At 72.9% G+C, this 49,440-nt stretch carries 44 protein-coding genes and 1 tRNA gene; 25 read left to right on the top strand and 20 right to left on the bottom strand.

Annotated features, from left to right (window positions below; all coding sequences use genetic code 11):
* Nucleotides 1-121: 121 nt before the first annotated feature.
* The 5 genes from ACFWWQ_RS19445 to ACFWWQ_RS19425 form a co-directional block, all read right to left on the bottom strand.
* The gene (locus ACFWWQ_RS19445) at nucleotides 122-1,069 is read right to left on the bottom strand and encodes an MBL fold metallo-hydrolase (RefSeq protein WP_384597697.1); all 948 of its coding nucleotides are present in this window, start codon (nucleotides 1,067-1,069) and stop codon (nucleotides 122-124) included.
* 493 nt (nucleotides 1,070-1,562) lie between these two features.
* Nucleotides 1,563-1,859 (bottom strand): DUF202 domain-containing protein, encoded by a 297-nt coding sequence (locus ACFWWQ_RS19440; RefSeq protein WP_384597695.1) that lies wholly within the window; start codon nucleotides 1,857-1,859, stop codon nucleotides 1,563-1,565.
* A gap of 44 nt (nucleotides 1,860-1,903) precedes the next feature.
* Nucleotides 1,904-2,308 carry a YidH family protein gene (locus ACFWWQ_RS19435; RefSeq protein WP_384597694.1) on the bottom strand — a complete coding sequence of 135 codons (405 nt, stop codon included), beginning with the start codon at nucleotides 2,306-2,308 and terminating at the stop codon, nucleotides 1,904-1,906.
* Nucleotides 2,309-2,321: 13 nt separating this feature from the next.
* On the bottom strand, nucleotides 2,322-2,855 hold the full coding sequence (locus tag ACFWWQ_RS19430; RefSeq protein ID WP_384597692.1) for an NUDIX hydrolase: 534 nt from the start codon (nucleotides 2,853-2,855) through the stop codon (nucleotides 2,322-2,324).
* A 66-nt stretch (nucleotides 2,856-2,921) separates the two neighbouring features.
* On the bottom strand, nucleotides 2,922-3,812 hold the full coding sequence (locus tag ACFWWQ_RS19425) for a DMT family transporter (RefSeq protein WP_384597691.1): 891 nt from the start codon (nucleotides 3,810-3,812) through the stop codon (nucleotides 2,922-2,924).
* A gap of 236 nt (nucleotides 3,813-4,048) precedes the next feature.
* On the opposite strand from ACFWWQ_RS19425, the gene ACFWWQ_RS19420 reads away from it, so the two are divergent.
* Entirely contained in the window at nucleotides 4,049-5,704 is a 1,656-nt protein-coding gene (locus ACFWWQ_RS19420; RefSeq protein ID WP_384597690.1) for an FAD-binding dehydrogenase, read from the top strand.
* A gap of 250 nt (nucleotides 5,705-5,954) precedes the next feature.
* Here ACFWWQ_RS19420 and ACFWWQ_RS19415 read toward each other — a convergent pair whose 3' ends face one another.
* On the bottom strand, nucleotides 5,955-6,356 hold the full coding sequence (locus tag ACFWWQ_RS19415; RefSeq protein WP_384597689.1) for a (2Fe-2S) ferredoxin domain-containing protein: 402 nt from the start codon (nucleotides 6,354-6,356) through the stop codon (nucleotides 5,955-5,957).
* Complete coding sequence (locus ACFWWQ_RS19410; RefSeq protein ID WP_384597687.1) at nucleotides 6,353-6,559, bottom strand: hypothetical protein; 207 nt, start codon at nucleotides 6,557-6,559, stop codon at nucleotides 6,353-6,355. The genes ACFWWQ_RS19415 and ACFWWQ_RS19410 overlap by 4 nt, the downstream gene beginning before the upstream one ends.
* Before the next feature lie 120 nt (nucleotides 6,560-6,679).
* Here ACFWWQ_RS19410 and ACFWWQ_RS19405 point away from each other — a divergent pair, with 120 nt between their 5' ends.
* The gene (locus ACFWWQ_RS19405; RefSeq protein ID WP_384597686.1) at nucleotides 6,680-7,000 is read left to right on the top strand and encodes a hypothetical protein; all 321 of its coding nucleotides are present in this window, start codon (nucleotides 6,680-6,682) and stop codon (nucleotides 6,998-7,000) included.
* Nucleotides 7,001-7,017: 17 nt separating this feature from the next.
* On the opposite strand, the gene ACFWWQ_RS19400 is transcribed toward ACFWWQ_RS19405, so the two are convergent.
* A tRNA-Leu gene (locus tag ACFWWQ_RS19400) sits at nucleotides 7,018-7,105 on the bottom strand.
* Between the two features lie 228 nt (nucleotides 7,106-7,333).
* Between ACFWWQ_RS19400 and ACFWWQ_RS19395 the strand changes: the two genes are divergently transcribed.
* From ACFWWQ_RS19395 to ACFWWQ_RS19385, 3 genes are all read left to right on the top strand, one after another.
* The gene (locus ACFWWQ_RS19395) at nucleotides 7,334-8,659 is read left to right on the top strand and encodes a M20/M25/M40 family metallo-hydrolase (protein ID WP_384597684.1); all 1,326 of its coding nucleotides are present in this window, start codon (nucleotides 7,334-7,336) and stop codon (nucleotides 8,657-8,659) included.
* 153 nt (nucleotides 8,660-8,812) lie between these two features.
* Nucleotides 8,813-9,046: a chaplin gene (locus ACFWWQ_RS19390; protein ID WP_384597683.1), complete on the top strand. Its 234-nt coding sequence runs from the start codon at nucleotides 8,813-8,815 to the stop codon at nucleotides 9,044-9,046.
* Nucleotides 9,047-9,183: 137 nt separating this feature from the next.
* Nucleotides 9,184-9,954, top strand: a complete 771-nt coding sequence (locus ACFWWQ_RS19385; RefSeq protein WP_384597682.1) for a chaplin — start codon at nucleotides 9,184-9,186, stop codon at nucleotides 9,952-9,954.
* A 184-nt stretch (nucleotides 9,955-10,138) separates the two neighbouring features.
* Here the strand turns inward: ACFWWQ_RS19385 and ACFWWQ_RS19380 are convergent, their stop codons facing one another.
* Nucleotides 10,139-10,327, bottom strand: coding sequence for a DUF5703 family protein (locus ACFWWQ_RS19380; protein ID WP_006607658.1), 189 nt, complete (start codon nucleotides 10,325-10,327; stop codon nucleotides 10,139-10,141).
* Nucleotides 10,328-10,374: 47 nt separating this feature from the next.
* On the opposite strand from ACFWWQ_RS19380, the gene ACFWWQ_RS19375 reads away from it, so the two are divergent.
* Entirely contained in the window at nucleotides 10,375-11,055 is a 681-nt protein-coding gene (locus tag ACFWWQ_RS19375) for a hypothetical protein (RefSeq protein ID WP_384597680.1), read from the top strand.
* A gap of 311 nt (nucleotides 11,056-11,366) precedes the next feature.
* On the opposite strand, the gene ACFWWQ_RS19370 is transcribed toward ACFWWQ_RS19375, so the two are convergent.
* Both ACFWWQ_RS19370 and ACFWWQ_RS19365 read right to left on the bottom strand, forming a co-directional pair.
* Entirely contained in the window at nucleotides 11,367-14,018 is a 2,652-nt protein-coding gene (locus tag ACFWWQ_RS19370; protein WP_384597678.1) for a helix-hairpin-helix domain-containing protein, read from the bottom strand.
* Nucleotides 14,015-14,998, bottom strand: a complete 984-nt coding sequence (locus ACFWWQ_RS19365; RefSeq protein WP_384597676.1) for an aldo/keto reductase — start codon at nucleotides 14,996-14,998, stop codon at nucleotides 14,015-14,017. Before ACFWWQ_RS19365 ends, ACFWWQ_RS19370 begins: the two co-directional genes overlap by 4 nt.
* 126 nt (nucleotides 14,999-15,124) lie before the next feature.
* On the opposite strand from ACFWWQ_RS19365, the gene ACFWWQ_RS19360 reads away from it, so the two are divergent.
* Nucleotides 15,125-16,174 (top strand): LLM class F420-dependent oxidoreductase, encoded by a 1,050-nt coding sequence (locus ACFWWQ_RS19360; protein WP_384597675.1) that lies wholly within the window; start codon nucleotides 15,125-15,127, stop codon nucleotides 16,172-16,174.
* Nucleotides 16,175-16,401: 227 nt separating this feature from the next.
* Nucleotides 16,402-17,181, top strand: coding sequence for a ferritin-like domain-containing protein (locus tag ACFWWQ_RS19355; RefSeq protein WP_384597673.1), 780 nt, complete (start codon nucleotides 16,402-16,404; stop codon nucleotides 17,179-17,181).
* A gap of 24 nt (nucleotides 17,182-17,205) precedes the next feature.
* Here ACFWWQ_RS19355 and ACFWWQ_RS19350 read toward each other — a convergent pair whose 3' ends face one another.
* Nucleotides 17,206-18,201, bottom strand: coding sequence for a magnesium and cobalt transport protein CorA (locus ACFWWQ_RS19350; protein ID WP_384597708.1), 996 nt, complete (start codon nucleotides 18,199-18,201; stop codon nucleotides 17,206-17,208).
* A 51-nt stretch (nucleotides 18,202-18,252) separates the two neighbouring features.
* Here ACFWWQ_RS19350 and ACFWWQ_RS19345 point away from each other — a divergent pair, with 51 nt between their 5' ends.
* The 4 genes from ACFWWQ_RS19345 to mshC all read left to right on the top strand — a co-directional run bounded on the left by ACFWWQ_RS19345 (nucleotide 18,253) and on the right by mshC (nucleotide 22,080).
* A complete protein-coding gene (locus ACFWWQ_RS19345) occupies nucleotides 18,253-18,951 on the top strand; it encodes a histidine phosphatase family protein (protein WP_384597670.1) in 699 nt (232 codons plus the stop codon).
* A 138-nt stretch (nucleotides 18,952-19,089) separates the two neighbouring features.
* Nucleotides 19,090-19,680 carry a DUF3090 domain-containing protein gene (locus ACFWWQ_RS19340; RefSeq protein ID WP_384597668.1) on the top strand — a complete coding sequence of 197 codons (591 nt, stop codon included), beginning with the start codon at nucleotides 19,090-19,092 and terminating at the stop codon, nucleotides 19,678-19,680.
* A gap of 5 nt (nucleotides 19,681-19,685) precedes the next feature.
* The gene (locus ACFWWQ_RS19335) at nucleotides 19,686-20,690 is read left to right on the top strand and encodes an SCO1664 family protein (protein ID WP_384597666.1); all 1,005 of its coding nucleotides are present in this window, start codon (nucleotides 19,686-19,688) and stop codon (nucleotides 20,688-20,690) included.
* A gap of 160 nt (nucleotides 20,691-20,850) precedes the next feature.
* Nucleotides 20,851-22,080: a cysteine--1-D-myo-inosityl 2-amino-2-deoxy-alpha-D-glucopyranoside ligase gene (gene mshC, locus ACFWWQ_RS19330; protein WP_384597664.1), complete on the top strand. Its 1,230-nt coding sequence runs from the start codon at nucleotides 20,851-20,853 to the stop codon at nucleotides 22,078-22,080.
* Nucleotides 22,081-22,296: 216 nt separating this feature from the next.
* Here mshC and ACFWWQ_RS19325 read toward each other — a convergent pair whose 3' ends face one another.
* Nucleotides 22,297-23,256, bottom strand: a complete 960-nt coding sequence (locus ACFWWQ_RS19325) for a PAC2 family protein (protein WP_384597662.1) — start codon at nucleotides 23,254-23,256, stop codon at nucleotides 22,297-22,299.
* A 306-nt stretch (nucleotides 23,257-23,562) separates the two neighbouring features.
* Here ACFWWQ_RS19325 and ACFWWQ_RS19320 point away from each other — a divergent pair, with 306 nt between their 5' ends.
* The 7 genes from ACFWWQ_RS19320 (at nucleotide 23,563) to ACFWWQ_RS19290 (ending at nucleotide 31,485) form a co-directional block, all read left to right on the top strand.
* Complete coding sequence (locus ACFWWQ_RS19320) at nucleotides 23,563-24,903, top strand: enolase C-terminal domain-like protein (RefSeq protein WP_384597660.1); 1,341 nt, start codon at nucleotides 23,563-23,565, stop codon at nucleotides 24,901-24,903.
* Nucleotides 24,900-25,682 carry an SDR family NAD(P)-dependent oxidoreductase gene (locus ACFWWQ_RS19315; RefSeq protein WP_384597658.1) on the top strand — a complete coding sequence of 261 codons (783 nt, stop codon included), beginning with the start codon at nucleotides 24,900-24,902 and terminating at the stop codon, nucleotides 25,680-25,682. Before ACFWWQ_RS19320 ends, ACFWWQ_RS19315 begins: the two co-directional genes overlap by 4 nt.
* A gap of 32 nt (nucleotides 25,683-25,714) precedes the next feature.
* Nucleotides 25,715-26,743: a sugar ABC transporter substrate-binding protein gene (locus ACFWWQ_RS19310; protein WP_384597707.1), complete on the top strand. Its 1,029-nt coding sequence runs from the start codon at nucleotides 25,715-25,717 to the stop codon at nucleotides 26,741-26,743.
* Nucleotides 26,744-26,898: 155 nt separating this feature from the next.
* On the top strand, nucleotides 26,899-28,536 hold the full coding sequence (locus ACFWWQ_RS19305) for a sugar ABC transporter ATP-binding protein (RefSeq protein WP_384597706.1): 1,638 nt from the start codon (nucleotides 26,899-26,901) through the stop codon (nucleotides 28,534-28,536).
* Nucleotides 28,533-29,567: an ABC transporter permease gene (locus tag ACFWWQ_RS19300; RefSeq protein WP_384597656.1), complete on the top strand. Its 1,035-nt coding sequence runs from the start codon at nucleotides 28,533-28,535 to the stop codon at nucleotides 29,565-29,567. The genes ACFWWQ_RS19305 and ACFWWQ_RS19300 overlap by 4 nt, the downstream gene beginning before the upstream one ends.
* A 17-nt stretch (nucleotides 29,568-29,584) precedes the next feature.
* Complete coding sequence (locus ACFWWQ_RS19295; RefSeq protein WP_384597654.1) at nucleotides 29,585-30,589, top strand: aldo/keto reductase; 1,005 nt, start codon at nucleotides 29,585-29,587, stop codon at nucleotides 30,587-30,589.
* 50 nt (nucleotides 30,590-30,639) lie between these two features.
* Entirely contained in the window at nucleotides 30,640-31,485 is an 846-nt protein-coding gene (locus ACFWWQ_RS19290; RefSeq protein ID WP_384597652.1) for an amidohydrolase family protein, read from the top strand.
* Nucleotides 31,486-31,566: 81 nt separating this feature from the next.
* On the opposite strand, the gene ACFWWQ_RS19285 is transcribed toward ACFWWQ_RS19290, so the two are convergent.
* The 5 genes from ACFWWQ_RS19285 to ACFWWQ_RS19265 form a co-directional block, all read right to left on the bottom strand.
* On the bottom strand, nucleotides 31,567-32,238 hold the full coding sequence (locus ACFWWQ_RS19285; RefSeq protein WP_384597650.1) for a FadR/GntR family transcriptional regulator: 672 nt from the start codon (nucleotides 32,236-32,238) through the stop codon (nucleotides 31,567-31,569).
* Nucleotides 32,239-32,464: 226 nt separating this feature from the next.
* Complete coding sequence (locus ACFWWQ_RS19280) at nucleotides 32,465-34,069, bottom strand: FAD-dependent oxidoreductase (RefSeq protein ID WP_384597648.1); 1,605 nt, start codon at nucleotides 34,067-34,069, stop codon at nucleotides 32,465-32,467.
* A gap of 3 nt (nucleotides 34,070-34,072) precedes the next feature.
* On the bottom strand, nucleotides 34,073-35,623 hold the full coding sequence (gene glpK / locus ACFWWQ_RS19275) for a glycerol kinase GlpK (protein WP_384597646.1): 1,551 nt from the start codon (nucleotides 35,621-35,623) through the stop codon (nucleotides 34,073-34,075).
* Nucleotides 35,624-35,672: 49 nt separating this feature from the next.
* On the bottom strand, nucleotides 35,673-36,461 hold the full coding sequence (locus ACFWWQ_RS19270) for an MIP/aquaporin family protein (RefSeq protein ID WP_384597644.1): 789 nt from the start codon (nucleotides 36,459-36,461) through the stop codon (nucleotides 35,673-35,675).
* Nucleotides 36,462-36,687: 226 nt separating this feature from the next.
* The gene (locus ACFWWQ_RS19265) at nucleotides 36,688-37,452 is read right to left on the bottom strand and encodes an IclR family transcriptional regulator (protein ID WP_384597642.1); all 765 of its coding nucleotides are present in this window, start codon (nucleotides 37,450-37,452) and stop codon (nucleotides 36,688-36,690) included.
* A gap of 236 nt (nucleotides 37,453-37,688) precedes the next feature.
* On the opposite strand from ACFWWQ_RS19265, the gene metH reads away from it, so the two are divergent.
* From metH to ACFWWQ_RS19250, 3 genes are all read left to right on the top strand, one after another.
* Nucleotides 37,689-41,231 (top strand): methionine synthase, encoded by a 3,543-nt coding sequence (gene metH, locus ACFWWQ_RS19260; protein ID WP_384597640.1) that lies wholly within the window; start codon nucleotides 37,689-37,691, stop codon nucleotides 41,229-41,231.
* Nucleotides 41,232-41,402: 171 nt separating this feature from the next.
* Nucleotides 41,403-42,104 (top strand): HAD family hydrolase, encoded by a 702-nt coding sequence (locus ACFWWQ_RS19255; protein ID WP_384597638.1) that lies wholly within the window; start codon nucleotides 41,403-41,405, stop codon nucleotides 42,102-42,104.
* Between the two features lie 374 nt (nucleotides 42,105-42,478).
* Entirely contained in the window at nucleotides 42,479-44,086 is a 1,608-nt protein-coding gene (locus tag ACFWWQ_RS19250; RefSeq protein ID WP_384597636.1) for an ABC transporter substrate-binding protein, read from the top strand.
* 98 nt (nucleotides 44,087-44,184) lie between these two features.
* Here the strand turns inward: ACFWWQ_RS19250 and ACFWWQ_RS19245 are convergent, their stop codons facing one another.
* Both ACFWWQ_RS19245 and ACFWWQ_RS19240 read right to left on the bottom strand, forming a co-directional pair.
* Nucleotides 44,185-44,856: a response regulator gene (locus tag ACFWWQ_RS19245; protein WP_384597634.1), complete on the bottom strand. Its 672-nt coding sequence runs from the start codon at nucleotides 44,854-44,856 to the stop codon at nucleotides 44,185-44,187.
* A 43-nt stretch (nucleotides 44,857-44,899) separates the two neighbouring features.
* A complete protein-coding gene (locus ACFWWQ_RS19240) occupies nucleotides 44,900-45,958 on the bottom strand; it encodes a PD-(D/E)XK nuclease family protein (protein WP_384597632.1) in 1,059 nt (352 codons plus the stop codon).
* A gap of 192 nt (nucleotides 45,959-46,150) precedes the next feature.
* On the opposite strand from ACFWWQ_RS19240, the gene ACFWWQ_RS19235 reads away from it, so the two are divergent.
* From ACFWWQ_RS19235 to ACFWWQ_RS19225, 3 genes are all read left to right on the top strand, one after another.
* Nucleotides 46,151-47,449, top strand: coding sequence for a site-2 protease family protein (locus ACFWWQ_RS19235; protein WP_384597630.1), 1,299 nt, complete (start codon nucleotides 46,151-46,153; stop codon nucleotides 47,447-47,449).
* Nucleotides 47,450-47,582: 133 nt separating this feature from the next.
* A complete protein-coding gene (locus ACFWWQ_RS19230) occupies nucleotides 47,583-48,518 on the top strand; it encodes a tRNA (adenine-N1)-methyltransferase (RefSeq protein ID WP_384597628.1) in 936 nt (311 codons plus the stop codon).
* 190 nt (nucleotides 48,519-48,708) lie between these two features.
* Nucleotides 48,709-49,287 carry a hypothetical protein gene (locus ACFWWQ_RS19225; RefSeq protein ID WP_384597626.1) on the top strand — a complete coding sequence of 193 codons (579 nt, stop codon included), beginning with the start codon at nucleotides 48,709-48,711 and terminating at the stop codon, nucleotides 49,285-49,287.
* Nucleotides 49,288-49,440: the final 153 nt, after the last annotated feature.

Here is a 49,440-nt window from a genome sequence, read left to right as displayed (position 1 = left end):
CCGCCTCGGGGCCGGGGGGGCCCGTTTTTGGGGGGGGGGGGGGGGGGCGGGGGGGGGGGGGGCCCCGGGGGGGGGGGGGGGGGGGGGGGCGCCCCCCCCGCGCCCCCGGCCCACCGTCCGCTCAGGCGTGACAGGCCACCGGCACCCCGCCGTTCAGCACGGTCATGTCGGCGAAAGCAGCCCCCACATCCAGCGGCGCACCGGGCTCGGCGCCCTCCAGCTCCGCGTACGCGCGGTGCAGATTGGCCACCAGTCGCTCGCTCTCGGCCAGCTCGGCGAACCGCCCGAGGTCGGCGCCGGTGGCCGCCTCCAGCGGGCTCAGCCCGGCTACGTGGCTGCGTCGCGCCAGCTCGTCGACGTACCGCAGATACCGCTCGACGGTGTCGTACACCTCCGGCCCGGTCACCGGCCCGTGGCCCGGCACCACCGTCGTCGCGTCCAGCGACCGCAGCAGCTCCAGCGCGCGCAGCGACCCGGCGAGCGAGCCCATGAGCAGGAACGGCGTACCGCCGTGGAAGATCAGATCCCCGGTGAAGACGGTGCGCCGCCCCGGCAACCACACCACCGTGTCGCCCCGGGTGTGCGCGACGCCCGGATGGATCAGCCGCGCCTCGATGTCACCGACGTACAGCGTCAACTCATCCGTATACGTCAGCGACGGCGGCGTCAGCACGATGTCGCCGAAGTCCGTCTCCGGCCACACCGCCTCCAACTGGTGCCCCGCCGCGAGAAGTTCGCTACGGCAGGCGGCGTGCCCGACGATCGTGGCCGCCGGGGCGAAGACGGCGTTGCCGTAGGTGTGGTCGCCGTGGTGGTGCGTATTGACGACGGTACGCGGCGCGGGCGCCCCGCTCTCCGCGATCCGCCGCGCCAGCAGCCGCGCCCGCCGCTCGGTCGCCGCGGTGTCCACCAGCAACGTCGCCTCGCCGTCGGTCACCACCCCGGCGTTGTTCAGACACCAGCCACCGTCCGGCTGGACGAACGCCGAGACACCTGGGCTCAGTTCGGTCAGCCCCGGCTCCTCGGGGGCGGCGGGCACGGGGGAGGCGGGTCCGGAGGGTCGGGACATGGGGAGGCTCCTCGGGGATGACGGTGGTCCGTCCACCGCCCCGGGGCCGGCCCGCGCCTCTCGGGGCGGGCCATGGCAACTCACGGAGCGGCGGCCGCGTCACCGTATCGCCAGGGGATGGGGCGGTGGCGCGCCGCCGACGCGTGGGGCTACGGGCAGCGTGCGTGCCGGGTTGGGGGCGAGGGCAGGGCCTGGGCCGGGCCCGGCCACCGTGGCGCCAGGGGGTCTGCGTCGACCGGGCCGCCCGGCCGTACGGAACGGGGCGCGGCCCGCACGAGGCCGCCTGGCCTCAGCCGTACCCGCCGGGCGAGGCCAGGTCCCTGGGCCGGGCCAAGACCCGCCGCACCCACCGGGCCGGGGCCCGAGGCGAACCCGAGCCGAGCCCGCAGCCCACCCCGTAGCCCGAGCCGAGCCCGCAGCCCACCCCGCACCCCGAGCCGAGCCCGCAGCCCACCCCGCACCCCTGGCCACCGTTCCCCTCACCTCTCGCCCCTCACTCCTCACCCACCAAAACCACCCCACCCAACACCGCCAACACCACCGTGCACAGTCCCACAACCCCCGCCCCGCGCACCCCCAGCACCACCGGACGCCTCTCCGCCATCTCCCGCATCCGGCGATGCGCCACCAGCCCGAACACCAGCCACACCACCCCCGTCAGCGCCACCGCACCCGCCGCCACCGCCCCCGGTGCCGCGGACTGCGTCAGCCGTCGGACGGCCAGCGCCACCACGACCGTGCAGGAGAGCGTCGTCCGCCGCCAGGCCAGCCGGGTGCGCTCCGGCTGCAACCCGGGATCCCGGGCCCCGTCCCCGTCCCGCGCCGTGCCCACGCTCAGCGCGTCCAGCCGACCGCGACGAGCACCACCATCGCGGCGGCCAGCGCCCCCACGACCAGCGCCAGCAGCGACGGGAAGCGCGACACCGGCAGATCCTCGCCGCGCCGCATCGCCCGCTCGCACCGCACCCAGTGGTGCACCGCCCGCACCGCGCACAGCGCCCCGGCCACCAGCAGCGCCACCGTGAACACCGTCCGCAGCCCCGGATGCAGCCGCGGCAGGAACTGATCCACCGCAAAACCGCCGCCGACCAGCGCAAGTCCGGTCCGCAGCCAGGCCAGCAGGGTCCGCTCGTTCGCCAGCGAGAAGCGGTAGTCGGGCGTCCGGCCCTCCTCGCCGATCCGCGCGGGCGACCACCACAGCCGCGCCGCCTCCCGCACCGACCGCAGGTCACCGCTCACTGCCGCGCCGCCATCAGCGGGCCTCGCCGGCGTGCCACTCCCGCAGCCGCCGGTACGCCGCCACCCCGTCCGGCGTCCACGGCCACTCCGCCAGCCGCCGCTCCAGCTCCTCCTCCGTGACGAAGGCGTGCCAGGCCACCTCCGACTCCTGTGGCGCCACCGGGAGCGTGCACCGCACCTCGTACACCGCCGACCACCAGGAGCTGCCGTCCGCCTCGTAGAGGAACGAGAAGCGGTGCTCGGGCCGGTCGAGCCCCTGGACGCCCAACTCCTCCTCGGCCTCCCGCAGCGCCGCGTCGTCGTAGCTCTCCCCGGCGCCCACCACACCGCCGACGAACATGTCGTAACGCCCGGGGAAGACCAGCTTCCGGTCCGTTCTGCGGTGGACGAAGATCCGGTCCTCGGCGTCCCTGACCAGGATGAACGTGCAACGGTGACGGAGGTTGCGGGCATACGCCTCGCCGCGCGGCGCCCGGCCCACCACCCGGTCCTGCTCATCGACGATGTCGAGCACTTCGTCCGCATCGAGCGGTTGCTGATCGGTCATGCCGCCATGCAACCACCGGCGCCCCGCCACCGGAACGCCGGGCCCCGCCACCGGCGACCGGCCGCCTCAGCGCGGCGCCCGCGCCCGCGGATGCGGCGGCCCCGAGCCGGGCGGCATCGCCGGATGCCTGCCGATCAGCACGATCCCCACCACGATCGCCACGATCCCGGCCGCCTGCCACGCCAGCGCGCCCGGCGTCACCCGCAGCTGGTCGCCGAGGAACCCCACCCCGCACGCGATCCCGGCCAGCGGCTGCGCCGCGGTCAGCGCCGGGAGCGACAGCCGCAGCGGCGCCGTCTCGAACGCGCTCTGGACCAGCACCAGCGCCGTCACCCCGAGCGCCACCACCGCGTACGGCTGCCAGCTCGTCGCCACCGCCGTCCAGCCGCCCGCGGTGAACCGGTCCCCGCTCATCCGCGTCAGCGCGTCCTGCAACCCGTACAGCAGACCGGCCGCCGTCCCCAGCAGCGCCGCCTCCAGCGCCATCCACATCCGCTTGGCGACCGCCGTCAGCAGCAGCGCCGTGCCCAGCACCACGCCGATGATCAGCCACTGCCTCAGCTGGTCGGCGGTCGCCTGTCCGCCGTGCGGCCGCCCCGCCACGATGAACGCCGTCACCCCGCCCGCCAGCAGCCACAGCCCGGCCCACCCGCTGCGTCCCAGTCGCTGCCGGGTCAGCCACCGCGACAGCGCCATCGCGAACAGCAGATTGGTGGCCAACAACGGCTCGACCAGCGTGATGTCGCCCACCCCCAGCGCGAACGCGCCCAGCGCCATCCCGCACACCATCAGCCCGATCCCGGCGAGCCAGCGCGGCATCCGCGCCAGATCGAGCAGCAGCCGCAGCGAGAGGAAGTCCTTCATCGGCGCGTGCTGCGCGGCCGCCTGCTGGAAGACGAACCCCAGGCCCAGACAACAGGCCGCACCGAGGGCCAGCAGAATCACGGTCACGGACATACACCTCGTATCGGGCGGTGTGGAGGTGAGCCCGAGGATAGCCACCCGGCCCGCCCGCCGCGGTGGCCGCCGTCACGTCGGCCTGCCGCGCCACCGCCCCGCTGGCCCGCAACGCCCGCCCACACCCCATGCCGACCGGTTGGTACGAGCTGTTGACGCCCGTACCGACCCGCGCAGAGGATCGGATCACCACGGCATCCGGGGCGTCCGGCACGCCCCGGTGAGGAGAGCTGACGATGGCGTACGACGCTGATGTGATCGTGATCGGAGCGGGCCTGGCGGGCCTCGCGGCCACCGCGGAACTGGCCGACGCGGGACGGAAGGTGATCCTCCTCGACCAGGAGCCCGAACAGTCCTTCGGCGGCCAGGCCCACTGGTCCTTCGGCGGCCTCTTCCTCGTCGACTCGCCCGAGCAGCGCCGCCTGCGCATCCGCGACAGCCACGACCTGGCCTGGCAGGACTGGCTCGGCACCGCCGGATTCGACCGCCCCGAGGACCACTGGCCCCGCAAATGGGCCGAGGCGTACGTCGACTTCGCCGCCGGGGAGAAGCGCTCCTGGCTGCACCGCCAGGGCGTCCGGTTCTTCCCCGTCGTCGGCTGGGCCGAACGCGGCGGCTACGACGCGACCGGCCACGGCAACTCCGTCCCGCGCTTCCACGTCACCTGGGGCACCGGCCCCGGCCTCGTCGCCCCCTTCGCCCGCCGGGTGCGCGCCGGTGCCGCGCGCGGCCTGGTGGATCTCCGCTTCCGCCACCGTGTCACCGGCCTGACCCGCACCGGCGGCGCCGTGGACACCGTCAGCGGCGACCTCCTCGTCCCCTCCGACGCCGAGCGCGGCACCCCCAGCAGCCGCGAGACGGCCGGCACCTTCGCACTCCGCGCCCAAGCCGTGATCGTCACCTCCGGCGGCATCGGCGGTAACCACGACCTGGTTCGCGCCAACTGGCCGGAACGGCTCGGCACCCCGCCGCGCCACATGCTCTCCGGCGTCCCCGCCCACGTCGACGGCGCGATGCTCGGTGTCGCCGAGGAGGCCGGGGCCCGCCTCATCAACCGCGACCGGATGTGGCACTACACCGAGGGCATCGACAACTGGAACCCGATCTGGCCGCAGCACGGCATCCGGATCCTCTCCGGCCCGTCCCCGCTCTGGCTGGACGCGACGGGCAAGCGCCTGCCGGTGCCGCTCTTCCCCGGCTTCGACACCCTCGGCACCCTCGACCACATCATGCGCACCGGACACGATCACACCTGGTTCGTGCTCACCCGGAAGATCATCGAGAAGGAGTTCACCCTCTCCGGCTCCGAACAGAACCCGGACCTGACCGGCAAGTCCGTCCGCGACGTCCTCGGCCGCGCCCGCGGCGGCGCCCCCGGCCCCGTCCAGGCGTTCCTCGACCACGGCGCCGACTTCCTCACGGCCCGCACCCTGCCCGCACTGGTCCGCCAGATGAACGACCTGACGGGCGAGCCACTGATCGACGAATCCGCGCTCCACCGCGAGATCGTCGCCCGCGACCGCGAGATCGCCCACCCCTTCACCAAGGACCTCCAGATCACGGCCATGCGCGGCGCCCGCAAATACCTCGGCGACCGCCTCATCCGCACCGCGACCCCGCACCGCCTCCTCGACCCCAAGGCGGGCCCCCTCATCGCCGTACGCCTCCACATCCTCACCCGCAAAACCCTCGGCGGCCTGGAAACCGACCTCGCCTCCCGCGTCCTCACCCCCGACGGCACCCCGCTGCCCGGTGTCTACGCGGCAGGCGAAGCCGCCGGCTTCGGCGGCGGCGGCGTCCACGGCTACCGCTCCCTGGAGGGCACGTTCCTGGGCGGATGCCTCTTCTCGGGCCGGACGGCGGGGAAGGCAGCGGCTCGGGAGGTCGCCTGAGCGGAATCCGCTCCGTGGGGCTGCCGGCCCGCCAGGCGTTCCGGTCCGGTCGGGCCGCGGGGCCCGCCCCGCCCTACGGCAGCGGCAGCCTCGGCGCCCCCGGCAGGCCCACGCCATGAGGCACGGCCGGCCCTACGGCAGCGGCAGCCTCGGCGCCCCCGGCAGGCCCACGCCATGAGGTACGGCCGGCCCTACGGCAGCGGCAGCCTCGGCGCCCCCGGCAGGCCCACGCCATGAGGCACGGCCGGCCTCACCCCTCCAGCGCCTCCCGCACCCGCCGCGACACGGTGAACGCGTACAGATCCAGCACCCCCGGCGGCTCCGCGACCCCCGGCCCACCGGCCCGTATCCACTCTGCGATGTCCGCCAGCGCGGCCTCGTCGTTGACCAGCCCGAGCCACACCGGGCGCCCGCCCGCGGCCCGCCCAGCGGCCGACGGCTGCACCACGACCACATTCGCCTGATCACAGACGTCCAGGCACTCCGAGGCCCGCACCGGCGCGACGTCTCCCAGCGCCGCCCGCAGCCGTGGGATCTGCCCGGCATGATCGACACCGGGAACCTTCGCCCCGTCACCACAGCAGCAACCACGGCAGACAGTGACCCGGCACGGAGCTTCGGCGGCTGCCCGCCCGGAACGCTTGGCACTCATCCGGCCCATGCTACGCGCGCCCCGAAAACGTCCCGAAGCTGCTTGACCGTGGCCGTGGAATCCTTGTGGGTGTCATCCACCTGCTGTGCGAAATCCCGCACATGGGACCCGAGTTCGCGGACCTTGTCCTCGTTGATGTCCGGCCGGTTCACCCCGATGAACTGAAGAAACGACACCACTTGACCAGCCAGCTCGATCGCCATACCGCTCCCCCCAACGCGTCCACAACAACTCACCGAGACGGTGGTCAAGGAGGCGCAAGACAGAGTCAAACAAGTGCCCTCGGAACCGTCATCAGCGCGTACGGCGGCGAGCTTGACGGGATGGTGATGCCGGTGACATGCGCCATCGGCCCCCGCGATGCCGATGCGGCGCGCGGAAGGGAATTCGAGGAATCCAGCCCTGCCATCGGCATCCGCGTTTCGGGGAACACCGTCGTTCGCCGCTCCATGTCCGGAGCGATGATCTCCGTCGGCGGTACGCCGGAGTCCGACTGCTCTGACGATGAGCGGAGCGCCCGCGTTCAGCCACCCATCGCCACAGGCCGCTCGGCCCCTGCCATCCATGGCCTGACCCAGGGGTTCACCCAGCTGCCGGGCACGCGGTCGGTCACGCCACCACCAGGAAAAGCAAAAGACCCCTGAAGAACAGGGGTCTCAGCTGGTGTCCGAGGGGGGACTTGAACCCCCACGCCCGATAAAGGGCACTAGCACCTCAAGCTAGCGCGTCTGCCATTCCGCCACCCGGACAAGGTGTCTGCCGTTCCGGCCTGGGCCGTTCCGACAGAGAAAACAATAGCAAACCTTTCGGGGTGCTCGATCACCCGCACGTCGCACCCGGTACGCGGCTGTGACCAGGGCATGTCGGCCGTATTGCGGCCTTGGGCGGAGCCCGCCACGGGTGGAGGATGGCGGTGGACCCCGCCGCGGCCGGTCCTTGGGTGAGCGTGCCGCGGCCGTGAACCCCAAGGAGGCAGTGTGAGCGAGTCACAGCCGGCCCGTACGGTCACCGGTGAGGACGAGGTCGTCGACCTGTGCCGGGACCTGATCCGGATCGACACCAGTAACTACGGCGACCACTCCGGCCCCGGCGAGCGCGCCGCGGCGGAGTACGTGGCGGAGAAGCTCGCGGAGGTCGGGCTGGAACCGCAGATCTTCGAATCCCACAAGGGCCGGGCCTCGACGGTCGCCCGGATCGAGGGCGAGGACAGCTCCCGCCCGGCCCTGCTCATCCACGGTCACACCGACGTCGTCCCGGCCAACGCCGACGACTGGACCCACCACCCGTTCTCCGGCGACATCGCCGACGGGTGCGTCTGGGGCCGCGGCGCCGTGGACATGAAGGACATGGACGCGATGACGCTGGCGGTCGTCCGCGACCGGATGCGCTCCGGCCGCAAGCCGCCCCGCGACATCGTCCTGGCCTTCCTCGCCGACGAGGAGGCCGGCGGCACCTATGGCGCCCGCTACCTCGTCGACAACCACCCCGGACTCTTCGAGGGCGTCACCGAGGCGATCAGTGAGGTCGGCGGCTTCTCGTTCACCGTCAACGAGAACCTGCGGCTCTACCTCGTCGAGACGGCGCAGAAGGGCATGCACTGGATGAAGCTCACCGTGGACGGTACCGCCGGTCACGGTTCGATGATCCACCGCGACAACGCCATCACCGAGCTCTCCGAGGCCGTCGGCCGCCTGGGCCGTTACGAGTTCCCGGTGCGCGTCACCAAGACGCTCCGCCACTTCCTGGACGAACTGGGCGACGCCCTGGGCACCGAACTCGACCCGGAGGACATGGACGCCACGCTGGCGAAGCTCGGCGGCATCGCCAAGCTGATCGGCGCCTCCCTCAAGAACACCGCCAACCCCACCCAGCTCGGCTCCGGTTACAAGGTCAACGTCATTCCCGGTCAGGCCACCGCCCATGTCGACGGCCGCTTCCTGCCCGGCTACGAGGAGGAGTTCCTGGCCGACCTCGACCGCCTCCTCGGCCCCCGCGTCAAGCGCGAGGACATCCATGCCGACAAGGCGCTGGAGACCAGCTTCGACGGGGCCCTGGTCGACGCGATGCAGTCGTCGCTGCAGGCCGAGGACCCGATCGCGCGGGCCGTGCCGTACATGCTCTCGGCCGGTACCGACGCCAAGTCGTTCGACCGGCTGGGCATCCGCGGCTTCGGTTTCGCGCCGCTGAAGCTGCCGCCGGAGCTGGACTTCGCGGGCATGTTCCACGGCGTGGACGAGCGGGTGCCGGTGGACGGGCTGAAGTTCGGCGTCCGTGTGCTGGACCGTTTCATCGACGCTAGCTGAGAACCCCTACAGGGGGTGAACTACCCAATGCTGAAGGGTTTTTCGCTGGAAAGAGTGAATGCTGAGTCATCTTCGTAGCCTGAAGGCCCTCCACGTCGTTGCAGGCTGTGCGGTCCGCGGCTGGGATCGCACTGCCAACGTAGGAGGATTTACATGATCAAGAAGGTCGTCGCTGCCGCGGCGCTCACCGGTGGATTCGTGCTCGCCGGCGCGGGCCTGGCCGTTGCCGACTCGGGAGCCCAGGGTGTCGCTGTCGGCTCCCCGGGCGTGATCTCCGGCAATGTGATCGAGGTTCCGGTGCACATCCCGGTGAACGCCTGCGGTAACACGGTCTCCGTGATCGCGCTGCTGGACCCCGCCTTCGGCAACACCTGCATCAACGACTGACGTCACATCTGCACCGCAAGGGGCCGATCCGGTCGGCTCCGGGGCGCCTCGCGTTCCGGAGCTGCGGGGGATTTTAGGTGGGCGGCATGCTTCCGCGTCCGTCCGTATTCGCAAGGCACGAGGCAGGGGAACAATCTATGAGGCAGGTCGCACGCAAGGGCCTGATTACCGTGGCGGCTGCAGGCGGCATCCTCGCCGCCACGGTCGGCTACGCACACGCCGACGCGGGCGCCCAGGGGGGCGCGGCGCACTCACCGGGTGTCGCATCCGGTAACTCCGTGCAGGTCCCGGTCCATGTACCGGTCAACGCCTGCGGCAACACCGTCAACGTCGTCGGTCTGCTCAACCCCGCGATGGGCAACAGCTGCGCCAACGACTCCGGTGAGCACCGGACTTCGCCGGGTGGCGGCCACCACGACGAGGACGGCAAGCAGCAGGGTGGGCACGGCGGCCCGCACGGCTCGACCGCCCAGGGCGGCGCCATCGGCTCGCCGGGCGTGGCGTCCGGCAACAACGTCCAGGTGCCGGTCGACATCCCGGTCAACGCCTGTGGCAACAGCGTCGGCGTCGTCGGCGTGCTCAACGGCGCGTCCGGCAACGAGTGCGGTAACGACGCCGTCCCGACCAGGCCGGGCCACCCGGTCGAGCCGGGGCACCCGGAGCACCCGGAGAAGCCGTCGCATCCGCAGCACCCCGGTGAGCCGGTGAAGGAGCACCCCTCCACACCGTCCACGCCGGGGCTGCGGCCGCAGACGGCGTCGCACGCCAAGATCGTCGCGACTCCGGAGCCGACGCGTGAGCTCGCGCACACCGGCGCCGAGTCGATCGGGTACGCGGCCTCGGCCAGCGCCGGTCTGATGCTCGGTGGCGCTCTGCTCTACCGCCGGGCACGCGCCGCACGCAAGTGAGGTAGTGCCTTACGGCATCGCAGAACGAAGCGGGCCCCGCCGCACCGGCGGGGCCCGCTTTGCGTTGCCCGGAGGGACCGCGCGCCGCCGCGCGGCGGTGGGCGCGTACCGTGCGGGGCGGTACGTCGGCCCGGGCGGGCACGGCGTACCGCTCGCGCGCGCCGTCAGTGGGTGGCGGGCGTGGTCACCACGTGGCGCGGAGCTGGCGGATGATCCGGCGGCGCAGCCGCACCTTGCGGCTGCCGTCGGGGTTGAGGCGCAGGCGGTCCAACTCCCAGTGTCCGTACTCGGCGTGGTCGGTCAGCAGGCGTGTGGCGGCCTTGCGGGAGACCCCCCGAGGCACGTACACATCGCAGAATTCGTATTCCGGCATCGCATCTATTGTGCGGGACCGGCCCCGGTACGGATAGCGTCTGCATCATGTCTGATGCTGCGCAGCCTTCCGCTGCCGAGGTACGTGCCGCCGCCGAGGCGGTCAAAGCCGCACTGGACCGTCACCTCGACGCGGTGGAACGCCGCTCGGGGCAGGACGATCCGGCCGTCTACGCCGCGTTCGACGAACTCGCCGCCGCGGCAGAGGTCTACGACGAGCTGCTCTACGACACCTACGACGAAGTCACCCCCTTCGAGATCCCCGGAAGTGACCATCTGCCCGCCTACCAGGGGCCGGAGGAACCCAACGCGCTGAGCGTGCTGATCCGCCGGGACTACGCGGTCGCCGACCCGCAGCGACTGCTCCATCAGGCACAGCGCGTAGCCGATCTCGACCCGGACACCGTGGACGACGCGGCCCGTGCCCCGGGGGAGGACGGCGCCGCGTTGGTGGGCACCAGCGTGTACGCGGCGCTGGGCGTCCTCTTCGGCGAGTTCGAGCCGGATGAAATCGCCTCCCGGCACAAGGAGTTCGGCCTGGAGGAGGGCGACTCCACGCTCTGGGTCGCGGCCGCCGACGACCCGCCGGAGCCGGGGGAGTGGCTGTCGGAGCCGTTCGAGGACATCGATCCGCAGCAGGTGGTCTGCCGGTTCGACGTCAGCTCGGTATTCGACGAGGAGCTGGATGAGGAGGAGGACGTCCGGGGCGGGGCCGATCGGGGGCGCTGAGCGCCCGGCCCGCCCGGCACCGGTGCGCGGCCTCTCGGCGAGGCGTGTGCAGCGGTGCGCCTGATGCGGCCGGCCTGACCGATGCGATGGACCTGGCTGATCCGGCCGGCCGATGAGCTGACACCGCCCCGGGGCGTGGGGAGCGCGTATGCGTTTCCGATGGTCCGGGGCAGTGGGCTGCCGGGGCCTGTCGTGGCGGGGCGGTACGCCCGTGGGGGCGGTGGAGACCGGGCGGGACCACTTCGTCCCGGCACCCGGCCCCTGGCGGGAGCGGGGCGACGGGCCGGGGCCCCGCCCCGGCACCCGGGGCCTCAGCCCACCTGCGTGTCCTCCCCCGTGGCCTCGGCGTTCTGCTGCTGGAGCAGGGTGCGCAGGCGGGTGGTGCGTTCCTTGGCCGGGATGTCGGCGACGGCGCGGGGGAGGGCCTGGTCCACGCCCTGGACCACCGAGAGATGGCGTTCGCCGCGGCTGAACGCGGTGTAGACCCAGGCCCGGTTCAGCCCCTGGGCGGCGTCGCCGGGCAGTACGACGACGGCCGCGGGCCAGCGCATCCCGGCCGCCTGGTGGGCGGTGAGCGCCCAGCCGTGCCGGATCGCGCCCGCCTCGACGCGGGCGCGCTCGACCACGACGGCCGCGCCGTCGCAGTCCAGCCGCAGCCCGTCGGAGTCCGCGCCGGTGACCGTGGCGGGGACGGTGCGTCCCGGAGCGGGGGAGTAGGCGATGCGGTCCCCGGGGTCGAAGCCGCCGAACCGGCCGGGGCCCGGATTGAGCCGTTCCTTGAGGGCGGCGTTGAGCGCGCGAGTGCCGGCCGAGCCGCCGTGGCCGACGGTGATGACCTGCGTCTCCTGCGGCGGCACGCCCAGCGCCCGCGGCACCGAGTCGGCCACCAGCTGGACCGTGCGGTGCACCGCCTCCTGGGCGTCCCGTACGGGGACGATCACCACCTCCTTGCCGGGCGCCTCCACCGGGTTCAGCTCCCCGATGCCGATGCCGGACACCAGCTCCCCGATCGGGCCGAAGTCCGGGGTGCGCGAGGCGATCTGCGGGCAGCAGCGGGCGGCCAGCAGATCGGCGAAGAGGCGGCCGGGCCCCGCGGACCCGAGCACCCCCGGGTCGCCGCTGAGTACCAGCCGCACGCCGTCGGCCAGTGACTCGATGAGTGCTGCCGCGGTCTCCAGGTCCAGCTGCGGGGCGTCGAGGACGACGAGGAGGTCGAGGGCGAGCGCCCCGTCCGCATCCCGGCCCGGCCCCTCCCGGCCCGACAGCAGTCCGGCGACGGTGACGGCCGCCGCACCGGGGGCCACCGCCGTTTCCGGGGCGGCCGCCGCGGCGAGTGGGGCGGTCAGCCGGGCGCGGCCGTTGCCGGTGTGCGTGGCGGCGTAAGCGCGCAGCCCCAGGGCGCGGGCGGCGGCGACCAGCGCGGCGGGCTCGGCGCGAGCCGCCTCGGCACCGGTGTGCGCCACCAGGCCGCTGTGGGCCACGGCCCGGATCAGCTCGGCCGCGGAGGGGGAGGGGGCTGCCGATGCTGCTGCTTCCCACTCTGCCGCGGAGGGCCGTGCCCGTTCGTCGGCCGGGGCGACCCCGTTGTTGCCGGTGGGCTCAGCAGGGCTGTTCTCCGCGGCGGTACGGCTCCCGGCCTCGGGACCCGCAGCGTCGGTGTCCCCGGAGCCCGCCGTCTGCTCGGCAGCCTCCGTGTACTCCGCACCGGCCCCGTCCCGGGCCTCCGGCTCCCGTTGTCCGGCCTCCAGCCCAGCTGTCTCCACGGCCTCCGGCCCGGCTGCGTCCGCGGCCTCCGGCCCGGCTGCGTCCGCGGCCTCCGGCCCGGCTGCGTCCGCGGCCTCCGGCCCGGCTGCGTCCGCGGATTCCTGCCCGGCCTCGGCCCCAACGCCCTCCGGCCCGGCTTCCCCCACCACCTCGAACGTGCTGAGCAGACGGGCCAACCCATCGGCGACGCTCTCCTCGGCCATCGCGTAGCGATCGAGGCCCAGCAGTATCCGGACGGGGGTCTCCTCCTCGTCATCCGTGGCGGGCCGGGGCGTGGCCGGGGTGTCGAGGGCGTCCTGGAAGACGAGGGCTGCGCCCTCGGCGAGGGCGTGTTGGAGGGCCTCGTCCGGGTCCGGCACCGCCCGCTCAGCGAGTGCTGCCAGCAGTGCCGACGCCTCCAGCGCGGAGTGCCCGGCCAGCGCGGCCTGCTCCAGCAGCCAGCCGACGAGGGCCACGGCGCGCCGCTCGTCGCCCGGCTCGCAGGCGGTGCCCAGCAGTGCCCGCGCGAAGGTGTCGGCCTGCTCGGGCCGTACGCCGGGGACCGCCAGCAGCTGCCACGGGTCCTCGCGCAGCGTCTCGCCGGCCCGCTCGCCGAGCACCTCGGCGGCCTTGCCCGCCAGCGCCTCCGGGGCGCCGCCGGCCGCCAGCACCTGGCGTACGCCGTCGATCCCCTGGGCGGTGGGCGGCAGCGGGCGCGGTGGCGCGGACGGCTCCGGCCGCCGCTCCCCGCCGGATGGGGCCGCGGCCCGTGCCGGGGCGCCACCGGGCGTCCCCGGAGCACCCTGGGAAGGCCGTCCGCCGCCCGCCGGGCCTCCCGTGGGTGGCGCCGCTGCGGGCCGGGTGGCCGGGGGCCGCGGTGCGTCGTTGAAGAAGGACGTGGCGGAGCGCTCGCCGCTCTCCACCGCCCGCACTGCCGCCGCCAGCGCCGCCGCCGTGGCCTTCCCGTCCGGAGCCGGGGCGCCGGGCGCCGCGCCACCGGAGGCCCGCGCCGCCCCGGCCGCGCCCGCACCCTGCTCGGCCTCGCCCGTGGCCCGCCTGGCCTCAGCCCGGCCCTCCGGAGAAGCCGCCTCCGCCTGATCACCCGAAGGGGCCGCCCCCACCGGGCCACCCGAAGACGCAGCCTCCGACGGTGCGGGCGGGTTGCCCGGCGCGGCCTCCTGCTCGGGCGCGGTCTCGCCGGCGGGGCGGTCGGTGCTCACAGCGTGCTCCAGTGGTGATCGGGATAGTGGTGGGCCGGGGCCGACACGTCGTCCAGCGCCCGGGTGATCTCGTCAGGAAGCGTAAGCGCCTCCACTGACAACGCCGCCGCGAGCTGCGCCGCCGTACGGGCGCCCACGAGCGGGGCGACGACCCCGGGGCGGTCGCGTACCCACGCGAGGGCGACCTGGAGCGGGGTGACGGCGAGCCCGTCGGCCGCCGTGGTGACCGCGTCGACGATGCCGTCGCACCGCTTGTCGCGATACGGCGCGACGAATCCGGCCAGCCGCTCCGAGGCACCCCGCGAATCGGCCGGGGTGGCGCGGCGGTACTTGCCGGTGAGCACGCCGCGGCCCAGCGGCGAGGCGGGCAGCAGCCCCAGCCCCAGGTCGTGGGCGGCGGGCAGCACCTCCCGCTCCACACCGCGCTGGAGCAGCGAGTACTCCAGCTGCGCGCTCGCCAGCCGGGTGCGCACCGTGGGCTCGGCCAGCTGCCAGGTGGCGGCCTTGGCGAGCTGCCAGCCGGAGAAGCCGGCGAGCCCGGCGTACCGCGCGCGGCCGCTGCTGACGGCGGTGTCCAGCGCCTGCAGCGTCTCCTCCAGCGGGGTGTGCGGGTCGAAGGCGTGCAGCTGCCAGAGGTCGACGTGGTCCGTGCCCAGGCGGCGCAGCGAGGCGTCCAGCGCGGCCAGCAGATGGCGGCGCGAACCGTCCACCCGGCGGTCCGGCTCCAGGACGCTGCCCGCCTTCGTGGCGATCACCAGGTCGGCGCGCGGCACAAGACCCTCCAGCAGCCGCCCGAGCAGCCGCTCGGCGCCGCCGTCGGCGTATATGTCCGCGGTGTCGACGAGGCTGCCGCCCGCCTCCCAGAACGTTTTGAGCTGCTCGGCCGCCGCCCGCTCGTCGGTGTCGCGCGCCCACGTCAGTGTGCCGAGCCCGATACGGGACACGCGCAGACCCGTACGGCCGAGATGCCGTTGCTCCATGCGGCCCGAGGTTAGTTGTCATCGGTCCCGCGCAGCAGACCTGTGGACAACCCGCTCATGACGCCGGACGCCGGTGCGCGCTAGAGTCCCCGAAACGTGACGTTACTGATTGGTAAGGGGAGCGGCATGAGGCTTGGCATCAACCTCGGTTACTGGGGCGCCGGGATGGACGGCGACAACCTCGCCGTGGCGCAGGAGGCGGACCGGCTCGGCTATGCGGTCTGCTGGGCCGCCGAGGCGTACGGATCCGACGCCGCCACGGTCCTGTCCTGGGTCGCCGCCCGCACCGAGCGGATCGACGTCGGCTCGGCGATCTTCCAGATCCCGGCCCGTACCCCCGCCATGACCGCGATGACCGCGGCCACCCTCGACTCGCTCTCCGGCGGCCGCTTCCGCCTGGGCCTCGGCGTCTCCGGCCCGCAGGTCTCCGAGGGCTGGTACGGCGTGACGTTCGACAAGCCGCTCGCTCGCACCCGCGAGTACGTCGACATCGTCCGCAAGGCGCTCGCCCGCGAGCGCCTGTCGTACGAGGGCGCGCACTGGACGCTGCCGCTCCCCGACGGCCCCGGCAAGCCCCTCAAGCTCACCGTCCACCCGACCCGCGAGCGCATCCCGCTCTACATCGCGGCGATCGGCCCCAAGAACCTGGAGCAGACCGGTGAGATCGCCGACGGCGCGCTGCTGATCTTCCCCTCGGTCGAACACCTGGAGGAGACCGCCCTCGCGCCCCTGCGGGCGGGCCGCGCCAAGGCCGGGCTGACGATGGACGGCTTCGACGTCTGCCCGACGCTGCCGCTCGCCGTCGGCGACGACGTCGACGCGCTCGCCGACATGTTCCGCCCGTACACCGCGCTGTACGTGGGCGGCATGGGCAGCCGCAAGCAGAACTTCTACAACAAGCTCGCCACCCGCATGGGATACGGCAAGGAAGCCGCCGAGATCCAGGACAAGTACCTCTCCGGCGACAAGGACGGCGCGGCCGCCGCCGTCCCGCGGCAGCTGATCGACCGGACCGCGCTGCTCGGCCCCGTGGAGCGGATCGCGGAGCGGATGCAGGCGTACGCCGCCGCGGGCGTCACCACCCTGACGCTGGCGCCCGCCGGATTCACCCTGGAGGAGCGGCTCGCCGGCGTCCGCGCGGGCACCGAGGCGCTGGAGAAGGCCGGGCTTGCCTGATGCGGAAAGCCGCCCGGTGCCGGGGCACCGGGCGGCTTGCGGACCGCGCCCGTGGTGGGGGCTCGGGGTCCTCCCTGCCACGGCCGTCACCGGGGACAACGCCCCGCCTTCCACCCGGTTACGCCCCCGCTCGTTCGCACGGAGGAACGATCCTTCTCCTCCGGTTGCCGGGCCCGCCGCCCCGCTCTTGACTTTTCCTCCAGGCATGTCCTTCGGAGGTGGCGCTGATGCTCTCGGCCCGGAGCCTGTTCCAGGAAATCGTCGACAACGACGAGGCGTACCGACTCTTCTGCTCCATCGCCGCCGGCGGGGAGTCCCAGGGCGGCTGGGAGAACGGGCGGATCGCCGCCCTCATCCCCGAGGACCGGCGCGACCTGGCACCGAAGGCCGCCCGGCACGGCACCGACGAGGACAAGCACGGCCGGATCTTCCGCGCCCTGCTGTACAAACGCGGCCTGGACGCGGCCACCGTCCCTGCCGCCATCGACTACACCATGCTCCTGGAGCGCCGCGGCATCGGCCTCGCCCACGACCGGCTCCGCGGCACCGTGCCGCTGACCGAGGAGGACGTCGTCACCTACCTCGCGCACAGCCGGGTCACCGAGCAGCGCGCGTCCGAGCAGATGCAGCTGCTGCGGAAGCACTTCGGCGACCATCCCGAGCTGGGCCGCGCGGTCCGGATGATCTCCCAGGACGAGGACAACCACCTCGCCTACTGCCACGAGGAACTGCTCCGCCTCGCCCGGGAGGGCCACGGCCGCACCATCCAGCGGATCCTGCGCGACTGTGCGTTCGCCGAGATCGCCGTCTACCGGGACGTCAGCCTCGCCGTCATGGACCGCATGGGCCGCATCCTCGGCTGGCCCGCCCCCAAGGCCGCCTTGCTCGCCGTCGGCATCCGCCTGCTGTACGGCTACGAACGCCTCGTCGGCTGGCGCCGGATGGTCAGCCTCCGGATGCCCGAGCGGCGCGACGCCCTGGGCGGGCCGGTCACCGAGTACGCCTGAGCCGGGTGCGCCGTACGGTGCCGCTCACAGCCAGCCGCGCCGCTTGAACAGCCGGTACAGCGAGAATTCGATCGCCACCATCGCCAGCAGCACCCCGGCGTAGCCGAAACGCCAGCCCAACTCCGGCATGTGGTGGAAGTTCATGCCGTAGATCCCGGCGATCAGAGTGGGGGCGGCGGCCAGCGCCGCCCACGCGGAGATCTTGCGCATGTCGTCGTTCTGCCGCACCCCCATCTGCGCCAGATGCGCGGCGAGGACGTCGGAGAGCAGCCGGTCCAGGCCCTCCACCGAGTCGTTGGCGCGCGCCAGGTGGTCGCTGACGTCCCGGAAGAAGGGCCGTGAGCCGTCGTGGACGAACGGCACGCCGTTCTCCTGGAGACGCGTCATCGGCTCGGTCAGCGGGCCCGTGGCGTGCCGGAACTCCAGCACCTGGCGTTTGAACGCGTAGATCTCCGCGGCGGTGTTCCGGCTCTCCGCGCGGTCCGGTGAGAAGACCTCGGCCTCCAGGTCCTCCAGATCGCCCTGGAGTGCGGTGGCCACCTCGATGTAGTGGTCGACCACCGCGTCGCTGACCGCGTAGAGCACCGACGTCGGGCCGTGCCGGAGGGTGTCCGGCCGGTGCTCCAGGCGCCGCCGGACGGCCGCCAGCGGGCCGGTCTCGCCGTGCCGGACGGTCACGACGAACGCGTCGCCGACGAAGACCATCAGCTCCGTGGTGGTCACGGTGGTGGTGCGCTCGTCGTAGTCGACCGGCTTGAGCACCATGAACAGCGAGTCGTCGTAGACCTCCAGCTTCGGCCGCTGATGCGCCTTGAGGGCGTCCTCGACGGCCAGCGGGTGCAGCCCGAACTCGCCGCTGATCCGCTCGAACTCCTCCGGGGTCGGTTCGTGGACGCCCAGCCACAGGAAGGCGTGACCGCGCTGGCGACGGGCTTCCCGGAGCGCGGTCGGGAAGTCGTCGGGCCGCTCCGTGCGGCGCCCGTCCCGGTAGATGGCGCAGTCCACGATCACACCAGGAATTCTCACCCCGCCCCCGGAAAGACACACCCCGGGGAACGTAGGGTGGCCGCCATGCCCACGCTGATCCTGGTGCGGCACGGCCGCTCCACCGCCAACACTTCCGGCGTCCTCGCGGGCCGGACCCCCGGAATCGCCCTCGACGAGCGCGGCGCGGCGCAGGCCGCGGCGCTCCCCGGCCGGCTGGCGCGGGTGCCGCTGGCTGCCGCCGTCACCAGCCCGCTCCAGCGCTGCCGCGAAACGCTCCGCCCGCTGCTGGAGGCCCGCCCCGAGCTGCCGCTGCACGCCGAGGACCGCATCAACGAATGCGACTACGGCGACTGGTCGGGCCGCAAGCTCGCCGAGCTGAGCGGCGAACCGCTGATGGAGGTCGTCCAGCGCCACCCGTCGGCCGCCGCCTTCCCCGGGGGCGAGTCGATGCGGGCCATGCAGGCTCGCGCGGCCGACGCCGTGCACGACTGGAACGCCCGGATCGAGGCGGCGCACGGTCCGGATGCGACGTATCTGATGTGCTCGCACGGCGACATCATCAAGGCGCTGGTCGCCGAGGCGCTCGGCCTCCACCTCGACCTCTTCCAGCGCATCGCCGTCGAGCCCTGCTCGGTCACCGCGATCCGCTACACCCGGCTGCGGCCCTTCGTCGTACGGCTCGGGGACACCGGGGACTTCGGTGGACTGGTCCCCCCGCCGGACGCGGCGGGTGCCGGGGACGCCGGTGAGGCGGCCGTGGGCGGCGGCGCGGGAGCACCGTGATCAGCGGGCGCAGTAGGGTGGTGCGACGGCGCTGCCCGTGACACCTCTGCGAACCGTGCCGTGAGCGCACTGACCGCACTGAACACAGGGGCCGCAGCGACCGCTCAGCCCCCGCAGTCGAGCAATCGGAGCAGGACGTTGTCCCGTCAGGTGTTCTTCTACGACGCGCCGGACCGCTTCGTGGCCGGTACGGTCGGGCTGCCTGGCCGCCGTAGTTTCTTCCTCCAGGCCACCACGGCCGGCCGGACCACCAGCGTCGCCCTGGAGAAGACGCAGGTCGCCGCGCTCGCCGAGCGGATCGACGAGCTGCTGGACGAGGTGGTGCGGCGCAGCGGCGGCAACGCCCCGGTGCCCGCCGTCGCGCCCGCGGAGCTGGCCGACACCGCGCCGTTGGAGACGCCGGTCGAGGAGGAGTTCCGCGTCGGCACCATGGCGCTCGCCTGGGACGGCGAGGACGAGCGCATGATCATCGAGGCGCAGGCGCTGGTCGAGCTGGAAGCCGACAGCGAGGAGGACCTCGCCGAGGCCGAGGAGCGGCTGCTCCAGGACGACGAGAACGGCCCGCCGATGCTGCGGGTGCGGATGACCGGCACCATGGCGCGCGCCTTCGCCAAGCGCGCCCTGGAGGTGGTGAACGCCGGGCGCCCGCCGTGCCCGCTGTGCAGCCTGCCGCTCGACCCCGAGGGACACGTCTGCCCGCGCCAGAACGGCTACCGGCGGGACGCCTGACCACCATGGAACCCACCGCAGAACCGGTACTCCCCGGCCCCGCGACACCGCCGGGCCGGCCCGAGGCCGAGGAGCGGCCCGGTGCCGAGGAGCGGGGCGCCGGTCGCGAGGCCGACGAGGTCCAGGACGTTCAGGCAGGCTCCCTGAGCGGTGAGACCTTTCAGGAAGGCTCCCTGAACGAACGGACCTTTCAGGAAGCTTTCCTGAACGATGAGACCTTTCAAACAGCCTTCCTGAACGAGGGCGAGCTGACCGTCCGCGGCCGTATCGAGGAGGCGTCCAACGCGGTCCTCTTCTGCACCGTCGCCCACGAGGGCCGCGCCGTCGACTGCGTCTACAAGCCCGTCGCGGGCGAACGGCCGCTGTGGGACTTCCCCGACGGCAACCTCGCCCAGCGGGAGGCCGCCGCGTACGCGATCTCGCGGACGACGGGCTGGGGCCTGATACCCGCCACCGTGCTGCGCGAGGGACCGTACGGCCCCGGCATGGTCCAGCGGTGGATCGAGGTGCCCGACGGCGAGGAGATACCGCCGCTGCTGGCGCTGGTCGAGGCGGACGAGCCGGGGCCGGGCTGGAAGGCGGTCGGGTTCGCGGAGACCGGGCAGGGGCGTCCGGCGCTGCTGGTCCACGCCGACGACGCCCGGCTGCGGCGGCTGGCCGTGCTCGACGCGGTCATCAACAACGGGGACCGCAAGGGCGGCCATCTGCTGCCGGGGCCCGGCGGGCGGCTCTTCGCCATCGACCACGGCGTGACGTTCCACACCGACGACAAGCTCCGCACCCTGCTGTGGGGGTGGGCCGGGGAGCCGCTGCCCGACGAGGCGGTCACGGCGCTGGAACGGCTGCGCGCCGAGCTGGCGGCGGGCCGTCCACTCGCCGTCCGACTGGCCGGTCTCCTCACCGCCGCCGAGACCGCCGCGCTGCGCGCCCGGGTCGCCACCCTGCTGGCATCCGGCCGCCATCCCGAGCCCGGCGGCGACTGGCCACCGATCCCCTGGCCACCGCTCTGACACGGCGCCGGAGCCGGCGCACGGGGGGTCCGAAGGCGGCGCGCGGGGGGCGCGGGCCGCCGCCTGATACACGCTCCGGTATCGAACGCAAGAACGCCTATCCGGTCAATACCGGCCCTCCGGTTCGTATGCGGAACCAGCATCCGGTTAGTCTCAAGACATGCATGCATGGCCCGCTTCTGAGGTCCCCGCCCTGCCTGGTCAGGGCCGCGACCTGAGGATCCACTCCACCGCGACCGGCGGACGGGTGACCCTCGACCCCGGTCCCGTCGCCCGTATCTATGTCTGCGGCATCACGCCGTACGACGCCACCCACATGGGGCACGCGGCGACCTACAACGCGTTCGACCTGGTTCAGCGCGTGTGGCTCGACACGAAGCGCCAGGTTCACTACGTGCAGAACGTCACGGATGTCGACGATCCGCTGCTGGAGCGGGCTGTCGCCACCGGGGACGACTGGACGGCGCTCGCCGAGCGCGAGACCGCGCTGTTCCGCGAGGACATGACGGCCCTGCGGATGCTCCCGCCCCGCCACTACATCGGAGCCGTCGAGGCGATACCCGGCATCGTCCCGCTCGTCGAACGGCTCCGCGACAACGGCGCCGCCTACGAGCTGGACGGTGACATCTACTTCTCCGTCTCCTCCGACCCGCACTTCGGCGAGGTCTCCGGACTCGACGCCGAGGCGATGCGGCTGCTCTCCGCCGAACGCGGCGGCGACCCGGAGCGGGAGGGCAAGAAGAACCCGCTCGACCCGATGCTGTGGATGGCCGCCCGCGACGGCGAGCCGAGCTGGGACGGCGGCTCGCTGGGCCGCGGCCGCCCCGGCTGGCACATCGAGTGCGTCGCCATCGCCCTGGAACACCTCGGCATGGGCTTCGACGTTCAGGGCGGCGGCTCCGACCTGGCGTTCCCGCACCACGAGATGGGCGCCTCGCACGCCCAGGCGCTGACCGGCGAGCACCCCTTCGCCAAGGCGTACGTCCACGCCGGGATGGTGGCGCTGGACGGCGAGAAGATGTCGAAGTCCAAGGGCAATCTGGTCTTCGTCTCGGCGGTGCGCCGCGACGGCGTCGACCCGGCGGCGATCCGGCTGGCGCTCCTGTCGCACCACTACCGCAGCGACTGGGAGTGGACCGACGCGGTGCTGGCGGAGGCCGTGGACCGGCTGGCGCGCTGGCGCGCCGCCGTCTCCCGCCCCGACGGCCCGCCCGCCGAGGCGCTGCTGGAGGAGGTCCGTACGGCGCTCGCCGACGACCTGGACTCGCCCGCGGCGCTGGCGGCCGTCGACCGCTGGGCCGCCGCGCAGGAGTCCGGCGGCGGCAGCGACGAGGGCGCGCCGGGTCTGGTCTCGCGGACGGTGGACGCGCTGCTGGGCGTCGCGCTGTAACGGCTCACCGGTCCTCGGGGCGTCTCCGCATCGGCGGGGGCGCCCCTTCCGCGTCTGCGGGGAGTCCGGAGCCCGGAGCCCGGAGGCCGGAGCCCGGAGGCCGGAGGCCGTGGGTACGAGGGAAGCCCGGGGCCGGGAACGCGGACGGGCGGGGCCGGACCGCCCGGCCCCGCCCCGCCCGTCCGTGAGCGGCTATCTCCCGCCCGTCCGCGGCGGCTACCTCCCGCCGTCGGCCTCCGGCCCGTCCGACGGGTCGGCTCCGGCGTCCTTCGGGTCCCGGGGCTCCTTGGGGAGCCGGGGCCAGGCGCGGCCGGGGTCGGGCTGCGGGTCCCGGCGGCGCAGATAGCGCTCGAATTCCCGGGCGATGGCGTCGCCGGACGCCTCCGGCAGATCCGCGGTGTCCCGCGCCTCCTCCAGCGTCTGGACGTACTCGGCGACCTCGCTGTCCTCGGCCGCCAGCTGGTCCACGCCGAGCTGCCAGGCGCGGGCGTCCTCGGTGAGCTCGCCCTGCGGGATACGGATGCCGAGCAGGTCCTCCAGGCGGTTGAGCAGCGCCAGGCTGGCCTTCGGGTTGGGCGGCTGGGAGACGTAGTGCGGCACCGCGGCCCAGAGGCTGACGGCGGGCACCCCGGCGTGGGTGCATGCCTCCTGGAGGATGCCGACGATGCCGGTGGGGCCCTCGTAGCGGGACTCCTCCAGCTCCATGCGGGTGGCGAGGTCGGTGTCCGAGGTGACGCCGCTGACCGGCACCGGCCGGGTGTGCGGGGTGTCGCCGAGCAGCGCGCCCAGCACCACCAGCATCTCCACGCCCAGCTCATGCGCGAAGCTGAGGATCTCGTTGCAGAACGAGCGCCAGCGCATGCTCGGCTCGATACCGCGGACCAGCACCAGATCGCGGCGGCGGCCCTTGCCGTCGGCGTCGTCGACGCGGACGACGGACAGCCGCGTGGTGGGCCAGGTGACCTTGCGGACGCCGTCCTCCAGGAAGACGGTCGGGCGGTTGACCTGGAAGTCGTAGTAGTCCTCGGCGTCGAGCGCCGCGAAGACCTTGCCCTGCCATTCCCGGTGCAGATGAGCGACCGCGGCGGAGGCGGCGTCGCCGGCGTCGTTCCAGCCTTCGAACGCGGCCACCATCACCGGGTCGATCAGCTCGGGAACACCCTCCAGCTCGATCACCCAGCGCCTCCTTCCGGCCGGTCGTCCGCCGCTCCGCGGCCGCCGGCACCCGTTTCCTTGCGTGCGCTCCCCAGCCTACGGGGTCCGTGGCGCCCGTCCGCAGCCCCTGTGCACGAATGGGTGCCCATTCATCCGAGGTGTTCGGAAGGGTCTTCGAGCCACTTCCGTATGGGGGCTGGACGATGCCGCGCGGGCGGCGCTATACATCGGATGACCGCGAAAGGTCCGATCTCCTCTGATCTCCTCCGCTCTTCTCAGCTTCCTGCTCCTGTGTGTTCCCGCCACCACAACCCGAGGGGCGTGCGCATGGCCGTCACCGACACCGTCACGGAGCTGGAGGTCCACGACGTCCGCTTCCCCACCTCGGAACAGCTCGACGGTTCGGACGCGATGAACCCCGACCCCGACTACTCCGCCGCCTATGCCGTCCTGCGGACCTCCGGCGGCCCGCCCGGCCACGGCTTCTGCTTCACCATCGGCCGCGGCAACGAGGTGATGGCCGAGGCGATCCGTGCCCTCGCGCCGTACGTCGTCGGCCACCCCGCGCCGCTCACCGCGGACGCGCTCGGCGCGCTGCACCGCACCCTTACCCACGATTCGCCGCTGCGCTGGCTCGGCCCGGAGAAGGGCGTGATGCACATGGCGGCGGGGGCGGTCGTCAACGCCGCCTGGGATCTGGCGGCGACCCGCGCCGGGCTGCCGGTCTGGGAGTTCCTGGCCACCATGACCCCCGCGGAGTTGGTCGCGCTCGTCGACTTCCGCTATCTCACCGACGCCCTCACGCCCGGCGAGGCGCTGGCGATCCTGTGCGCCGCGGAGCCCGGCCGGGCCGCCCGCACCGCCCGCCTGAGAGCCGAGGGCTACCCCGCGTACACCACGTCCCCGGGGTGGCTCGGCTACGACGACGGGAAGCTGGTGCGGCTCGCCGAGGAGGCGGTCGCCGACGGCTTCGGGCAGATCAAGCTCAAGGTCGGCGCGGACCTCGGCGACGATCTGCGCCGGATGCGGCTGGCCCGTGCGGCCGTCGGACCGGCGGTACGGATCGCCGTCGACGCCAACCAGCGCTGGGACGTGCCCGAGGCCGTCCGCTGGATGACCGCGCTCGCGCCGTACGCGCCGTACTGGATCGAGGAGCCCACCAGCCCCGACGACATCCTCGGCCACGCCGCGGTGCGCGCCGGGCAACCGGTGAAGGTCGCCACCGGTGAACACGCCGCCAACCGCGTGGTGTTCAAACAGCTGCTCCAGGCCGGGGCCGTCGACATCGTGCAGATCGACGCGGCCCGGGTCGCCGGGGTCAACGACAACCTCGCGATCCTGCTGCTCGCCGCCAAGTACGGCGTGCCGGTCTGCCCGCACGCCGGCGGCGTCGGCCTGTGCGAGCTGGTCCAGCACCTTGCGATGTTCGACTACGTGGCGGTGTCCGGGAGTTGGGAGGACCGCGTCATCGAGTACGTCGACCACCTCCACGAGCACTTCACCGACCCCGTCGTCGTCGAACGCGGCCGCTACCGGGCCCCGGCCGCGCCCGGGTTCTCCGCCCGGATGAAGCCCGCCTCGCTCACCGCCCACCGCTTCCCCGACGGCCCGGTCTGGCGCGCCCGCCGCGCCCCCGGACCGCACGGCACCCAGGAGGTCACCGCATGAACCGCGTACCGGCCGACTTCGCCGGACAGGGCGCCCTCGTCACCGGCGGCGGCTCCGGCATCGGCGCGGCCACCGCCGCGCTGCTGCTGGCGCGCGGCGCCCGCGTCGCCGTCCTCGACCGCGATCCGTCCGGCGCCCCGGACGGCGCGGTCCGCGTCACCGCCGACGTCACCTCGGACGAGGCGGTCCGCGCCGCCGTCGACGAGGCGGCGGACGCGGTCGGCGGCGCGCTGCACACCGTCGTCGGCAACGCCGGGATCGGCGCCGTCGGCACCGTCGAGGACAACGACGACGCCGAGTGGGCGCGGGTGCTGGACGTCAACGTCCTCGGTCTGGTGCGCACCGCCCGCGCCGCGCTGCCCTGGCTGCGCCGCGCCGCCGCCACCGCACCGGGCCGGGTCTCGCTCACCCACACCTGCTCCATCGCGGCCACCGCCGGGCTGCCGCAGCGCGTCCTCTACAGCGCCAGCAAGGGCGCGGTCCTCTCGCTGACCCTGGCGATGGCCGCCGACCACCTCCGCGACGGCATCCGGGTCAACTGCGTCAACCCCGGCACCGCGGACACCCCCTGGGTCGGCCGCCTGCTGGACCTCGCCGATGACCCGGAGGCGGAACGCGCCGCGCTCTGCGCCCGCCAGCCGATGGGCCGGCTGGTGACGGCGGAGGAGGTCGCCGCCGCCATCGTCCACCTCGCCTCGCCGGGCGCCTCCGGTATCACCGGAACCGCGCTCGCCGTCGACGGCGGCATGCAGGGCCTGCGCCTGCGCCCCGCCACCTGACCCACCCGCGACCCTACGACGGAGGGATGAGCATGGGACCGCGTACGACCGGCGCGCTGGCCTGCGCCGCGGTGCTGGCCACCGCCGCACTCACCGGCTGCAACCGTGGCAGCGACGCCACGGCCGGGCGGATCGGCATCGACATACCGCGCACCGACACCGACTTCTGGAGCTCCTACCAGCGCTATCTGGAACACGACATCGACCGCGACGGCGTCCCCGCGCTGCCCCTGTCCACCTCCCAGAACGACGTCGCCAAGGTCGTCTCCAACGTCCAGGCCCTCACCGACCAGGGCGCCAGGGCCGTCGTCATGGCCCCACAGGACACCGGCGCGGTCACCACCGCCCTGCAACGCCTGGCGGCGAAGAAGATCCCCGTCGTCAGCGTCGACACCCGCCCCGACAAGGGCGCCGTCTACATGGTCGTACGGGCCGACAACCGCGCGTACGGCGAGAAGTCCTGCGACTACCTCGGCCGCAAGCTCGGCGGGCACGGCCGGGTCGCCGAACTCCAGGGCGACCTCAGCTCCGTCAACGGACGCGACCGCTCCGAGGCGTTCGCCGCCTGCATGAAGAAGAAGTACCCGGGGATCACCGTGCACGAGCTGGTTACCGACTGGAAGGGCGAGGTCGCCTCCGCCAAGCTCCAGAGCCTGCTGGCCCAGCACCCGGACCTCGACGGGCTCTACCTCCAGGCCGGGGGCGCCTTCCTCCAGCCCGTCCTCGCCCTCCTGAAACAGGAGAAGCGCCTCCGGCCGGCGGGCACCCCCGGCCACCTCACCGTCATCTCCAACGACGGCATCCCCGACGAACTCGCCGCCATCCGCGCCGGGCAGATCGACGCCACCCTCTCCCAGCCCGCCGACCTCTACGCGCAGTACGCCCTCTTCTACGCGCGCGCCGCCCTGGCGAAGAAGACGTTCCGGCCCGGCCCGACCGACCACGGCTCCACCATCGTGAAGATCCCGAACGGCCTGGAGGACCAGCTTCCGGCACCCCTCGTCACCAAGGAGAACGTCGACGACCGGGCGCTCTGGGCCAATCAGCTGGAGAAGAAGTGACGGGGCGGGGCGGGCCGCCAGGGGAGCACACCGCGTCCGGCGGCCCTGCCGGGCCCGGCCCCGGCGACGGTGCCGGGCCGCACGCCGGGAGGCCGCCCGGTGCGCGCACCGGCCCCGGCAACCCCGGTGCCCCGCCCGCCCTCCACGCCGAAGGCATCCGCAAACGCTTCGGCCCGACCCTCGCCCTCGACGGCGTCCGGCTGACCGTCCGGCCCGGCGAGGCCCACGCCCTCGTCGGCCGCAACGGCGCCGGGAAGTCCACCCTGGTGTCGGTCCTCACCGGGCTGGTGCGGCCGGACACCGGCACCGTCAGCTTCGCCGGGCGGGCGGCGCCCCGCTTCGGTGACGCCGCGGCCTGGCAGCGCCGGGTGGCCTGCGTCCACCAGCGGTCGATGACCGTCCCGGACCTGACCGTCGCGGAAAACCTCCACCTGGGCCACCTCCCGCGCGGCCGCATCCGCTGGCGGGCCCTGCGCGCCCGCGCCCGCGAGGTGCTGGCGGAGTACGGCGTCGATGTCGACCCGGCCGCTCGGATCCGCGAACTCGGCGTCGAGCAGCGGCAGTTCGTGGAGATCGCCCGGGCCCTGACGCACGGCGCCCGGCTGATCGTCCTCGACGAGCCGACCGCCCGCCTCGACGCCGCCGGAATCGACCGGCTCTTCACCGAGCTGCGCGCCCTGCGCGCCCGGGGCGTCGCCTTTCTCTTCATCTCGCACCACCTCCAGGAGGTCCACGAGCTGTGTGACACCGTCACCGTGCTCCGGGACGCCCGCCGGGTGCTGACCGCGCCCGTAGCCGGGCTGTCCCGGGACGCGCTCGTCGAGGCGATGACGGGGGAGCGGCCGGGCGCCGCCGCCCACCGCCCACCGCCCGGCCCGCCCGGCCCCGAGGTGCTGCGCACCGAACGCCTCGCCCTGGACGGCCACTTCGCCCCCGTCGGCCTGACCGTACGCGCCGGGGAGCTGGTCGGCCTGGCGGGCGCCGCCGGGAGCGGGGCCACCGCCCTCGCCGAGACGCTGGCCGGGCTGCGGGCCCCCGGCGGCGGCCGGATCACAGTGGGCGACCGCCCGGTCCGCACCGGCTCCGTCCCGCACGCCCTGGCCGCCGGGATCGGCTACGTACCGGAGGACCGGCACCGCGAGGGGCTGGTCGCCACCCGCAGCGTCGCCGAGAACGTCACCCTGACCGTGGGCGACCAGCTGGGCCCGGGCGGCACCGTGCTGCCCTCCCGGGCCCGGGAGTTCGCCCGGCGGATGATCACCGCGCTGGACATCAAGGCGGCCGGACCCGCCGCGCCGGTGACCGGGCTCTCCGGCGGCAACCAGCAGAAGGTCGTCATCGCCCGCGCCCTGGCCCGCGAGCCCCGGGTGCTCGTCGCCGTACGCCCCACCAACGGCGTCGACATCACGTCCAAGCAGGCGCTGCTCACCGCCGTACGGCGGGTCGCGGACGCGGGCGCCTGCGCGCTGATCGTCTCCGACGAACTGGACGACCTGCGGATCTGCGACCGGGTCCTGACGCTCTTCCGCGGCCGGGTGACCGGGGAGTTCGCCGCCGGATGGCACGACGGGGAGCTGGTCGCGGCGATGGAGGGGATGGCGCCACCGGGCGCGGCCGTCGAAGCCCCGGGCGGACGCCCCGCGCACGGCGCCGCCGCGACGCCCGCAGGCCCGGCCGCCGCGACGCCCGCCGGCCCGCCCGCCACTACGCCCGCCGGCCCGCCCGCGCCCCCGGCCGATGCCCCGGCCGCCCCCGCCGCCCGCCCCGACGCAACGGAAGGAACCGCGCCATGACCGAGACCGCAGCGCCGCCCGACGCCGGGGCGGCGGCCGCGTCCGCCGCGCCCCGCGTCCGCGCGGCGGGGCCGGGCCGCTGGCGGGACTTCTCGCTCGTCCCGGTGATCCTCGTACTGGGCGTGATCGGCTTCATCGTCTCGCCCGCCTTCCTCACCCGCGACAACCTCGTCGGCGTCGTCCAGCAGTCCACCGAACTCGGCCTGCTCGTCCTCGGCGAGGCGCTGATCCTCATCAGCGGCCGGATGGACCTCTCGCTGGAGTCGACCATCGGGCTGGCGCCGGTGGTCGCGCTGTGGCTGGTGATGCCCGCGCACGGCGACCGCTTCACGGGCCTGGAGCTGCTGCCCGCCTGGACCGCCGTGCCGCTCTGCCTCGCCGTCGGCGCCGCGATCGGCACCGTCAACGGCTTCCTCATCCTCACCCTCCGCGTCAACGGCTTCATCGCCACCCTCGGCATGCTCACCGCGCTCCGCGGCCTCCAGGTCGGGCTCTCCGAGGGCCGCTCCATCGGCGACGTCCCGCCGTCCTTCGCCTACCTCGGCGGCGCCACCTGGCTCGGCGTCCCCGCCGCCGTCTGGATCTGCCTCGCCCTCTTCGCCGCCGGGGGCGCCGCCCTCGGGTACCTGCGGCACGGCCGGGCGCTGTACGCGGTCGGCGGCAACCCGGAGGCGGCCCGCGCGGCCGGGATCCGCGTCGACCGGCTCACCTGGATCGTCCTCGCCGTCGGCGGACTCCTCGCCGCGTTCGCCGGGATCCTCTACACCGGCCACTACGGCGCGGTCTCGGCGAGCCAGGGCAACGGCTGGATCTTCCAGGTCTTCGCTGCCGCGGTGATCGGCGGCATCAGCCTCAAGGGCGGCCGAGGCACCCTCTTCGGCGCGCTGACCGGCGTCCTCACCCTCCAACTCGTCATCAACGTGATGACGCTGGCCGGGGTGCCGCCGCTGTGGACGCAGTTCCTCAACGGCGCGATCATCATCGTCGCGCTGGTCATCTCCCGGTTCGCCGGCGGCGGGAAACAGGACTGAACGAGGAGCCGGACGCCATGACCCCACCGCCCCGCGGCCCGCGCCGGCTCGGCCGGTCCGCCGTCACCGTCCCGCCGCTCGGCCTCGGCTGCGCCCCGCTCGGCAACCTCTACCGCGCCCTGGCCGAGGACGATGCCCTGGCCACCGTCCGCGCCGCCCTCGCCGCGGGCGTCGGCCACTTCGACGCCGCGCCGCACTACGGCGTCGGCCTCGCCGAGGAACGCCTCGGCCGGGCGCTGCGCGGCCACGACCGCGCCGGATACACCCTCGCCACCAAGGTGGGCCGCCGCCTGCGACCGCTCGCACCGGGGGAGACGCCCGCGGGGGAGGGGTTCGTCGCCACCCCCGCCCGCGCCCGGACCTGGGACTTCACCCGCGACGGCATCCGCGCCACCCTCGACGCCTCCCTCGCACGCCTCGGCACCGACACCGTCGAGATCGTCTATCTGCACGACGTCGAACACCATCTGCCCGAGGTGTACGCCACCGGCTACCCGGCGCTCGCCGAACTCCGCGCCGAGGGCCGGGTCGGCGCCATCGGCTTCGGCATGAACCACAGCGACGTCCTCGCCCGGCTGGTCGCCGACCTCGACGTGGATGTGGTGCTCTGCGCCGGGCGCTGGACGCTCCTGGAGCGCACCGCCCTCGACGATCTGCTGCCGGTCTGCGCCCGCCGCGGCACCTCCGTCGTCGTCGGCGGCGTCTACAACTCCGGCCTGCTCGCCGACCCGTCGCCCGGCGCCCCGTACGACTACGCGCCCGCCCCGCCGCACCTGGTCGCCCGCGCCCGCGAACTCGCCGCCGTCTGCGCCACGTTCGGCGTCCCGCTCAAGGCGGCCGCGCTCCGCTTCCCGTTCGGCCATCCGTCGGTCGCCGGGGTGGTCGTCGGTGCGGCAAGCGCCCGGGAGGCCACCGAGAACGCCGCGCTCTTCCGCCACGACATCCCCGACGCGCTGTGGCCCGCCCTCGTCGACCGCGGGCTGCTCGCCCCCGGCGTACCGCTGCCGACCGCCGCACCCTGAACCGCCGCCCGCGGGCCCCGAGCCGCCCGTCACCGACCCGGAGACCACCGATGCGCATCGACGCCCACCACCACCTGTGGGACCTCTCCCGCCGCCCGCAGCCCTGGATGACCGGCCCCTGGGCCGATCCGCTGCGCCGCGACCACACCCTCGCCGAACTGGTCCCGCAGCTTGCTGCGCACCGCATCGACGCCACCGTCCTCGTCCAGTCCTCGTCCTCCGCGGAGGAGACCGCCGAGCTGCTGACGGTGGCGGCGGGCCCCGGCCCGGTGCGGGGCGTCGTCGGCTGGGCCGATCTCACCGACCCCGCCCTGCCCGCGACGCTCGCCGCGCACCCGCCCGCCCTGGTGGGCCTGCGCCACCAGGTGCAGGACGAGCCGGACCCGGACTGGCTGATCCGCCCCGGTGTACTGCGCGGACTGCGCGCCGTGGCGGCCGCCGGACGCGTCTACGACCTGCTGGTCACCCCGCGCGAACTGCCCGCCGCGCTCGCCGCCGCCCGCGCCGTACCGGAGCTGGCGTTCGTCCTGGACCACGCGGGGAAACCGGCGGTCGGCGGCGGCGACGCGGGCTGGGCCGCGGCGCTCACCGCCCTCGCCGCCCTGCCGCACGTCAGCTGCAAACTCTCCGGGCTGGTCACCGAGGCCGACTGGACGCACTGGCGGCCCGGCCAACTCCTGCCGTACGCCCGGCACGTCCTCGACGCCTTCGGCCCCGACCGGGTCCTCTTCGGCTCCGACTGGCCGGTCTGCACCCTCGCCGCCGACTACGCCACCGTCCACACCCTCGCCGAGACCGCCACCGCCCACCTCACCGCCGCCGAACGCGCCGCGGTCTTCGGGGGGACGGCGGCGCGGGTGTACGGGATCGGGGAGACGGGCGACGGGGCCGGCTGAGAGCGGTACGGCGCGCGGCCCGGCCGACCGCCACGGCTCCGGCGCCCGCACGGCCCGCCGCGCCGCCCCGGTGCCCGGCCCTCACAACGTCGACCGCAACCACTGCTCCACACTCGCGATATGGACCGTCGCCCACGCCCGCGCCGCCTCCGCGTCGCCGTCGCGCAGGGCGGCGAGGATCGCGCGGTGCTCGGTGAGCGTCCGGGCCACCGCGTCCTTCTGCGTCAGCCCGCGCCAGACCCGCGCCCGGGTGGTCGGCCCCGACAGGCCCTCCAGCAGGGAGCAGAGCACGGAGTTGCCGGACGCCGCGACGATCCGCCGGTGGAACTCCAGGTCCCCGGCGACCAGCTCCTCCACCGACGGCTCCGGGCCCAGCGCCGCCAACCCCGCGTCCAGCGCATCGAGTTCGGCCGGATCGATCCGCCCGGCGGCCATCGCGGTGGCGGCGGGCTCCAGGATCCGGCGGACGGAGAGGAACTCCAGCACCGTGTCGTCGCGGTGGAAGTCCACCACGAAGCTCAGCGCCTCCAGCAGCAGCTGCGGATCGAGGCTGGTGACGTACGTGCCGTCGCCCTGCCGTACGTCGAGGATGCGGATCAGCGACAGCGCCCGCACCGCCTCGCGCAGCGAATTGCGCGACAGGCCCAGCTCCGCGGCGAGTTCGCTCTCCTTCGGCAGCCGGTCGCCCGGCCGCAACGCCCCCGAGACGATCATCCCCTTGATCTTCTCGATGGCCTCATCAGTGACCGCCACGGCCGACCTCCCCCTTCGGACCCGCCGGACATCTCCCCAGACATCCGATGTCTGAGCCCATTATGGCCCGACCTGCGGCCCCGGCCCCAGCCTGGTGCGTACCGGGCGGTACAGGAGGGCGGCCCCGGCGGCCTCCGCCCTCCGCACCCGCACACGCCGGAGGGGCGGCCCCGTACGGGAACCGCCCCTCCGACCGGACCGTACGCGCGCGGCGTACGCCCCGGGATCAGCCTTCGAGCATGCCCTTCACCTTGGCGCGGACGTCCTCCGTGTCCAGGCCGCGGATGGTCAGCGTGGTACGGCGGCGCAGCACGTCGTCCACGGTCTCGGCCCACTCGTGGTCACGGGCGTACGCGACCTGCGCCCAGATCTCCGGTGCGTCCGGGTGGATGCGCTCGGCCAGCTCCGGGTTCTCGTTCGCCAGGCGCGCGATGTCGAACGACAGCGAGCCGTAGTGCGTGGCGAGGTGCCGCGCGGTCTCCGGCGCCATCTGCGGACCGTTGGCGGTGCCGTCGATCAGCAGGCGGTGCGCCACCGCGTTCGGGTTGGCGATACCGGGCAGCGGGAGCTTCTTCGGCAGGTGCGAGATCGGCTCCATGTCACCGGCCAGCGGGTGGCCGGGGAGCGCGGCGAGCTTGTTCATGACCGTACGGCCGATGTGGCGGAAGGTCGTCCACTTGCCGCCCGCGACGGACAGCATGCCGCCGCTGCCCTCGGTCACGACCGTCTCGCGCTTGGCCTTGGAGGTGTCGCCGGGGCCGCCGGGCAGCACCCGCAGACCGGCGAACGAGTAGGTGATCAGGTCCCGCGACAGCTGCTGGTCACGGACGGAGAAGGCGGCCTCGTCCAGGATCTGGGCGGTGTCCTTCTCGGTGACCGCGACGTCCGCCGGGTCGCCCTCGTACTCCTCGTCGGTGGTACCGAGCAGCAGCATGTCCTCCCAGGGGAGGGCGAAGGTGATGCGGTACTTGTCGATCGGGGTGGCCAGCGCCGCCTTCCAGGGGGAGGTGCGCTTGAGGACCAGGTGCGCGCCCTTGGAGAGGCGGATGGAGGGGGCCGCGTTCGGGTCCTCCATCGTGCGCAGGTGGTCCACCCACGGGCCGGTGGCGTTGAGGACGAGGCGGGCGCTGACGCCGAACTCCTCGCCGTCCGTGCGGTCCTTCAGCTCGGCACCGGTGACCCGGCCCTGGGTGAAGCGCAGCCCGGTGACCTCGGCGTGGTTGAGGACCGTGGCGCCGGCCGCGACGGCGGCGCGGACGGTCATCAGCGCCATACGGGCGTCGTTCATCTGGTCGTCGCCGTAGACCGCGACGGCCTTGAGGTTCTCGGTCCGCAGCTCCGGCACGTCGCGCTGGGCCTTGGCCGGCGATATGACGTGGCCGACACCGTCGCCGAACGCGGAGAGCGCGGAGTAGGCGAAGACACCGGCGCCGAGCTTGGCCGCGCCGTGCGGGCCGCCCTTGTAGACGGGCAGGTAGAAGGTGAGGGGGTTGGCGAGGTGCGGCGCCACCTCACGGGAGACCGCACGCCGCTCGAAGTGGTTCTCCGCCACCAGCTTCACCGCACCGGTCTGCAGGTAGCGCAGTCCGCCGTGCAGCAGCTTGGAGGAGGCGGAGGAGGTGGCGCCGGCGAAGTCGCCGGCGTCCACCAGGGCCACCCGCAGCCCGGCCTGCGCGGCGTGCCAGGCAGTGGAGATGCCCAGGATGCCGCCACCGATCACCAGGAGGTCGTACGTCGCCTTGGACAGCTGTTCCCGGGTTTCGGCGCGGCTCGGGGTCGAACCGTCGGCCGGGTGCGTCCCGAGGGCCGGGACGCTCTGCAGGGTGCTCATCGATTACTCCTCGACAGTGTCGTCGTCGAGCCAGCCCATGGAGCGTTCCACTGCCTTGAGCCAGCTCTTGTACTCGCGGTCACGGGTGGCCGCATCCATCCGGGGGGTCCATTCGGCGGCCCGGCGCCAGTTGGCGCGCAGCTCGTCGGTGCTGGACCAGAAGCCGACGGCCAGACCGGCCGCGTAGGCAGCGCCGAGGCAGGTCGTCTCGGCCACCATCGGGCGCACCACCGGCGCGTCCAGGAAGTCCGAGATGGTCTGCATCAGCAGGTTGTTGGAGGTCATACCGCCGTCGACCTTGAGTGCGGTCAGCTCGACGCCGGAGTCCTTCGTCATGGCGTCGGTGATCTCGCGGGTCTGCCAGGCGGTGGCCTCAAGTACGGCGCGGGCGATGTGCGCCTTGGTGACGTAGCGGGTCAGACCCGCGATCACACCGCGCGCGTCGGAGCGCCAGTAGGGGGCGAACAGGCCGGAGAAGGCCGGGACGAAGTACGCGCCGCCGTTGTCCTCGACGCTGGAGGCCAGCGTCTCGATCTCCGCGGCGGAGTTGATCAGGCCCATCTGGTCGCGCATCCACTGCACCAGCGAACCGGTGACGGCGATGGAGCCTTCCAGGGCGTAGACCGGGGCCTGGTCGCCGATGCGGTAGCCGACGGTGGTCAGCAGCCCGTTGTACGAGTTCACCGGCTGGTTGCCGGTGTTCATCAGCATGAAGGTGCCGGTGCCGTACGTGGACTTGGCCTCGCCCTGCGAGAAGCAGGTCTGGCCGAACAGCGCGGCCTGCTGGTCACCGAGGGCGGAGGCGACGGGGACCCCGGAGAGGGCGCCGTTCGCGCTGGTGCCGTAGACCTCGGCGGAGGACTTGATCTCCGGGAGGACGGCGGCGGGGATCCCGATCGACTGGAGGATCTTCTCGTCCCACTCCAGCGTGTGGAGGTTCATCAGCAGGGTGCGCGAGGCGTTGGTGACGTCCGTGACGTGCACGCCGCCGTTCACGCCACCGGTGAGGTTCCAGATGACCCAGGAGTCCATCGTGCCGAAGAGGATGTCGCCGCGCTCGGCGCGCTCGCGCAGCCCCTCGACGTTGTCCAGCAGCCAGCGGATCTTCGGGCCCGCGAAGTACGAGGCCAGCGGCAGGCCGGTCTCGCGGCGGAAGCGGTCCTGGCCGACGTTGCGGCCCAGCTCCTTGCAGAGCGCGTCGGTGCGGGTGTCCTGCCAGACGATGGCGTGGTGGACCGGCTCACCGGTGTGCTTGTCCCACAGCAGTGTGGTCTCGCGCTGGTTGGTGATGCCGATCGCCTTGACGTCGGCGGCGGTGACGCCGGCCTTCGCGACGGCGCCGGCCACGACCTGCTGGACGTTCGCCCAGATCTCGGCGGCATCGTGTTCGACCCAGCCGGGCTTGGGGAAGATCTGTTCGTGCTCCTTCTGGTCGACCGACACGATGCGGCCGTCCTTGTCGAACACGATGCAGCGGCTGGAGGTCGTGCCCTGGTCAATGGCCGCGATGAACGGACCGTGACCGTGGGAAGAAGCGGAGGGGGTGTCGCTCATGGTGTGCTCCAGTGATTCTGTGCGGGCGGAGTCGGTACGGGGACGCGGCTCAGGCGAAGGCCACCTGATAGATGCCACCGGCGATGGCTCCGCCAATCAGCGGGCCGACGACCGGAATCCATGCGTAGCCCCAGTCGGAGCCGCCCTTGTTCGGCAGCGGCAGCAGCGCGTGCACGAGGCGCGGGCCCAGGTCGCGGACGGGGTTGATCGCGTAGCCGGTCGGACCGCCGAGCGACAGACCGATGCCGACGACGACCAGCGCCACCAGCAGCGAGCCGATCGGGCCGACGCCCTTGCCGTTGTCGCTCAGACCCAGGTTGAGGATCGCCAGCACGAGCACGATGGTGGCGATGATCTCGGTCACGAGGTTCTGAACGGCGTTCCGGATCTCCGGACCGGTGGAGAAGATGCCGAGGACGGGGCCCGCCTTGGGAGCGGTGGCCTTGTCCACCATGCCTTCCTGGCCGTTGTGCGCGGCCAGCACCTCCGGGTCGGACAGGTGCGCCCGGAACTGTCCGTAGTAGGTCAGCCAGACCAGCACCGCGCCGATCATGGCGCCGAGCAGCTCACCGGCGAAGTACACCGGCACCTGGTTCCACTCGATGCCGCCCTTGATCGCGAGGGCGAGGGTCACCGCGGGGTTGAGGTGCGCGCCGGACTTCGCGGCGATGTACGCGCCCGCGAGTACGGCGAAGCCCCAACCGAAGGCGATGGCGACCCAGCCGGCCGCGTACGCCTTGGAGCGCTTGAAGGTGACGGCGGCGCAGACGCCACCGCCGAGCAGTATCAGAACAGCGGTACCTATGGTCTCGCTGAGGAAGATGTCGGAGCTGGACACCCGCGACTCCTTTGTCCTTCGTCCAGGGGAAGGCGAACCCCGGGTCTCCGGTGGTCCGCGCCCTCCGAGAGGGCTGTGGTCGGCCCCGCGGCATTGCCCACCATAACGAATACTGTCGTGTGGTGTTCGACAATGCCGACCGACGAACGGCAGTTTTGTTCACCTGTTTGATGACGTCAAGGGTTCTGTGGCGAAAAAGTCACGTGAACAATCAGTGGCAATACGGTCAGAACCGGCCTGCGCCCAGGTCCCTGGACACAGCCCGTGCGCAATCCCTGACAGCAGCGACGATTTCCGGCCGCACCACGCCCTCCTGGCACACCCGCTCCACGGCCCCGGTGATGCCCACCGCACCCACCGGCATCCGTCGCCGGTCGTGCACCGGAGCCGCCACCGACGCCACGCCCTCCCAGGTCTCCTCGACGTCCGCGGCCCAGCCTCGCGCCCGGGTCAGCTCCAGCGTCGTCTCGAACGCGTCCGCCCCGGTCACCGTGTGCGGGGTCAGCGGCTCCCGCGCCACCTCCGCGACCTCGCTGTGCGCCACCGGGTCGTACGCGCACAGCACCTTGCCCAGCGCCGTGCTGTACAGCGGGTGCATCGCGCCCACCTCCAGGACCTGGCGGCTGTCGTCCGGCCGGAAGACGTGGTGCACGATCAGCACGCCCTGCTGGTGCAGCACGCCGAGATAGGCGCTCTCGCCGCTGGAGCGCGCCAGGTCGTCGGTCCACACCAGGGCGCGGGCCCGCAGCTCGTGGACGTCGAGATAGCTGTTGCCCAGGCGCAGCAGTTCCGCGCCGAGCTGATAGCGGCCGGAGGCCGGTTCCTGCTCGACGAAGCCCTCCTGCTGGAGGGTGCGCAGGATGCCGTGGGTGGTGCCCTTGGCCAGGCCGATCGCGGAGGAGATGTCGGACAGCCCCAGCCGCCGTTCCCCGCCGGCCAGCAGCCGCAGTACCGCGGCAGCTCGCTCCAGCGATTGGATGGTGCGTGCCATCGGACAACCTCCAAGATGCGGGTTCGACAATGCTGAACGATATCGGTCGATGCCGAACCGCGGGAGGGCCGCCGAGCCCTTGACGATCATGGCCGGTGTACGCCGGTCCGGGGCCGTGGGCTGTCCAGGCCCTGGAACGGGGAACACCTGTCCCGGACCGCCAGCTAGGCTGGCGGCGTGCGCCGTCCACCGGGGGGCGCAAAGCCGACAGCCGTCGCAACCAGGGGAGCACCTCCATGGCCTCGTACACGTCCACGTCCTCCAGCGCGTCCCGCGTCGCTTCCTTCCGTGGGGCGCTGGCCTCACGGGTGGTGGTCGCCGACGGGGCGATGGGCACGATGCTGCAGGCGCAGGATCCGTCGATGGAGGACTTCCAGCAGCTGGAAGGCTGCAACGAGGTCCTCAACATCACCCGGCCGGACATCGTCCGCTCGGTGCACGAGGAGTACTTCGCGGTCGGCGTCGACTGCGTGGAGACCAACACCTTCGGCGCCAACTTCGCCGCACTGGCCGAATACGACATCGCCGAGCGCGTCTTCGAGCTTTCCGAGGCGGGCGCCCGCATCGCCCGCGAGGTCGCCGACGAGTTCACCGCCTCGACGGGGCAGCAGCGCTGGGTCCTCGGCTCGATGGGCCCCGGCACCAAGCTGCCCACCCTCGGGCACGCCCCGTACACCACCCTCCGCGACGCCTACCAGCGCAACGCCGAAGGCATGATCGCCGGCGGCGCCGACGCGCTCCTGGTCGAGACCACCCAGGACCTGCTCCAGACGAAGGCCGCCGTCCTCGGCGCCCGCCGCGCTCTGGCCGCCACCGGCACGAATCTGCCGGTCATCTGCTCCGTCACCGTCGAGACCACCGGCACCATGCTGCTCGGCTCCGAGATCGGCGCCGCGCTCACCGCGCTGGAGCCGCTCGGCATCGACATGATCGGCCTCAACTGCGCCACCGGCCCCGCCGAGATGAGCGAGCACCTGCGCCACCTCGCCCGCCACTCCCGCGTCCCGCTCTCCTGCATGCCCAACGCGGGCCTGCCGGTCCTCGGCAAGGACGGCGCCCACTACCCGCTGACCGCTGCGGAACTCGCCGACGCCCAGGAGACGTTCGTCGCCGAGTACGGCCTCTCCCTCGTCGGCGGCTGCTGCGGCACCACCCCCGAGCATCTGCGGCAGGTCGTCGAGCGGGTCCGCGGCCTGACCCCGCCGCCCCGCGACCCGCGCCCCGAGCCCGGCGCCGCCTCCCTCTACCAGACCGTCCCCTTCCGGCAGGACACCTCGTACCTAGCGATCGGCGAGCGGACCAACGCCAACGGTTCGAAGAAGTTCCGCGAGGCGATGCTGGCGGGCCGCTGGGACGACTGCGTGGAGATGGCCCGCGACCAGATCCGCGAGGGCGCCCACATGCTCGACCTCTGTGTCGACTACGTCGGACGGGACGGCGTCGCCGACATGGAGGAGCTGGCGGGCCGCTTCGCCACCGCCTCCACCCTCCCCATCGTCCTGGACTCCACCGAACTGCCGGTGCTCCGCGCCGGACTGGAGAAGCTGGGCGGCCGCGCCGTCATCAACTCCGTCAACTACGAGGACGGTGACGGCCCCGAGTCCCGCTTCGCCAAGGTCACCGCGCTCGCCGCCGAGCACGGCGCGGCGCTCATCGCGCTGACCATCGACGAGGAGGGCCAGGCCCGTACCGTCGAGCACAAGGTCGCCATCGCCGAGCGCCTCATCGCCGACCTGACCGGCAACTACGGGGTGCATGAGTCCGACATCCTCATCGACACCCTGACGTTCACCATCTGCACCGGCCAGGAGGAGTCCCGCAAGGACGGCGTCGCCACCATCGAGGCCATCCGCGAGCTGAAGCGCCGCCACCCGGACGTCCAGACCACCCTCGGCCTCTCCAACATCTCCTTCGGTCTCAACCCGGCCGCCCGCATCCTGCTCAACTCCGTCTTCCTCGACGAGTGCGTCAAGGCCGGACTGGACTCGGCGATCGTGCACGCCAGCAAGATCCTGCCGATCGCCCGCTTCGACGACGAGCAGATCACCTGTGCCCTCGACCTCATCCACGACCGCCGCGCCGAGGGCTACGACCCGCTGCAGAAGCTCATGGCGCTCTTCGAGGGCGTCGACACCAAGTCCCTCAAGGCGGGCAAGACCGAGGAGCTGGCCGCGCTGCCGCTCGAAGAGCGCCTGGCCCGCCGCATCATCGACGGTGAGAAGAACGGCCTGGAGGCCGACCTCGACGAGGCGCTGCGCGACACCCCCGCCCTCGACATCGTCAACAACACCCTCCTGGAGGGCATGAAGGTCGTCGGCGAACTCTTCGGCTCCGGCCAGATGCAGCTGCCGTTCGTCCTGCAGTCCGCCGAGGTGATGAAGACCGCGGTCGCCCACCTCGAACCGCACATGGAGAAGCTCGACGACGGCGAGGGGGTGGGCAAGGGCACCATCGTCCTGGCGACCGTCCGCGGCGATGTCCACGACATCGGCAAGAACCTCGTCGACATCATCCTCTCCAACAACGGCTACAACGTCGTCAACCTCGGCATCAAGCAGCCGGTCGCCGCGATCCTGGACGCCGCCGAGGAGCACCGCGCCGACGTCATCGGCATGTCCGGCCTGCTGGTCAAGTCCACGGTGATCATGAAGGAGAACCTGGAGGAGCTGAACCAGCGCAAGATGGCCGCCGACTACCCGGTCATCCTCGGCGGCGCCGCCCTCACCCGCGCCTACGTCGAACAGGACCTCCACGAGATCTACGACGGCGAGGTCCGCTACGCCCGCGACGCGTTCGAGGGGCTGCGCCTGATGGACGCGCTGATCGCCGTCAAGCGCGGCGTCCCCGGCGCCACCCTGCCCGAGCTGAAGCAGCGCCGCGTCCCCAAGCGCCCTGTGACATCAGCGGCTGGCGCCGCGGGCGCCGCCGTGGAGGTGGAGGAGCCCGAGGGCTCGGTCCGCTCCGACGTCGCGATCGACAACCCCGTCCCCGCCCCGCCGTTCTGGGGCACCCGCGTCGTCAAGGGCATCCAGCTCGCCGACTACGCCTCCTGGCTGGACGAGGGCGCCCTCTTCAAGGGCCAGTGGGGCCTCAAGCAGGCGCGTACCGGCGACGGCCCCGGCTACGAGGAGCTGGTGGAGACCGAGGGACGGCCGCGGCTGCGCGGCTTGCTGGACCGGCTCCAGACGGAGAACCTGCTGGAAGCCGCCGTCGTCCACGGCTACTTCCCGTGCGTCTCCAAGGGCGACGACCTCATCCTGCTCCACGAGGACGGCACCGAGCGCACCCGCTTCACCTTCCCGCGCCAGCGCCGCGGCCGCCGCCTGTGCCTCGCGGACTTCTTCCGCCCGGAGGAGTCCGGCGAGACCGACGTCGTCGGCCTCCAGGTCGTCACCGTCGGCTCCCGCATCGGCGAGGAGACCGCCAAGCTCTTCGCTGCCAACTCCTACCGCGACTACCTCGAACTGCACGGCCTCTCCGTCCAGCTCGCGGAGGCGCTGGCCGAGTACTGGCATGCCCGGGTCCGCGCCGAGCTGGGCTTCGGAGGCGAGGACCCGGCCGACGTCGAGGAGATGTTCGCCCTCAAGTACCGCGGCGCCCGCTTCTCCCTGGGCTACGGCGCCTGCCCGGACCTGGAGGACCGCGCGAAGATCGCCGATCTGCTGCAGCCGGAGCGCATCGGCGTCCAGCTCTCCGAGGAGTTCCAGCTCCACCCCGAGCAGTCCACCGACGCGATCGTGATCCACCACCCCGAGGCGAAGTACTTCAACGCCAGGTGAGCGCCCGGGCCGTCCGTCACCCGAACGGCGGACGGCCGCTTCCGCGACACCCTACGGACCGGCGCGCATAGTCGTACACTGGTCGGTCCGGTAGCGGCCGGTCATCACCCCACTCCGGGGCGGTGGCCGGCCCTTTTGTCCCTCAGGGGACGTCCTCACGGAGGTGGACGGATGACCAGCAGCATCCCCGCGGCCGACTCCCGGGCGGCGAAGGGCGCCACCCTCCAGGCAGTCTTCCTCGACCTGGACGGCACGCTCGTCGACACCGAGGGCTTCTGGTGGGAGGCGGAGTCCGAGGTCTTCGCCGAACTGGGACACATCCTGAACGACACCCATCGCGAGGTCGTCGTCGGCGGTCCCATGACCCGCAGCGCCGGATATCTGATTCAGGCCACCGGCGCCCAGATCGGCCTGGCGGAGCTGAGTGGCCTGCTCAACGCCCGGTTCGCCGCCCGGATCGGCCGCGGGGTGCCGCTGATGCCCGGCGCCCGCCGGCTGCTGGCCGATCTGGCCGCCCACGGCGTGCCCACGGCCCTGGTCTCCGCCTCGCACCGCGCCATCATCGACCGCATGCTGCACTCCCTGGGCCCGGCCAACTTCCATCTGACCCTCGCCGGTGACGAACTGGAACGCACCAAGCCGCACCCGGATCCGTATCTCACCGCGGCCGCCCGGCTGGGCGTCGACCCGGCGCGGTGCGCGGTGGTGGAGGACACCCTCACGGGCGTGCGCGCGGGCGAGGCGGCCGGGTGCCGGGTCGTCGCCGTGCCGTCGGTGGTGCCGGTGCCGCCTGCCGCCGGGCGGACCGTCGTCCGGTCACTCGAAGAAGTTGATCTTTCTTTTCTCCGGGCCCTCATCACGGAAAGCAATTGACGCATGCACTGAGCGTTCCGCCGGGAAAGCAGGCAGAACTCAGGGCAGCGGTCCGCTCATTTTCCGTGACGTATACCCTGGCTGAATTCCCGCATTGTCGCTGCCGTTGGGGCGCGTGACGTTTCTCACGTGCCCCGGCGTCGACAGGTCTCCCGACGGGTGTTCCAGGGGGGTCCGGGGGCCTGGTGCACGGGGGTAAGTGTCCGGATTCATGGGGTGACGTGCAGTTCGTTCCGACGTCCGGTAATCGGAGATCCATGTGCTGTTATCCGGTGTCCCTATAACGGCAACTCCGTTGCGGCCCGGACGCGATGGCTGTTCCTACTAATGTCGACGCGAGCAACACCTCTGCGCTGATAAGGAACCTGCCGACGATGAATCGCAAGACCTTGGTGCTGCCGGCCCTGGCCGGTCTGCTCGCCCCCGTACTCGCGGCCTGTGGCGGCCCGGACGGCGCGGGCGGGAGCGGCGATCCGATCGTCGTCGGGGTCGCCACGCAGATGGAGGCCACCAAGGATGCCCCCGCACCGTTCGACCCGGCGCAGGCGTACGACGTCGACGCGATGAACGTGCTGCGCGGCACCCTCCAGACGCTGCTGCGCCTCCCCAGAACCGGCACCACTCCGGTGCCCGAGGCGGCCAAGACCTGTGGTTTCCGTGACACGCGGAACGAGCAGTACCGGTGCACCCTGCGCAGCGACCTGAAGTTCTCCAACGGTCACCCGCTCACCGCGCAGGACGTGAAGTTCTCCATCGACCGCGTGCAGAAGATCAACTACGCCAACGGCCCGGGCACGCTGGTCAACGACATCGACAAGGTCGAGACGCCCAGCGACACCGAGGTGGTCTTCCACCTCAAGAAGCCGGACGCCACCTTCCCGCAGAAGCTCACCACACCGGCCGCCGGCATCGTCGACCACCAGGTGTACCCCGCGGACCGCCTCCGCAGCGGCTTCGACCTCGTCGGCTCCGGCCCGTACACGCTCAAGGCGGAGCACAGCGGCGAGCGCGTCACCAAGATCGTCTTCAGCCGGAACCCCGGCTACAGCGGCGCGGTGAAGCCGCTGAACGACAAGGTCGAGATGCGGTTCTTCCCCAGCTCGTCCGCGATGGAGAAGGCGCTGCGCAAGGGCCAGATCGACCTGATGAACCGTGGGCTGTCGCCCGCTCAGGTCAAGGGCCTGCAGAACTCCCGGAACGAGCACATCACCCTCCAGGAGATGCCCGGCCAGGAGATCCGCTACCTCGCCTTCAACACCAAGGACCCGTCGGTCTCCAACCCGGCCGTCCGCCAGGCGATGGCGCAGCTCGTCAACCGCTCGCAGATCCTGCGCGACGTCTACTCCTACGTCGGCGACCCGCTGTACTCCCTGGTGCCGACCGGCCTCACCGGCCACATCAACTCCTTCTTCACCAAGTACGGCAACCCCAGCGTCCCGGCCGCCCGCCAGATCCTGGAGCAGGCGAACATCAACACCCCGGTGAAGGTGACCCTGACGTACACCGAGAACCACTACGGCGCCAGCACCGCCAAGGAGTTCGCGGCCCTGAAGCAGCAGCTCAACGCCAGCAAGCTGTTCGACGTCGACATCAAGGGCGTCGACAACTGGCAGCAGTTCCGCACCGAATCCTCGAACGGCAAGTACGCCGTCTACGGCATGGGCTGGTTCCCCGACATCCCGGACGCCGACAACTACGTCGGCCCGTTCCTCGGCAAGGGCAACTTCCTCAACTCGCCGTACCGCAACGCGAAGATCGAGACGCAGCTGATCCCCGGCACCCGCCAGGAAACCGACCGCAACGCCGCGGGCGCCGGTTTCAAGGAGATCCAGAACATCCTCGCCGACGACGTCCCGATCCTCCCGCTGTGGCAGGGCAAGCAGTACGTCGCCGCCCGCGACGACATCACCGGCGTGGAGTGGGCGCTCAACTCCTCCTCGGCGCTGCAGATCTGGGAGCTGGGCCGCGGCGTCTCCGACTGACCCGCACGACACAGGCGGAGGGGCCGGTCCGGGACATCCATCCCGGACCGGCCCCTCCGGCCGTTCCACGCCGCCCCGGACCGGGGCCCGCGCCGCCGCTACTGGGCGCCGGGGCGCACCAGCCCGCTCTCGTACGCGTACACGGCGGCCTGCACGCGGTCGCGCAGCCCCAGCTTCGTCAGCACATGGCCCACATGCGTTTTGACCGTCGTCTCGCTCACGAAGAGGTCCGCGGCGATCTCGGCGTTCGACAGCCCGCGCGCGACCAGCCTCAGCACCTCCACCTCGCGGTCGGTGAGGGTGTCCAGGGTGTCCGACGCCGCCTCCTCACCGGACGGCAGATGCCCGGCGTACTTGTCGAGCAGCCGACGGGTGATGCTCGGCGCCAGCATCGCCTCGCCCGCGGCCACCACCCGGATCGCCTGTACCAGCTCGTGCGCCGGGGCGTCCTTGAGCAGAAAGCCGCTGGCGCCCGCGCGCAGCGCCTCGACGACGTACTCGTCGAGATCGAAGGTGGTCAGCACCAGCACCTTCGCCGGGCCGTCCTTCGCTGGGCCGGTGATCTGGCGCGTGGCCTCCACGCCGTCCATCCGCGGCATGCGGATGTCCATCAGCACCACATCGGGCTGGAGCGCCCGGACCTGCTCCAGTGCCTGCAGGCCGTCACCGGCCTCACCGACGACCGCCAGATCCTGCTCGGCCTCCAGGATCATCCGGAAACCCGTACGCAGCAGCGGCTGGTCATCGACCAGCAGGACGCGGATTGCCACCACTTCTCCTTTGTTGGACCGGCCCCATTCTGCCCTGCTCCGGCTACGCGCCGTCCGCCGGGCGGATCTCCAGCGGATACACCGGGGGAGTGCCGCCGAACTCCGGGCAGTGCGTCTGGTGGTCGCACCAGCCGCACAGCTTCGTCGGCCGCGGCCGCCATTCGCCCGTCGCCGTGGCTGTCCTGATCGCCTCCCACAGCGCCAGCAACTTCCGCTCCACGGCGAGCAGTTCACTCTCGCCCGGGTCGTACGTGATGACGTCGCCGCTGCCCAGATAGACGAGTTGGAGCCGCCGCGGTACCACCCCGTGCAGCCGCCACATCACGAGCGCGTAGAACTTCATCTGGAACAGCGCGCCCTCCGCGAACTGCGGCCGCGGCGCCTTGCCGGTCTTGTAGTCGACGATCCGGACCTCACCGGTCGGCGCGACGTCCACCCGGTCGATGAACCCGCGCAGCCGCAGCCCCGACTCCAGCACCGTCTCGACGTACAGTTCCCGGTCGGCCGGCTCCAGGCGGGTCGGATCCTCCAGCGTGAACCACCGCTCCACCAGCGCCTCGGCGTCCGCCAGCCACCCGTTCAGCCGCTCGCCCGCCGGGTCGTCGGCGAAGAGCTCCGCCAGCTCCGGCCGCTTGGCCAGCAGCTTCTCCCACTCACCGGCCACCATCGCCCGCGCGCCGCCCGCCGTACGCTCCGCCGCGGGTGCGTCGAACAGCCGCTCCAGCACCGCGTGCACCACCGTGCCCCGCGTCGCCGCCGCGCTGGGCTGCTCCGGCAGCTTGTCGATCACCCGGAAGCGGTAGAGCAGCGGGCACTGCATGAAGTCGCTCGCCCGCGACGGCGACAGCGCCACCGGCGGCCCGGGCCGCCTCGATCGCGCGACGGACTCCTCCGCCACAGCCTGCGGACCGGCGGCATCCGCCGGTGGCCCGACGGCCCCTGACTGCGGGCCGATCGCAGCCGCCCGCGGCCCGTCCGCCGACGCGCCGTGCCCGGCCGCGACCGCCCCGTCCGCCGACGGTGTCTGAGGTCCGTCCGCCGCCCCCTGCGTGCGCGGCCCGTGCGTCGCGTCCGCCCCGGCATTCTCGGTGCTCGTTCCCATGAGACCCGACCCTACGGGCCGCCACTGACAACGCCCCCGCCGCAGGACGCCGCCACGGCACCGGCGACGCCCCCACGACGGATCCGCGGCGGCGGTTCGGCATACCATCGACGGCAGAAACCCTTTGCCCTGCACGATCGAAACGATCAGGCCGAGCAGGCGCGAAGGCCGCAATTCCGACGAGGGGACGCCGTGGACGACAGCGGGAAGCCGCAGGACCCCAAGGAGCCGCAGGGCCCCGAGGAGCCTCGGTCGCACCGGCCGGCCGAGCCGCGCCGGAACCCCGGGGCCGGTCCGCGCCGCCCGGGCGGCAAGGCGCCGAAGCCCGGCCGCCCCAAGGGCACCGGCGGCGGCATCCTGATGGGCCGCCCCTTCGGCGTGCCCGTCTACGTAGCCCCCAGCTGGTTCCTCGTCGCCGCGCTGATCACCTGGGTCTTCGGCGGCCAGCTCGAACAGGTCCTGCCGGAGCTGGGCGCCGCCCGCTACCTCGTCTCGCTCTTCTTCGCGGTCGCCTTCTACGCCTCGGTGCTCGTCCACGAACTGGCCCACACCATCGCCGCCCTCCGCTTCAAGCTGCCGGTGCGCCGCATCCAGCTGCAGTTCTTCGGCGGGGTGTCGGAGATCGAGAAGGAGACCGAGACGCCCGGCCGGGAGTTCGTCCTCGCCTTCGTGGGTCCGCTGCTCTCCCTCGTCCTGGCCGGTGTCTTCTACGGCGGCATGCTGCTGGTCGAGCCGCGCACGGTGCCCGGCGTTCTGATGGCCGGCCTGATGATCTCCAACCTCATCGTGGCGGTCTTCAACCTCCTGCCCGGACTGCCCCTCGACGGCGGCCGGATGCTGCGCGCCGTCGTGTGGAAGGTCACCGGCCGCCCCATGAGCGGCACGGTCGCCGCCGCCTGGGTGGGCCGCGCGCTCGCCGTCACGGTCCTCATCGGTCTGCCCCTGCTGACCCACTCCGGTGCGCTCGGCACCCCGCCCGCCGACATCACCGGCACCGACTCCCTCACCGACGCGCTGCTCGCCGCCGTCCTCGCCGCCATCATCTGGACCGGCGCGGGGAACAGCCTGCGCATGGCCCGCCTGCGCGAACGCCTCCCCGGCCTGGGCGCCCGGACCCTCACCCGGCGTGCGGCGCCCACCCCGCCCGACACCTCGCTCGCCGAGGCGCTGCGCCGCGCCAACGATGCGGGGGCCCGCGCCCTCGTCGTCGTCGACCCCGAGGGCGGGCCCACCGGCATCGTCCGCGAGGCCGCCATCGTGGGCGTACCGGAACACCGCCGCCCCTGGGTGGCGGTCGGCACGCTCTCCCAGGACCTCAAGGACGGCATGCGGGTCCCGGCCGATCTGTCCGGCGAGGAGCTGCTGGAGCACCTCCGCACCACCCCGGCCAGCGAATACCTCGTCGTCGAGGAGACCGGGGAGATCTACGGCGTCCTCTCCGCCGCCGACGTCGAGCGCGCCTTCGTCACCGCGATGGCCCGCCACTCCTGACCCCCGCGCGGGCCCCGGCGGCCGGCCCCGGCGGCTGGCCCCGGCCCCGGCCCCGGCCCGCCCGCCGGTGCCCGGGGCCGCCTCCGGGCGCCCGCTGGTCCGGGGCACGCCCCAGGGCCGGTAGGCTGGTCACATGTCCGAACCGACCGGTGCCGCCCGCCGTCGCGGGCCCTTCAAGGTCGGGGACCAGGTCCAGCTCACCGACCCCAAGGGACGCCACTACACCTTCACGCTCGAAGAGGGCAAGAGCTTCCACACCCACAAGGGAGCCTTCCCCCACGACGAGCTGATCGGTGCTCCCGAGGGCAGTGTTGTCCGTACCACCGGGAACGTCGCCTACCTCGCGCTGCGCCCGCTGCTCCCCGACTACGTCCTGTCCATGCCCCGCGGCGCCGCCGTGGTCTACCCCAAGGACGCGGGGCAGATCCTGGCGATGGCCGACATCTTCCCCGGCGCCCGCGTCGTCGAGGCGGGGGTGGGATCCGGCTCGCTGAGCAGCTTCCTGCTCCGCGCCATCGGCGACCAGGGAATGCTGCACTCCTACGAGCGCCGCGCCGACTTCGCCGACATCGCCACGCAGAACGTCGAGCGGTACTTCGGCGGTCCGCACCCCGCGTGGACGCTCACCGTCGGCGACCTCCAGGACAACCTCTCCGACACCGACGTCGACCGCGTCATCCTGGACATGCTCGCCCCCTGGGAGTGCCTGGAGGCCGTCTCCAAGGCGCTCGTCCCCGGCGGCATCCTCTGCGCGTACGTCGCCACGACCACGCAGCTGGCCCGCACCGTCGAGGCGATCCGCGAGCACGGCACCTTCAACGAGCCGTCGGCCTGGGAGACCATGGTCCGCACCTGGCACGTCGAGGGCCTGGCCGTCCGCCCGGACCACCGCATGATCGGCCACACCGGCTTCCTGCTCACCGCCCGCCGCCTCGCCGACGGCGTCGAGCCCCCGCTGCGCCGCCGCCGCCCCGCCAAGGGCGCGTACGGCGACGACTACACCGGCCCCGGCTCCACGTCGGGCGGCGCCGCCAAGGACGCCTCCGGCCCGGCTGCCGAGCGCGGCTGACGACTGGTTTCGGCCACCGAACAACCGGGCGCCGCCGATGAGTTCCCTCCGGGGAACCGTCGGCGGCGCTCTTTCGTTTCTGGTGTGTTCCCGGCGTGAAACTCGGGTCCCGCTGGTTCCTCGGAGTCCCGTCCTGTGGAACGATGCTGGGCACTCCCACCGCCACAGCACTTCACAGGAGTTACCCCGCGTGCAGCCCTTGGCAGGCCAGGACCTTTCGCACACCCAGCCCCGCCCCATGCACTGGCTCACCACAGCCACCGCCATCGCCGCGGTCATCGCCGTCGGGTCCTTCGTCCAGCCTCCCGATGCGACCGCCACCACCGCTTCCGCGAAGCCCGGCCGCACCGCGACCGCCCCCGACGCGCACGCCGTGACCTTCCCCCTCGACTGCGGGCCCAACCGCCCCGATGTGGTGAAACAGGTCTCCGGCGACCTCGATGGCGACGGCATCACCGAAACCGTCGCCACCGTCCGCTGCCACAGCGACACCGGCACCCCGCCCAGCGGCGTCTACGTCCTCGCCCGGACCTCCGACGCCAAGGCCGCGCCCCGCATCGTGGCGACCCTTCTGGATCCGTCCCGGAAGCTGAGCGTCCAGGACCTCGCCCTGCACGACGGCACGGTCTCCGGGACGCTCCTGGGCTACTCCACGATCGACGTGCCGCGCTGCTGCCCCGACGTCCGCACCGACACCAAGTGGCGCTGGCAGGACGGGAAGTTCCTCCGCACCGACGATCAGGAGGCGCTGGGCACCGCCCGCGTCTGAGCCGTCACCGTACGGCCCGGCGCCGTACGGGAACCGGGCCGGCGCGGGGGCCCGTCCGGACAGCGGAAGGGGGGGGGGGGGGGGGGGGCGCCCCCCCCCCCCCCCCCCCCCCCCCCCCCCCCCCCCCCGGGCGGGGGCCCCCCCCCCCCCCTA

The sequence above is a fragment of the Streptomyces sp. NPDC059080 genome, assembly GCF_042739975.1.
GTDB classification, from domain to species: domain Bacteria; phylum Actinomycetota; class Actinomycetes; order Streptomycetales; family Streptomycetaceae; genus Streptomyces; species Streptomyces benahoarensis.
Note: the sequence above shows the minus strand (reverse complement) of the source record. Positions and strands in the feature narration are given on the sequence as shown.

What these genes read in the sequence shown, in the direction of transcription:
- ACFWWQ_RS19410 (WP_384597687.1), bottom strand. Translation starts at nt 6,559, where the DNA reads ATGGCGATCGAGCTGGCTGGTCAAGTGGTGTCGTTTCTTCAGTTCATC.
- ACFWWQ_RS19345 (WP_384597670.1), top strand. Translation starts at nt 18,253, where the DNA reads ATGCCCACGCTGATCCTGGTGCGGCACGGCCGCTCCACCGCCAACACT.
- ACFWWQ_RS19240 (WP_384597632.1), bottom strand. Translation starts at nt 45,958, where the DNA reads ATGGGAACGAGCACCGAGAATGCCGGGGCGGACGCGACGCACGGGCCG.
- ACFWWQ_RS19375 (WP_384597680.1), top strand. Translation starts at nt 10,375, where the DNA reads ATGTCTGATGCTGCGCAGCCTTCCGCTGCCGAGGTACGTGCCGCCGCC.
- ACFWWQ_RS19315 (WP_384597658.1), top strand. Translation starts at nt 24,900, where the DNA reads ATGAACCGCGTACCGGCCGACTTCGCCGGACAGGGCGCCCTCGTCACC.
- ACFWWQ_RS19300 (WP_384597656.1), top strand. Translation starts at nt 28,533, where the DNA reads ATGACCGAGACCGCAGCGCCGCCCGACGCCGGGGCGGCGGCCGCGTCC.
- metH (WP_384597640.1), top strand. Translation starts at nt 37,689, where the DNA reads ATGGCCTCGTACACGTCCACGTCCTCCAGCGCGTCCCGCGTCGCTTCC.
- ACFWWQ_RS19445 (WP_384597697.1), bottom strand. Translation starts at nt 1,069, where the DNA reads ATGTCCCGACCCTCCGGACCCGCCTCCCCCGTGCCCGCCGCCCCCGAG.
- ACFWWQ_RS19405 (WP_384597686.1), top strand. Translation starts at nt 6,680, where the DNA reads ATGGTGATGCCGGTGACATGCGCCATCGGCCCCCGCGATGCCGATGCG.
- ACFWWQ_RS19250 (WP_384597636.1), top strand. Translation starts at nt 42,479, where the DNA reads ATGAATCGCAAGACCTTGGTGCTGCCGGCCCTGGCCGGTCTGCTCGCC.
- ACFWWQ_RS19310 (WP_384597707.1), top strand. Translation starts at nt 25,715, where the DNA reads ATGGGACCGCGTACGACCGGCGCGCTGGCCTGCGCCGCGGTGCTGGCC.
- ACFWWQ_RS19430 (WP_384597692.1), bottom strand. Translation starts at nt 2,855, where the DNA reads ATGACCGATCAGCAACCGCTCGATGCGGACGAAGTGCTCGACATCGTC.
- ACFWWQ_RS19265 (WP_384597642.1), bottom strand. Translation starts at nt 37,452, where the DNA reads ATGGCACGCACCATCCAATCGCTGGAGCGAGCTGCCGCGGTACTGCGG.
- ACFWWQ_RS19385 (WP_384597682.1), top strand. Translation starts at nt 9,184, where the DNA reads ATGAGGCAGGTCGCACGCAAGGGCCTGATTACCGTGGCGGCTGCAGGC.
- ACFWWQ_RS19420 (WP_384597690.1), top strand. Translation starts at nt 4,049, where the DNA reads ATGGCGTACGACGCTGATGTGATCGTGATCGGAGCGGGCCTGGCGGGC.
- ACFWWQ_RS19360 (WP_384597675.1), top strand. Translation starts at nt 15,125, where the DNA reads ATGAGGCTTGGCATCAACCTCGGTTACTGGGGCGCCGGGATGGACGGC.
- ACFWWQ_RS19380 (WP_006607658.1), bottom strand. Translation starts at nt 10,327, where the DNA reads ATGCCGGAATACGAATTCTGCGATGTGTACGTGCCTCGGGGGGTCTCC.
- ACFWWQ_RS19290 (WP_384597652.1), top strand. Translation starts at nt 30,640, where the DNA reads ATGCGCATCGACGCCCACCACCACCTGTGGGACCTCTCCCGCCGCCCG.
- ACFWWQ_RS19320 (WP_384597660.1), top strand. Translation starts at nt 23,563, where the DNA reads ATGGCCGTCACCGACACCGTCACGGAGCTGGAGGTCCACGACGTCCGC.
- ACFWWQ_RS19335 (WP_384597666.1), top strand. Translation starts at nt 19,686, where the DNA reads ATGGAACCCACCGCAGAACCGGTACTCCCCGGCCCCGCGACACCGCCG.
- ACFWWQ_RS19230 (WP_384597628.1), top strand. Translation starts at nt 47,583, where the DNA reads ATGTCCGAACCGACCGGTGCCGCCCGCCGTCGCGGGCCCTTCAAGGTC.
- ACFWWQ_RS19390 (WP_384597683.1), top strand. Translation starts at nt 8,813, where the DNA reads ATGATCAAGAAGGTCGTCGCTGCCGCGGCGCTCACCGGTGGATTCGTG.
- ACFWWQ_RS19280 (WP_384597648.1), bottom strand. Translation starts at nt 34,069, where the DNA reads ATGAGCACCCTGCAGAGCGTCCCGGCCCTCGGGACGCACCCGGCCGAC.
- mshC (WP_384597664.1), top strand. Translation starts at nt 20,851, where the DNA reads ATGCATGCATGGCCCGCTTCTGAGGTCCCCGCCCTGCCTGGTCAGGGC.
- ACFWWQ_RS19365 (WP_384597676.1), bottom strand. Translation starts at nt 14,998, where the DNA reads ATGGAGCAACGGCATCTCGGCCGTACGGGTCTGCGCGTGTCCCGTATC.
- glpK (WP_384597646.1), bottom strand. Translation starts at nt 35,623, where the DNA reads ATGAGCGACACCCCCTCCGCTTCTTCCCACGGTCACGGTCCGTTCATC.
- ACFWWQ_RS19425 (WP_384597691.1), bottom strand. Translation starts at nt 3,812, where the DNA reads ATGTCCGTGACCGTGATTCTGCTGGCCCTCGGTGCGGCCTGTTGTCTG.
- ACFWWQ_RS19355 (WP_384597673.1), top strand. Translation starts at nt 16,402, where the DNA reads ATGCTCTCGGCCCGGAGCCTGTTCCAGGAAATCGTCGACAACGACGAG.
- ACFWWQ_RS19415 (WP_384597689.1), bottom strand. Translation starts at nt 6,356, where the DNA reads ATGAGTGCCAAGCGTTCCGGGCGGGCAGCCGCCGAAGCTCCGTGCCGG.
- ACFWWQ_RS19295 (WP_384597654.1), top strand. Translation starts at nt 29,585, where the DNA reads ATGACCCCACCGCCCCGCGGCCCGCGCCGGCTCGGCCGGTCCGCCGTC.
- ACFWWQ_RS19255 (WP_384597638.1), top strand. Translation starts at nt 41,403, where the DNA reads ATGACCAGCAGCATCCCCGCGGCCGACTCCCGGGCGGCGAAGGGCGCC.